Annotated in this window: 55 protein-coding genes (2 of these 55 only partly in view); 14 read left to right on the forward strand and 41 right to left on the reverse strand. The window is 63.6% G+C overall.

Annotated elements, in window-relative coordinates:
- The 13 genes from D7325_RS11040 to D7325_RS11100 form a co-directional block, all read right to left on the reverse strand.
- On the reverse strand, positions 1–793 hold the 5' portion of the coding sequence (locus D7325_RS11040; RefSeq protein WP_120995633.1) for a phosphatidate cytidylyltransferase. The gene continues 20 nt to the left of window position 1, outside the view; only the first 793 of its 813 coding nucleotides appear in the window; the start codon lies at positions 791–793; the stop codon falls past the left edge of the window.
- Positions 787–1,548, reverse strand: a complete 762-nt coding sequence (uppS, locus tag D7325_RS11045; RefSeq protein WP_120995634.1) for a polyprenyl diphosphate synthase — start codon at positions 1,546–1,548, stop codon at positions 787–789. The genes D7325_RS11040 and uppS overlap by 7 nt, the downstream gene beginning before the upstream one ends.
- 171 nt (positions 1,549–1,719) lie before the next feature.
- A complete protein-coding gene (gene frr / locus D7325_RS11050; RefSeq protein ID WP_120995637.1) occupies positions 1,720–2,277 on the reverse strand; it encodes a ribosome recycling factor in 558 nt (185 codons plus the stop codon).
- Positions 2,274–3,017: a UMP kinase gene (gene pyrH / locus D7325_RS11055; RefSeq protein ID WP_120995639.1), complete on the reverse strand. Its 744-nt coding sequence runs from the start codon at positions 3,015–3,017 to the stop codon at positions 2,274–2,276. The genes frr and pyrH overlap by 4 nt, the downstream gene beginning before the upstream one ends.
- 154 nt (positions 3,018–3,171) lie before the next feature.
- Positions 3,172–4,041 carry a translation elongation factor Ts gene (gene tsf / locus D7325_RS11060; RefSeq protein ID WP_120995641.1) on the reverse strand — a complete coding sequence of 290 codons (870 nt, stop codon included), beginning with the start codon at positions 4,039–4,041 and terminating at the stop codon, positions 3,172–3,174.
- Positions 4,042–4,167: 126 nt separating this feature from the next.
- Positions 4,168–4,905 carry a 30S ribosomal protein S2 gene (gene rpsB / locus D7325_RS11065; RefSeq protein ID WP_120995643.1) on the reverse strand — a complete coding sequence of 246 codons (738 nt, stop codon included), beginning with the start codon at positions 4,903–4,905 and terminating at the stop codon, positions 4,168–4,170.
- 178 nt (positions 4,906–5,083) lie between these two features.
- On the reverse strand, positions 5,084–6,103 hold the full coding sequence (gene murB, locus D7325_RS11070; protein ID WP_120995645.1) for a UDP-N-acetylmuramate dehydrogenase: 1,020 nt from the start codon (positions 6,101–6,103) through the stop codon (positions 5,084–5,086).
- A gap of 45 nt (positions 6,104–6,148) precedes the next feature.
- On the reverse strand, positions 6,149–6,913 hold the full coding sequence (gene kdsB, locus D7325_RS11075; protein ID WP_120995647.1) for a 3-deoxy-manno-octulosonate cytidylyltransferase: 765 nt from the start codon (positions 6,911–6,913) through the stop codon (positions 6,149–6,151).
- Entirely contained in the window at positions 6,910–7,095 is a 186-nt protein-coding gene (locus tag D7325_RS11080) for a Trm112 family protein (RefSeq protein WP_120995649.1), read from the reverse strand. Before D7325_RS11080 ends, kdsB begins: the two co-directional genes overlap by 4 nt.
- A gap of 27 nt (positions 7,096–7,122) precedes the next feature.
- Complete coding sequence (lpxK, locus tag D7325_RS11085) at positions 7,123–8,133, reverse strand: tetraacyldisaccharide 4'-kinase (protein ID WP_120995651.1); 1,011 nt, start codon at positions 8,131–8,133, stop codon at positions 7,123–7,125.
- Positions 8,133–8,561 carry an ExbD/TolR family protein gene (locus D7325_RS11090; RefSeq protein WP_120995653.1) on the reverse strand — a complete coding sequence of 143 codons (429 nt, stop codon included), beginning with the start codon at positions 8,559–8,561 and terminating at the stop codon, positions 8,133–8,135. The genes lpxK and D7325_RS11090 overlap by 1 nt, the downstream gene beginning before the upstream one ends.
- On the reverse strand, positions 8,558–9,229 hold the full coding sequence (locus D7325_RS11095; protein ID WP_281273512.1) for a MotA/TolQ/ExbB proton channel family protein: 672 nt from the start codon (positions 9,227–9,229) through the stop codon (positions 8,558–8,560). Before D7325_RS11095 ends, D7325_RS11090 begins: the two co-directional genes overlap by 4 nt.
- 31 nt (positions 9,230–9,260) lie before the next feature.
- Positions 9,261–11,486 (reverse strand): DNA internalization-related competence protein ComEC/Rec2, encoded by a 2,226-nt coding sequence (locus tag D7325_RS11100; protein ID WP_177431792.1) that lies wholly within the window; start codon positions 11,484–11,486, stop codon positions 9,261–9,263.
- A gap of 157 nt (positions 11,487–11,643) precedes the next feature.
- Here D7325_RS11100 and D7325_RS11105 point away from each other — a divergent pair, with 157 nt between their 5' ends.
- Positions 11,644–12,186 carry a DUF2062 domain-containing protein gene (locus D7325_RS11105; RefSeq protein WP_120995659.1) on the forward strand — a complete coding sequence of 181 codons (543 nt, stop codon included), beginning with the start codon at positions 11,644–11,646 and terminating at the stop codon, positions 12,184–12,186.
- Here D7325_RS11105 and D7325_RS11110 read toward each other — a convergent pair.
- Genes D7325_RS11110 through D7325_RS11120 form a run of 3 tightly spaced genes read right to left on the reverse strand, consistent with a single transcriptional unit; the run spans position 12,177 to position 15,362 of the window.
- The gene (locus D7325_RS11110; RefSeq protein ID WP_120995661.1) at positions 12,177–13,421 is read right to left on the reverse strand and encodes a lipoprotein-releasing ABC transporter permease subunit; all 1,245 of its coding nucleotides are present in this window, start codon (positions 13,419–13,421) and stop codon (positions 12,177–12,179) included. The two genes, D7325_RS11105 and D7325_RS11110, sit on opposite strands and share 10 nt — an antisense overlap.
- Positions 13,421–14,122: a lipoprotein-releasing ABC transporter ATP-binding protein LolD gene (gene lolD, locus D7325_RS11115; RefSeq protein ID WP_120995663.1), complete on the reverse strand. Its 702-nt coding sequence runs from the start codon at positions 14,120–14,122 to the stop codon at positions 13,421–13,423. Before lolD ends, D7325_RS11110 begins: the two co-directional genes overlap by 1 nt.
- The gene (locus tag D7325_RS11120; protein WP_120995665.1) at positions 14,115–15,362 is read right to left on the reverse strand and encodes a lipoprotein-releasing ABC transporter permease subunit; all 1,248 of its coding nucleotides are present in this window, start codon (positions 15,360–15,362) and stop codon (positions 14,115–14,117) included. The genes lolD and D7325_RS11120 overlap by 8 nt, the downstream gene beginning before the upstream one ends.
- A gap of 98 nt (positions 15,363–15,460) precedes the next feature.
- Here D7325_RS11120 and D7325_RS11125 point away from each other — a divergent pair, with 98 nt between their 5' ends.
- From D7325_RS11125 to D7325_RS11135, 3 genes are read left to right on the forward strand one after another with little or no spacing between them, the layout of a single operon-like run.
- Complete coding sequence (locus D7325_RS11125) at positions 15,461–16,024, forward strand: PilZ domain-containing protein (protein WP_120995667.1); 564 nt, start codon at positions 15,461–15,463, stop codon at positions 16,022–16,024.
- On the forward strand, positions 16,021–16,305 hold the full coding sequence (locus tag D7325_RS11130) for a phosphodiesterase (protein ID WP_120995669.1): 285 nt from the start codon (positions 16,021–16,023) through the stop codon (positions 16,303–16,305). Before D7325_RS11125 ends, D7325_RS11130 begins: the two co-directional genes overlap by 4 nt.
- Before the next feature lie 5 nt (positions 16,306–16,310).
- Entirely contained in the window at positions 16,311–17,048 is a 738-nt protein-coding gene (locus tag D7325_RS11135) for a glycerophosphodiester phosphodiesterase (protein WP_120995671.1), read from the forward strand.
- A gap of 90 nt (positions 17,049–17,138) precedes the next feature.
- On the opposite strand, the gene sthA is transcribed toward D7325_RS11135, so the two are convergent.
- The 11 genes from sthA to D7325_RS11190 all read right to left on the reverse strand — a co-directional run bounded on the left by sthA (position 17,139) and on the right by D7325_RS11190 (position 29,649).
- Positions 17,139–18,533: a Si-specific NAD(P)(+) transhydrogenase gene (sthA, locus tag D7325_RS11140; protein WP_120995673.1), complete on the reverse strand. Its 1,395-nt coding sequence runs from the start codon at positions 18,531–18,533 to the stop codon at positions 17,139–17,141.
- A 113-nt stretch (positions 18,534–18,646) separates the two neighbouring features.
- Positions 18,647–18,877: a (Na+)-NQR maturation NqrM gene (gene nqrM / locus D7325_RS11145; RefSeq protein WP_120995675.1), complete on the reverse strand. Its 231-nt coding sequence runs from the start codon at positions 18,875–18,877 to the stop codon at positions 18,647–18,649.
- Positions 18,874–19,917: an FAD:protein FMN transferase gene (locus tag D7325_RS11150; RefSeq protein ID WP_120995677.1), complete on the reverse strand. Its 1,044-nt coding sequence runs from the start codon at positions 19,915–19,917 to the stop codon at positions 18,874–18,876. Before D7325_RS11150 ends, nqrM begins: the two co-directional genes overlap by 4 nt.
- Positions 19,901–21,124: an NADH:ubiquinone reductase (Na(+)-transporting) subunit F gene (gene nqrF, locus D7325_RS11155; RefSeq protein WP_120995679.1), complete on the reverse strand. Its 1,224-nt coding sequence runs from the start codon at positions 21,122–21,124 to the stop codon at positions 19,901–19,903. The genes D7325_RS11150 and nqrF overlap by 17 nt, the downstream gene beginning before the upstream one ends.
- A gap of 13 nt (positions 21,125–21,137) precedes the next feature.
- The gene (nqrE, locus tag D7325_RS11160) at positions 21,138–21,746 is read right to left on the reverse strand and encodes an NADH:ubiquinone reductase (Na(+)-transporting) subunit E (RefSeq protein WP_120995681.1); all 609 of its coding nucleotides are present in this window, start codon (positions 21,744–21,746) and stop codon (positions 21,138–21,140) included.
- Entirely contained in the window at positions 21,746–22,414 is a 669-nt protein-coding gene (locus D7325_RS11165) for an NADH:ubiquinone reductase (Na(+)-transporting) subunit D (protein WP_120995683.1), read from the reverse strand. Before D7325_RS11165 ends, nqrE begins: the two co-directional genes overlap by 1 nt.
- Positions 22,415–22,416: 2 nt before the next feature.
- Positions 22,417–23,208: a Na(+)-translocating NADH-quinone reductase subunit C gene (locus D7325_RS11170; protein WP_120995685.1), complete on the reverse strand. Its 792-nt coding sequence runs from the start codon at positions 23,206–23,208 to the stop codon at positions 22,417–22,419.
- Positions 23,201–24,412: an NADH:ubiquinone reductase (Na(+)-transporting) subunit B gene (locus tag D7325_RS11175; protein WP_120995687.1), complete on the reverse strand. Its 1,212-nt coding sequence runs from the start codon at positions 24,410–24,412 to the stop codon at positions 23,201–23,203. The genes D7325_RS11170 and D7325_RS11175 overlap by 8 nt, the downstream gene beginning before the upstream one ends.
- Before the next feature lie 3 nt (positions 24,413–24,415).
- Positions 24,416–25,753: a Na(+)-translocating NADH-quinone reductase subunit A gene (locus tag D7325_RS11180; RefSeq protein WP_120995689.1), complete on the reverse strand. Its 1,338-nt coding sequence runs from the start codon at positions 25,751–25,753 to the stop codon at positions 24,416–24,418.
- Between the two features lie 346 nt (positions 25,754–26,099).
- Positions 26,100–27,989 (reverse strand): methyl-accepting chemotaxis protein, encoded by a 1,890-nt coding sequence (locus D7325_RS11185; protein ID WP_120995691.1) that lies wholly within the window; start codon positions 27,987–27,989, stop codon positions 26,100–26,102.
- A gap of 193 nt (positions 27,990–28,182) precedes the next feature.
- On the reverse strand, positions 28,183–29,649 hold the full coding sequence (locus D7325_RS11190) for a glyceraldehyde-3-phosphate dehydrogenase (protein ID WP_120995694.1): 1,467 nt from the start codon (positions 29,647–29,649) through the stop codon (positions 28,183–28,185).
- A 184-nt stretch (positions 29,650–29,833) separates the two neighbouring features.
- Between D7325_RS11190 and mfd the strand changes: the two genes are divergently transcribed.
- From mfd to D7325_RS11205, 3 genes are read left to right on the forward strand one after another with little or no spacing between them, the layout of a single operon-like run.
- Positions 29,834–33,283: a transcription-repair coupling factor gene (gene mfd / locus D7325_RS11195; RefSeq protein ID WP_120995696.1), complete on the forward strand. Its 3,450-nt coding sequence runs from the start codon at positions 29,834–29,836 to the stop codon at positions 33,281–33,283.
- A 3-nt stretch (positions 33,284–33,286) separates the two neighbouring features.
- Positions 33,287–33,796: a CsiV family protein gene (locus D7325_RS11200; RefSeq protein WP_120995698.1), complete on the forward strand. Its 510-nt coding sequence runs from the start codon at positions 33,287–33,289 to the stop codon at positions 33,794–33,796.
- A complete protein-coding gene (locus tag D7325_RS11205) occupies positions 33,797–36,094 on the forward strand; it encodes a DEAD/DEAH box helicase (RefSeq protein ID WP_120995700.1) in 2,298 nt (765 codons plus the stop codon).
- Between the two features lie 15 nt (positions 36,095–36,109).
- On the opposite strand, the gene D7325_RS11210 is transcribed toward D7325_RS11205, so the two are convergent.
- From D7325_RS11210 to D7325_RS11225, 4 genes are all read right to left on the reverse strand, one after another.
- On the reverse strand, positions 36,110–36,853 hold the full coding sequence (locus tag D7325_RS11210; protein ID WP_120995701.1) for an S-methyl-5'-thioinosine phosphorylase: 744 nt from the start codon (positions 36,851–36,853) through the stop codon (positions 36,110–36,112).
- Positions 36,854–36,862: 9 nt separating this feature from the next.
- Positions 36,863–37,864, reverse strand: coding sequence for a beta-N-acetylhexosaminidase (gene nagZ, locus D7325_RS11215; RefSeq protein WP_120995704.1), 1,002 nt, complete (start codon positions 37,862–37,864; stop codon positions 36,863–36,865).
- A 3-nt stretch (positions 37,865–37,867) separates the two neighbouring features.
- On the reverse strand, positions 37,868–38,395 hold the full coding sequence (locus tag D7325_RS11220; RefSeq protein ID WP_120995706.1) for a L,D-transpeptidase: 528 nt from the start codon (positions 38,393–38,395) through the stop codon (positions 37,868–37,870).
- Between the two features lie 65 nt (positions 38,396–38,460).
- Positions 38,461–39,168, reverse strand: a complete 708-nt coding sequence (locus D7325_RS11225) for a TetR/AcrR family transcriptional regulator (RefSeq protein ID WP_120995708.1) — start codon at positions 39,166–39,168, stop codon at positions 38,461–38,463.
- 148 nt (positions 39,169–39,316) lie between these two features.
- Here D7325_RS11225 and lexA point away from each other — a divergent pair, with 148 nt between their 5' ends.
- Both lexA and sulA read left to right on the forward strand, forming a co-directional pair.
- Positions 39,317–39,925, forward strand: a complete 609-nt coding sequence (gene lexA, locus D7325_RS11230; protein WP_120995710.1) for a transcriptional repressor LexA — start codon at positions 39,317–39,319, stop codon at positions 39,923–39,925.
- A gap of 12 nt (positions 39,926–39,937) precedes the next feature.
- On the forward strand, positions 39,938–40,414 hold the full coding sequence (sulA, locus tag D7325_RS11235) for an SOS-induced cell division inhibitor SulA (RefSeq protein ID WP_120995712.1): 477 nt from the start codon (positions 39,938–39,940) through the stop codon (positions 40,412–40,414).
- Between the two features lie 40 nt (positions 40,415–40,454).
- Here sulA and D7325_RS11240 read toward each other — a convergent pair whose 3' ends face one another.
- From D7325_RS11240 to D7325_RS11270, 7 genes are all read right to left on the reverse strand, one after another.
- Positions 40,455–40,691: a hypothetical protein gene (locus D7325_RS11240; RefSeq protein WP_120995714.1), complete on the reverse strand. Its 237-nt coding sequence runs from the start codon at positions 40,689–40,691 to the stop codon at positions 40,455–40,457.
- 173 nt (positions 40,692–40,864) lie between these two features.
- A complete protein-coding gene (locus tag D7325_RS11245; RefSeq protein ID WP_120995716.1) occupies positions 40,865–41,386 on the reverse strand; it encodes a DUF6586 family protein in 522 nt (173 codons plus the stop codon).
- A 47-nt stretch (positions 41,387–41,433) separates the two neighbouring features.
- Positions 41,434–44,040, reverse strand: a complete 2,607-nt coding sequence (topA, locus tag D7325_RS11250; RefSeq protein WP_120995718.1) for a type I DNA topoisomerase — start codon at positions 44,038–44,040, stop codon at positions 41,434–41,436.
- A 105-nt stretch (positions 44,041–44,145) separates the two neighbouring features.
- Positions 44,146–44,385 carry a DUF1653 domain-containing protein gene (locus D7325_RS11255; protein ID WP_120995720.1) on the reverse strand — a complete coding sequence of 80 codons (240 nt, stop codon included), beginning with the start codon at positions 44,383–44,385 and terminating at the stop codon, positions 44,146–44,148.
- A gap of 74 nt (positions 44,386–44,459) precedes the next feature.
- Positions 44,460–45,635, reverse strand: coding sequence for an acetyl-CoA C-acyltransferase FadA (gene fadA, locus D7325_RS11260; protein WP_120995722.1), 1,176 nt, complete (start codon positions 45,633–45,635; stop codon positions 44,460–44,462).
- A gap of 26 nt (positions 45,636–45,661) precedes the next feature.
- Positions 45,662–47,809, reverse strand: coding sequence for a fatty acid oxidation complex subunit alpha FadB (gene fadB, locus D7325_RS11265; protein ID WP_120995724.1), 2,148 nt, complete (start codon positions 47,807–47,809; stop codon positions 45,662–45,664).
- Positions 47,810–48,173: 364 nt separating this feature from the next.
- Positions 48,174–48,569, reverse strand: a complete 396-nt coding sequence (locus tag D7325_RS11270; RefSeq protein ID WP_120995726.1) for a transcriptional regulator — start codon at positions 48,567–48,569, stop codon at positions 48,174–48,176.
- A 173-nt stretch (positions 48,570–48,742) separates the two neighbouring features.
- Here D7325_RS11270 and D7325_RS11275 point away from each other — a divergent pair, with 173 nt between their 5' ends.
- Entirely contained in the window at positions 48,743–49,069 is a 327-nt protein-coding gene (locus D7325_RS11275) for a hypothetical protein (RefSeq protein ID WP_245962069.1), read from the forward strand.
- Between the two features lie 9 nt (positions 49,070–49,078).
- Here the strand turns inward: D7325_RS11275 and D7325_RS11280 are convergent, their stop codons facing one another.
- Entirely contained in the window at positions 49,079–50,398 is a 1,320-nt protein-coding gene (locus tag D7325_RS11280; protein ID WP_120995728.1) for a DEAD/DEAH box helicase, read from the reverse strand.
- Positions 50,399–50,534: 136 nt separating this feature from the next.
- Here D7325_RS11280 and D7325_RS11285 point away from each other — a divergent pair, with 136 nt between their 5' ends.
- Positions 50,535–50,942 (forward strand): anti-virulence regulator CigR family protein, encoded by a 408-nt coding sequence (locus tag D7325_RS11285; protein ID WP_120995730.1) that lies wholly within the window; start codon positions 50,535–50,537, stop codon positions 50,940–50,942.
- Positions 50,943–50,948: 6 nt separating this feature from the next.
- Here D7325_RS11285 and D7325_RS11290 read toward each other — a convergent pair whose 3' ends face one another.
- Positions 50,949–51,269, reverse strand: a complete 321-nt coding sequence (locus D7325_RS11290) for a 3-phosphoglycerate kinase (RefSeq protein ID WP_120995732.1) — start codon at positions 51,267–51,269, stop codon at positions 50,949–50,951.
- Positions 51,270–51,341: 72 nt separating this feature from the next.
- On the opposite strand from D7325_RS11290, the gene D7325_RS11295 reads away from it, so the two are divergent.
- From D7325_RS11295 to D7325_RS11305, 3 genes are read left to right on the forward strand one after another with little or no spacing between them, the layout of a single operon-like run.
- Positions 51,342–52,247 carry a LysR family transcriptional regulator gene (locus tag D7325_RS11295; protein ID WP_120995734.1) on the forward strand — a complete coding sequence of 302 codons (906 nt, stop codon included), beginning with the start codon at positions 51,342–51,344 and terminating at the stop codon, positions 52,245–52,247.
- Positions 52,248–52,271: 24 nt separating this feature from the next.
- The gene (locus D7325_RS11300; RefSeq protein ID WP_120995736.1) at positions 52,272–52,826 is read left to right on the forward strand and encodes a peptidylprolyl isomerase; all 555 of its coding nucleotides are present in this window, start codon (positions 52,272–52,274) and stop codon (positions 52,824–52,826) included.
- A gap of 49 nt (positions 52,827–52,875) precedes the next feature.
- Positions 52,876–54,720, forward strand: a complete 1,845-nt coding sequence (locus tag D7325_RS11305; protein WP_120996124.1) for an ABC transporter ATP-binding protein — start codon at positions 52,876–52,878, stop codon at positions 54,718–54,720.
- A gap of 3 nt (positions 54,721–54,723) precedes the next feature.
- On the opposite strand, the gene nahK is transcribed toward D7325_RS11305, so the two are convergent.
- On the reverse strand, positions 54,724–55,886 hold the final stretch of the coding sequence (nahK, locus tag D7325_RS11310) for a hybrid sensor histidine kinase/response regulator NahK/ErcS' (RefSeq protein ID WP_120995738.1). 1,474 nt of this gene lie beyond the right edge of the window; only the last 1,163 of its 2,637 coding nucleotides appear in the window; its start codon lies beyond the right edge, outside the window; its stop codon occupies positions 54,724–54,726.

The following is a 55,886-nucleotide window of genomic DNA, read 5'->3' on the forward strand; positions in this document are numbered from 1 at the left end:
GCCACAGCAGCGCCGCGAACACCGGCACCGCAGCCGTCAGGCTATCGATTCGATCCAGGACGCCGCCATGCCCTGGCAGCAGCTGGCTGCTGTCTTTCACCCCGGCCTTGCGCTTGAACATGCTTTCGGTGAGATCGCCGACCACGGACAGCAATACCACGATCGCCGCGCCCGCAAGGCTGGCGGCCAACTGCGGCAGCGAAAGACCGATATTGACCCCGACGATGACCGTGACGATCAGACTGCAGACCAGCCCGCCCAAGAGGCCTTCCCAACTTTTTCCCGGGCTGACCATGGGTGCCAGCTTGCGCCGCCCGAGGGCTCGTCCGAAGAAATATGCGCCAATGTCGGCGACCCAGACCAGCGCCATCACCGCAACGATCAGCCAGTTTCCATTGGGCCGCTGCTTCAATGCGAGCAACGCCAACCAGGCCGGCACCAGGATCAGCAGACCGATGGCCAGACTGCCAGAGCGACCGCCCCAGAAACGACTGCTTGCCGGATAGGTCATTACCAAAGCCGTAGCGAGCACCCACCATAGCGCTCCCAGCAGCACCAGCGGCATCGACCAGCCCGGCTGGGTGTAAAGGATGCCCAGCAGGATGGCGACCGCCACTGCAAAGCCGCATCGCGCGGCCTGGCCGACGAAACCTGCCAACCGCGCCCATTCCCAGGCCCCCAGCGCGATGATCGCCCCAAAGAACAGTGCGAATGCGAGTCCCTCGAGCCAGAAAAAACCGACCAGAGCGACCGGCAACATGACCAGCGCCGTGATGACCCGCAGCTTTAACATTCCGCCTGAGCCTCTCTCACCACCTGCTCGCTCGTCTTGCCGAAACGGCGCTGTCGGTTGCCAAAATCGGCAAGCGCCAGCTTCATCGCCTCATGTTTGAAGTCGGGCCAGAACAGGTCGGAAAAATACAGTTCCGCATACGCCAGCTGCCAGAGCAGGAAATTGCTGATGCGTCGCTCCCCTCCGGTACGAATGCACAGGTCGGGCATTGGCGTACCGTCGGTAGCAAGATGCCGCTCGAACAGGGCAGGCGTGATCTCGTCGGGGTTCAGCCGCCCCGCGGATGCCGCTTCGGCGAGCTGTCGTGCGGCCTGGGCGATATCCCATTGCCCTCCGTAATTGGCCGCAACCTGCAGGACGAAGCCGGAGCATTCCGCAGTGATCGTTTCGGCCTGGAGCATGGCGGCCTGGAGCTCCGGGTGAAACCGCGAACGGTCGCCAATGATGCGCAGCCGGATGTCGTTTTCCTTGAGTTTGCGGGCTTCTCGCTTCAGCGCCGAAAGGAAGAGATCCATCAAGGCACCGACTTCGTCAGCCGGGCGCTGCCAGTTCTCACTGGAAAATGCGAACAGCGTTAGCACCTCGACACCGGCTTCGGCGCAAACCTCGATCACTGCCCTTACTGCGTCGACGCCGGCCTTGTGTCCTGCAACCCCTGGCAGCAAACGCCGTTTGGCCCAGCGGTTATTGCCATCCATGATGATGGCGACATGACGGGGAATGCTTCGCCCGGCAATCTGCCTGACCTTATCCATGTACTCTCTACTTGCGCACTCGGGCGCTAACGATGGGCGGACCGCATGATCGGATCCTGCAATCGGAGTGAGCCGCTCGGCTCCCCCGCACGATTGCTCGGGACAGCAATCGATGGCAGGCATCGATGCTGACCAAGCCCGCGGCCCCGCTTCAGCGGGGCCAAGTCGGCATCATACTGCCATCAGATCGGACTCTTTGTTCTCGAGCGCTTTGTCGATCTCCGCAATGAACTTGTCGGTGATCTTCTGAACGTCGTCCTGGCCCCGACGTTCCTCGTCCTCGCTGATTTCCTTTTCCTTCACCAGATCCTTCAGCTGCGCGATGGCATCGCGACGGATGTTGCGCACGGCAACACGCGCATTCTCGGCCTCGGCGCGCGCCTGACGGGTGTAGCCCTTGCGCGTTTCCTCGGTCAAGGCCGGCATGGGCACGCGGATCGTCGTGCCGGCGGTAGCCGGGTTCAAGCCAAGATCGGACGTCATGATCGCTTTTTCGACCGCCTGGATCATGCTCTTGTCGAAGACGGTCAGCGCCAAGGTACGCGAATCCTCGGCGACCACGTTGGCAATCTGACGCAGCGGCGTATCGCTGCCGTAGTAAGACACCATGACGCCATCAAGAATGCTGGGATGGGCGCGGCCGGTGCGAATCTTGGCGAACGCATGCTCCAGCGACTCCAGCGTCTTCTTCATGCGATCCTGCGCTTCCTGCTTGATCTCGTTGATCATTCGTTGGATTCCTCGATCAGAGTGCCTTCTGCGCCACCGAGGACGATGTTCAGCAGCGCGCCGGACTTGTTCATGTTGAACACACGCAACGGCATATTGTGGTCGCGGCAGAGGCAGATGGCCGTCAGGTCCATCACCCCGAGCTTGCGATCCAGCACGTTGTCGTAGGTGAGCCGATCGAAGCGCTCCGCGTTCGGATCCTTGAATGGATCGGCGGTGTAGACGCCATCGACCTTGGTTGCCTTGAGCACGACGTCCGCCTGTATTTCGATCGCGCGCAGGCACGCGGCGGAGTCGGTCGTAAAGAAGGGATTACCGGTACCGGCCGAGAAAATCACCACCTCGCCCGAATTGAGATGCCTCATGGCCTTGCGCCGATCGTAGTGATCGGTCACGCCGACCATCGAAATAGCCGACATTACCAATGCGGGAATATTGGATCGCTCGAGCGCGTCACGCATGGCCAGGGCATTCATGACCGTAGCCAGCATGCCCATGTGATCGCCGGTTACTCGGTCCATGCCCGCCGCAGACAACGCCGCGCCACGGAACAGGTTGCCGCCACCGATGACCAGGCCAACCTGGACGCCGATGCCTACCAACTGGCCGACTTCGAGAGCCATTCGGTCCAGAACCTTCGGATCGATACCGAAGTCCTCGGAGCCCATCAGCGCCTCGCCACTGAGCTTCAAAAGAATTCTTTTATAGCGAGGTTTGCGTCCACTGACCTGCTGGGCCATCTAGCTCTATCTCCTGCCGACACTGAGTAAAAATATGCGCTTCGACCGCCAACATACCGGTTGGTGCCGGGACACGATAAAAAACCGGTCCCCATTTGCATAAAGAGGCCGCACGCGCAGGCGAGCGACCTCTCTCAACGCTACTGCACCGAACTCACTGCTTGGTAGCAGCAACCTGGGCGGCAACTTCCGCAGCGAAATCGACTTCAGCCTTCTCGATGCCCTCGCCCACTTCGTAACGAACGAAGGAAACCACTTCTGCGCCAGCTTTCTTGGCCAGAGCGCCAACGGTTACTTCAGGGTCCTTGACGAAGGGTTGCTCGACAAGGCTGGCTTCGGCCAGGAACTTGTTGATACGGCCCTTGACCATGTTTTCAACGATATTCTCAGGCTTGCCTGCAATCTTCTCGGCGTTCAGCGCGAGGAAGATTTCCTTTTCCTTGGCAACCGCTTCTTCGGAGACCTGGGACGGCTCGACGAACTGAGGGTTGCTCGCCGCTACGTGCATGGCGATATCTTTCGCCAGTTCCGGGCTACCGCCTTTGAGCGTGACCAGCACGCCAATACGATGACCATGCAGGTAGGCACCGACAACATCGCCTTCGACGCGGGTCAGGCGGCGGATATTGACGTTCTCACCGGTCTTGGAAACCAGAGCCAGACGGGCATCTTCCTGCTGCTCGACCAGAGGGGCGGCATCGGTCAGCTTCTGCTCGAACGCCTTGTTCAGACAGTCTGCAACAAAGCCCTTGAAGTCATCCTGCAACGCGAGGAAATCGGTCTGCGAGTTGACTTCGATGATGACGGCGGTCTTGTTGTCATCCGCAACCTTGACGGCAATCGCACCTTCGGCAGCGATGTTGCCGGCTTTCTTCGCCGCCTTGATCGCACCGGCAGCGCGCATGTCGTCGATCGCCTTTTCGATGTCACCACCAGCAGCGGTGAGTGCCTTCTTGCAATCCATCATGCCCAGGCCCGTGCGCTCGCGCAGTTCTTTAACCAGGGCTGCAGTAATTTCTGCCATATCGCAATCCTCTCGATCTTCGGTTTTATTAACCTGCCCGTTCAAAGGGCAATCAAAACGTGAAGTGGCAAAAAGGGGGCCTAGCCCCCTTTCTGTCCAACGGGTGACGCTGCAAGAGGCCGGCTATCAGCCTTCAGCGGCCTCGGAGGCGGTTTCTTCGATGAACTCGTCGCCGCTGCCACCGTTCTGACGCCCGCGCTGGATGGCATCGGCCATGGCGCCCAGGTACAGTTGCACGGCGCGGATTGCGTCATCATTACCAGGGATGATGTAGTCAACACCTTCAGGGCTGCTGTTGGTATCTACGATACCGATCACAGGGATCCCCAGCTTGTTCGCTTCGCTGATGGCGATGCGCTCGTGATCGACGTCGATGACGAACATGGCATCAGGCAGGCCGCCCATTTCCTTGATACCACCCAGGCTACGCTCGAGCTTTTCGAGATCGCGGCTACGCATCAGGGCTTCTTTCTTGGTCAGCTTGTCGAAAGTGCCATCCTGGGCCTGAGTCTCGAGCTCGCGCAGACGCTTGATGGACGCACGAATCGTCTTGTAGTTGGTGAGCATGCCGCCCAGCCAGCGATGATCGACGTAAGGAGAGCCGCAACGGGAAGCCTCTTCACGGACCAGCTTGCCAGCCGAACGCTTGGTGCCCACGAACAGAATCTTGTTCTTGCCGGCAGCCAGCTTCTCAACGAAGGCGAGGGCCTCGTTGAACATCGGCAGGGTCTTTTCCAGGTTGATGATATGAATCTTGTTGCGCGCGCCGAAAATGTACTTGTCCATTTTCGGGTTCCAGTAACGGGTCTGGTGGCCGAAGTGCACACCGGCCTTCAGCATATCGCGCATGGTGACTTGAGACATTGGGACTTCCTCGAAAGAATCGGGTTAGGCCTCCACGCATCCCGATACCCAACCCTTTCGGGCACCCAGGGCACCGTGCCGATGCGTGTGCGGAGTTAAGCTTTCACAGACAGCATCCGCAAAAGCGGCGCGTTTTATATCACAGAACGCAAGCCTAAGGAAGGCCGCAGCCTGTGTATCACAGAACGCTCGGCTCGATTTCCAGCACGACGCCAAAGCGCTCCGCGACACTCGCCTGAATACGACGCGCCAGCAGCAATATGTCTTCGCCATGCGCCGCGCCATGATTGACCAGCACCAGGGCCTGCAGCGCGTGCACGCCAGCGTCACCCTCTCGATGCGCTTTCCAGCCCGCCTGCTCTATCAGCCATCCGGCTGCCAGCTTCACCGAGCCATCGGCCTGCGGATAGATCACGATGCCCGGGTGAGCCGACTGCAGCGAAGCCGCTACCGCCGAATCGACGACGGGATTCTTGAAAAAGCTGCCCGCATTGCCCAGCACGGCTGGATCCGGCAGCTTTTCACGCCGAATCGCACAGACTGCTCGACTGACATCTTGCGCAGTCGGAGAGTCAATTCCGTCCTGCTTCAGCCATTGGCGTATCGCGCCATATTCCAGCCGCAACCCGGCATGTCGATGCAGGCGGAAGCGCACACGCAGCACGATCCAGCGCCCCGGCTCACGCTTGAAACGACTGTCACGGTAGCCGAACGCGCAGTCGCCGGCATCGAGCGATCTGATTCGGCCCTCATGCCGATCCCAGGCATCGAGCCCTTCGAACACATCCTTGAGTTCGACGCCATAAGCACCGATGTTCTGGATGGGCGATGCTCCCACGGTGCCGGGTATGAGACTGAGATTCTCGAGACCAACCAACCCGCGAGCCAAGGTATCCAGAACGAAGGGATGCCACGGCTCCCCGGCCTCTGCCTCAATGACGACTTGCTCGCCATCATCGCTTACAACCCGGACGCCGCGACCAACCATGTGCAGGACCAGCGCATCGACGTCCCGCGTCAGCAACAGGTTGCTGCCTCCTCCGAGAATCAAGGTATCGAGATTCCGCTCCGCAGCGAACTGCAGCCCTGCACGCAGATCCTCATCGCTCGTGATCGAGGCGAAGTAACGCGCCGAAGACGGCAGACCGAACGTGTTCAGCGTCTGCAGCGGCACGTTCTTCTGGATGGGCAGGCTCATTGCCGATCGACCACCGCGCATGCGCCAGCTAAGCGACACATCGAGTCAATGTCCCAGCAACCGGCGCACGCGCTCGAGATCGTCCGGCGTATCGATCCCGGCCGGCAAAGGACTCACCGCATCGGCAACGTGAATGCGCTCGCCATGCCAGAGTGCACGCAATTGCTCCAACCGCTCGGTTTCTTCCAGCCAACAGGATCCCCAGGCGACAAACTGCCGTAGCAGTCTGGCCCGATAGGCATAGATTCCAATGTGACGCCGATAAGGAACCCCTTCAGGCAAACAGTCACGATCGGCCGCGAACTGATCGCGTGCCCAGGGCAACGGTGCACGAGAAAACGCCAGGGCTAGGCCAGCCTTATCGCTGAGCACCTTGACGACATTGGGATTGAACAAACTCTCGGCTTCACGCAACGGCTCGGCGAGGGTCGCGATGGCTGCCTGAGGATTGCTGGCGAGGTTCTGCGCCACCTGATCGATGACCGCTGGCGGAATCATGGGCTCGTCGCCCTGGACATTCACGACGATGGTGTCGTCCGGCAGCGCGAGTTGGTCGGCAACTTCTGCCAATCGATCCGTTCCCGACTCATGATCAGGGCGCGTGAGCAGCGCCTCGGCGCCGAAGGCCTCACAGGCCTGCACGATACGCGCATCATCGGTTGCGACCACTACCCGCGAGGCGGAGCTGCTTGTCGCCTGCCGCCAGACATGCTCGATCATCGGCTTGCCCGCGATGAGCTGCAGTGGCTTGCCCGGAAGTCGACTGGAGGCGAAGCGTGCCGGAATCACGACCAGGAATGGCACGCTCATTTATCGAGGCGCTCGTCTAGATCGAGCGTACGGGCCTCTCCTTCCAGCATCACCGGAATGCCGTCACGCACCGGAAAAGCCAGTCCATCCGCTCGGCAGATCAACTCCGACTTATCCTCGGCCAGCTTCAACGAGCCCTTGCACAGGGGGCATGCGAGTATGTCCAACAGCTTGGTGTCCACGGGTTCGTCCTTCGTTCAATGGCTTTGCTACAGACGCCAGGATGGCTGGCCGGTCAATCGCGCGAGCTGTTCGTCGAACCAGGCAACGAACCCAGCCGACGGCACGGCGTCGACCTTCAGGTACCACCAATCGGACTCGGCAAACGAACGGCATTTGACTGCGTCCTTTTCCGTCATCACCACCGGCAATCCGTCATCGAACCGGAGCTGTTCGGGACGATAAGCCTCGTGATCGGCGAAGGGATGACGAATCGGGCGCCAGTCTAGCGCCTCCAGCGTACCGAAGAAACGCTCCGGGTTTCCGATGCCAGCCACGGCATGCACCGGCTGGCCTGCGGGGAATCGCTCAAGCGAGCCATCGCTATCATCGGCAAGCGATACCAACCCGGTGGGCGCCAGCGTGAGACCAAAGCCCTCTGCACTGTCCGTTGTCTGTCCATTGCACAGCATGGCATCGACCTGCTCCAAGCGCTGGAGCGGCTCCCGAAGAGGCCCCGCCGGCAGGCAATGACGGTTGCCGAAGCCCCTCGCCGCATCGACAAGAACCAGCTCCAGGTCACGTGCCAGCCGGTAGTGTTGCAAGCCATCGTCAGACAGGATGAGATCGACACCCTCCTGTTCGAGGCGCCGCACCGCCCTGGCCCGGTCCGGATCGATGACGACCGGTACCCGTGCGCGCTGGGCGATCAGCAAGGGCTCGTCACCCACCTCGTTAGCCGATTGGTCCGGCCGGACCAGCCAGGGCAGAGAAGGCGGCTTGGCACCGTACCCCCGACTGACGACACCGACGCGCAGGCCGCGCTGTGAGCAATGATTGGCGAGCCAGAGGATGACCGGTGTTTTGCCTGTCCCTCCGACCGTCAGGTTGCCAACCACGATAACCGGTACCCTGGCGCGATAGCTCAGGGTGTGTCCGGCAAGGAAGGCTTGTCGCTTCCGCTCCACGACCACTCGATAAAGCTGCTCGAGCGGCAGAAGAAGCGACGGGATGGGCCGCCCTTCATACCAGATGGCATTCAGCAGGCCACTGAGGCTCATCAGGGAGTTTCCTGTGCCTCTACGGTCGTGATGCGCAAATGCGAAAACCCGGCCTTGCCGGCGGCATCCATGGCCGTGACCACGGCTTGATGCGGCGTCTTCGCATCCGCGCTGATGATCACCGGCAGGCTCGCATCGCCGCCGGACTCCTTGCCGAGCGCGGCCATCAGGCTTGCCAGGTCGCTTCTCAGCAGGACCTTGCCGTTGAGCGAAAACGCACCGGTTGCGTCGATCAGGATTTCCAGCTGTCGCAGCTCGGTCGGTTGCGGCGGTGTCCCGCTGGCTGCCTCCGGGAGATCGACCTGCAGCTGAGTCTCGCGCGTGAACGTGGTCGTCACCACGAAGAACAACAGCAGGATGAACACCACGTCGATCAGCGGCGCAAGGCCGATCTCGACGTTCTCCCGCGGCTTGCGTCGAAACTTCACGCCTTGCCCTCACCCAGGTCAACGTCACGATCGCCTTGTACGACTTCCACGAGCTTGATCGCTTCCTGCTCCATACCCACGACCAGTTCATCCACGCGCCGTTGCAGATAACGATGGAAGAACAGCGCAGGAATGGCCACGAACAGACCCGCGGCAGTCGTGATGAGCGCCTTGGATATGCCGCCGGCCAGCTGCGGGGCGTTTGCCATGCCGGCCCCCATGAACGAGCTGAAAATCTCGATCATGCCGAGAACGGTGCCGAGGAGTCCGAGCAACGGCGCCATCGCCGCAATCGTGCCCAATGCATTGAGATAGCGCTCCAGGTCATGCACGACCCGCGCAGCGGCTTCCTCGATGCATTCCTTCATGATCTCCCGACCATGCTTGGAGTTGGCCAGTCCCGCGGCGAGGATTTCACCCAGCGGAGAGTCGGCACGCAGCTCCTTGAGCTTCTGGTTGCTTAGTTTCTTGTCCTTGATCCACTTCCATACCTGGCCGAGCAGGTGAGGTGGCGTGACCCTGCTCGGACGCAGCGTCCAGAGGCGTTCCGCGATGATGCCCGCCGCGGCGATGGAACAAAGAATGATCGGCAGCATGATCCAGCCGCCCGCTTTAACCAGCTCCCACACAAGCGCATCCCCCCGAAAAATTCGGCGCCACTCTAGCATAGGGCCCTCGCCTGGCTGACGGCCGCCGTTCTCATTTTTCCCGCCAGAAGCGCCGCTCGTCACGCAGGTGAGTCGCGGGCTGCCTCATGCCCAACCGGACATGAATGGCGCCATGCCTGGCAGTGTCGTGCAAGCCGATCGAATCCCGGTCCAGACGCCGGACCACCGCCTCGTCGGGATGCCCGAACGGGTTGTGCAGCCCGCGCGAAACGAGCGCCGAGTGCGGCTGGACAGCGTCGATGAACGATGCAGAGCTGGACCCACCACTGCCGTGATGCGGCAGAACAAGCCACTCCGCCCGGACCGGCCAACCACTATCCAGCAGCCTCGCCTCAGTGCGCCTGTCGATATCGCCGGTGAGCAGCATCCGCTCGTCTTGCGCCTCGATCATGAGAAGACACGAGGCGCCGTTACCCGACTCGGGCCTATCGCTCTGCCATGTCGCGAACCGCACCCCATCCCATTCCCAGGTGGTCGCCTCGCATGGCTCGGCGCCCAGCGATGGCATCAGCTCGCCAGGCTCGCCGCTCATGACCCGCGAAACCGGCAAGGCACGTGCGACCGCCACCGCCCCACCGGCATGATCGTTATCGGCATGGCTGATCAGCAAGCGATCCAGATGCCGCACGCCCAGCGCGCCGAGCGAGGGGACGATCAGCCGTTCGCCGCTATCGAACTCGCCGTGTCTCGGACCCGCGTCGTACAGCAGAGCATGGTTCTGGGTTCGGACCAGCACCGACAGCCCCTGCCCGACATCGAATACCCACACGTCCGCCTGGCCACTCAACGGCTCGGATCGCCCGCCGAACAGCAAAGGCACCAGCACCAGCGGCAGGCCCGCAAGACGCACCGGCACCCCACGCGGCACCAGAAGCAGCAACGCCCCCAGCCCCACGGCGAGCAGGGACGGGACTGGCAATGTCTGCGGATGCCAGACCGGCTGCCAGGCGGCGAGCATGCCGAGCCAGCGAAAAAGCCATTCGAGCGACAGCCCCGCCAGCGACAACAGAAACTCACCCACGACGGGCACCGGCAACAGCGTCGTGCCGAGCAACGAGAGCGGCACCGCAATCGCGCTGACGAAAGGCACGGCAATCAGATTCGCCAGCGGTCCGCTGATGCTGATCGGCAGCCCCATGGCGAGCATCAGCGGAAGAAGCCCCAGCGTCATTACCCACTGCACCCGGAACAGGGTCTGCCAGGCAGGCGAGCGCCCCAGACGGCCCGAGAAAGCGAAGATCAGCAATCCCACGGCACCGAAGGACAACCAGAAGCCCGGCTTCAGCGAGGCCAGCGGCTCCACCACCAGCACCGCGACCATTGCCATGATCAGCGGCACCCAGGCACCCAGATGCCGGAAGCACAGCCGCCATAGCAGGATCATCAGCACCATCAGACAGGCTCGTTGGACCGGAACGTCGAATCCCGCCAGAGCGCCATATCCAAAGGCGCCCAAAGCCGCGCAGCCGCAGGCGGCGGGCAGCCAGGGCACGGCGGAAGGCCATAGCCCCCATCTCGCCAGACCGCTCACGACCAGATAGAGCAAACCGGCCAGCAACGCGACGTGCTGGCCCGAGATCACCAGCAAATGCACCGTCCCGGTGGCTTGAAGTACCGACCAGTCCGCCGACGAGAGGCCGCTGTCATCGCCCAGGACCAGCGCAGCGATCGCTCCGGATCGGCCATGCGCTTCCACCTCCAGCAGGCGATTGCGCAAGGCGTCGCGCCATGTTCCGACTCCGGCCGCCGCAGTCATCCGTTCGCCGGCCTTGATCGAACCGGTCGCACCTACATGTCGAGACAGCAGCCAGGCTTCGTAATCGAAGGATTGAGGATTGACCGAGCCGTGAGGCCGTTTCAGCCGCGCCGCCAGTCGCCAACGCTCGCCGGCATGCAACCTGGGGCCGCCGTACCAGGCCAGCCGAACACGCTCGGGCAGCCCCGCATGACGCGACCGCAGGTCGGTGAGCTCGAACCGGCTCACTTCCGAGGACCATTCGGGAAGACCGACGACCTCGCCCTCGAGCCAGACTGTTCGACCATCGAGTTCGGGAGCCAACCGGTCGGCCAGGGCCCAGTGAGCGTTCAAGCAGGCCCAGCCAAGCCCAATGATCACCAGCGACAAGCGCTTCAGACCGAGCGGCAGGATCAGCACACCGGCCGCCAGCAATACCCAGACCAGCCAAACGGGCGGCAGAACGGGAAGAAATCGAGGCAGAACGAGCCCCAGTGCGAGCGCCAACATCCCTGCGGGCATTCCTTTGCTCCTGAGTCGAAGGGCCGACGAGAACCGTCGAAGGCGTCCTGCCTCAAGCCCGGCGTAGCGCAGTATGGGGGCTGTCAGTCACAAACCACGCGCGTCGGCGCACAGAATCGGGGCATAATTTCGCCGCGCCCGCTGACAGAGAGTTTCCATGCCGCGCCGCTTCATCAGACGTTACATGCCGCACCCCGATCGCGTGAAAGAGAACCGATCGTTACGCTTCCTCGGCACGCTGATCCACGACCCCAACCTCTGGCATCTGAATCGACACTCGGTTGCGCGGGCCATGGCGATAGGGCTGTTCTGGGCCATGATCCCGATGCCCATGCAGATGCTGGCCGCCGCCAGCTGCGCCATACCCAGCCGCGCCAACCTGCCGATCGCCGTCGGCCTCGTCTGGCTGACCAACCCGCTGACCATGCCGCCGGTGTTCTACTGCAACTACCGGGTCGGAACCTGGCTGCTCGGAACACCGACCTTCGCGATGCCGGAACACCTCACGCTCGACTGGGTGACTTCGCTGCTACAGACCCACTGGCAGCCGCTTTACCTGGGCTCGCTGGTCATGGCGATCCTGCTGGCCGGCATGGGCTACAGCCTGACGCAGCTCTACTGGCGCTGGTGGGTCGGTCGCAGCTGGCGTCGTCGCCAGGCGAACCGGCTGCAGGACAAGCAGAGGGCCGATCACTCGTAACGCAGCGCCTCGGCGGGAGAGGTCTGTGCGGCCCGCCATGCCGGGTAGAGCGTCGCCAGGAAGCTCATGGCCAGCGCGGCAATGGATACCAGCGCGACATCGGAGCCTCGCAACTCAGAGGGCAGCGTGCTGATGAAATACACGTCCGAGCTGAAGATCGCCTGGCCCGATAGGCGCTCCAGCCAGCCGACCACCTCACTGACGTTCAACGCCATGAGGACGCCCAGCACACCGCCAAGCAGCGTTCCGGTAAACCCGATGATGCTGCCCTGCACGACGAACACTGCCATGACCTGTACCGGCGTGGCGCCCAGCGTTCGCAGGATCGCGATGTCGGCGCGCTTGTCCGCCACCACCATGATCAGGGTGGCGATGATATTGAACGCCGCGACGGCGATGATCAGCATGAGCAGCAGCCCGATCATGGTTTTTTCCATCTTCATGGCGCTGAACAGGCTGCCCTGGGTTTGCGTCCAGTCGTTCGCGGCGAACGTCTCGCCAAGAGCGCCAGCCAGGTTCCGTGCGATGACCGGAGCCTGGTACAGGTCGTCGACCTTCAGCCGGATTCCTTCCACCGCCTGCTCGTCCCAACGCAGAATGCGTGCGGCATCGGCGCGATGGATCATCGCGAGGCTGCCATCCAGCTCGGCACCGACCTTGAACACGCCGACGACCGTGAGCCGCTGCAGCCGCGGCGTCACCCCGCCGGCCGCCGAGCTGGCTTCCGGCACGATCAGCGTCAGCTTGTCGCCGACGCTCAGGCCGAACCGGCGAGCCGTCATCAGGCCCACGATGACGCCGAAGCGACCGGGCTCTAGATCTTCCAGCTCGCCCGCGACCAGGCGAGAACCGATGATCGACACCGCCGGCTCGTAGGCCGGATCGATCCCGTGAACCTGAATCGGCTGCATGGCGCCCTTGTAGGACAGCATGCCTTCCAGCTCGGTCAAGGGCGCCGCCGCGACCACACCCGGCGCCTGCTCCGCGCGCTTCATCTGCGACAGCCACTGCGTCGAAGGCTCCGGGGCGAACACCATCGCATGCGGCACCAGGCCGAGGATGCGAGCGCTCATCTCGCGTTGGAAGCCGTTCATGACCGACAGCACCACGATCATCGACAGCACACCGAGCGCCAGGCCGATCATCGAGCTCAGAGAAATGAAGGAAATGTAGTGATTGCGCCGTTTGGCCCGCGTGTAGCGGCTGCCGATATACAAGCTCAGCGGTCTGAACATCAGGCATTCACCAACCGGCCGTCCTCGAGACGAAGCGTGCGGTCCATTTGCGCCGCCAGCGCCGGATCGTGCGTGACCACGAGGAATGCGGTTCTCGACGACTGGCTCAATTCCAGCATCAGGGCCTGGATCGCCTGCGCCGTATGGTGATCCAGGTTACCGGTCGGTTCATCCAGCAGGACCAGGGCCGGCCGATTGGCCAGCGCACGCGCGATAGCGACACGCTGGCGCTCGCCGCCCGACAGCTCGGCCGGCTTGTGATCCAGGCGGTGCGCCAGGCCCACCCGCTCGAGCAGCTCATGCGCGCGCGCCCGTGCCTCGGCGATAGCTACCTTGCCGATCAGCAGAGGCATGCACACGTTCTCGAGCGCGGTGAATTCCGGCAACAGGTGGTGAAACTGGTAGACGAAGCCGAGCGCCCGGTTGCGCAGCAAACCGCGCGCCTTTTCATCCAGCGCAGACAACTCCTCGCCGGCCAGCCAAACGCTGCCCTCGCTGGGTGTGTCCAGGCCACCGAGCAAATTCAGCAACGTACTCTTGCCCGACCCCGAACTACCGACCACGGCGATGCGTTGACCGGCGAACAGCTCCAGCTCCAGCCCTGCCAACACGTCGACCGACGCGGGGCCCTCTTCGTAGCGCTTGCCCAGGTTTCGGCATCGCAGTACCGGCTGCTCGCCGGTGGGGTTCACTTCATTCATAACGTAGCGCCTCCGCAGGCTGCGTTCGTGCCGCACGCCAGGCCGGGTAAAGGGTCGCGAGAAAACTGAGCAACAAGGCGGCGCCGCAGACCAGGACGACATCCTCGGTCATCAGGCGAGACGGCAGGTAATCGATGAAATAGACATCAGCGCTCAGGAACTTGTGGCCAAGCAACCGCTCCAGGGCCGCGATCCAGGCGCTGACATTGAGCGCCGACAGCATGCCCAGCACGGCGCCGATCGCCGTTCCGACGACGCCGATCACGGTGCCCTGCACCATGAACACCGCCATGATCTGCCCCGGCGTCGCGCCGAGTGTGCGCAGGATGGCGATATCGCCACGCTTGTCGGTCACGACCATGACCAAGGTCGAGATGATATTGAACGCCGCCACCGCAACGATGAGCAGCAGAAGCAGGCCGATGATGGCCTTCTCCATGCGGATGGCCTGATACAGGTTGCCGTGCGTGCGGGTCCAATCGCGCGAGTAGAAGTTGTCGCCCAGCTGGCTCGCCAGCTCCCAGGCGATGCGCGGCGCCTGGAAAAGGTCGTCGAACTTGAGGCGCAAGCCCTGCACTTCGTTCGGCTCCCAACGCTGCAAGCGAGCGAGGTCGGCGCGATGGGCAAGCGCCACGTAGCCGTCGATCTCACCGGCGCCCACATGAAAGATGCCGCTTACGGTGAAGCGCTTCATGCGTGGAAACATGCCGGCCGGCGTCACCGTCACCTCCGGCGCGACGAAGGTGAGCTTGTCGCCGATGGCTACGCCGAGCTCGCGGGCAGCCTTGTCGCCAATGATGATGTTGAAGGCGCCCGCGCTCAGGCTGTCGAACGATCCTTCGCGAATGAAGCCCTCGATGATCGATACCTGACGCTCGGCGGCCGGTTCGATGCCATTGATGAGAATCTTCTGGACGCTCCCCTCGTTCGTTAGCAAGCCCTGGAGTTGAACGAAGGGCGCCACCGCCTCCACTGCCGGATGCGCCTGCAGGCGTGTGGCAAGGTCGCCCCAGTTGGCAATCGGGACAGGGCTCTCGATCGTTGCGTGCGGCACCATCCCAAGCACGCGAGTGCGCATCTCATGATCGAAACCGTTCATGACGGACAGCACGACGATCATCACCAGCACGCCAAGTGCCAGCCCCATCATCGAGGTGAAGGAAATGAACGAAACGAAGAGACTGCGGCGTCTGGCGCGGGTATAGCGGGCCCCGATATAGACGGGAAGCGGTCTGAACATAGAGGAAGAAATTCGCTGGCGGGCTGAACGAAGAAGCTGCAATCACCGCCGACTGGAGGCTGTTACACTCGCGCCGTCAGGACTGCCACGGTATTGCCATGTCTAATCTGGACATCGATGAACGCCGCGAATACTACCGTATCGAAGACCGCGTCGCACTGGAAATGACCTCGGCCGTGGCGCCGCCCAATGCGCTGCTGGACGGGCCCGGCTTCACCTTGCTCGGCGAATTGCACGCGCTCGAGTCCGAAGCCCAGCACCTGCTGCGCGCACTCGGCGAGCGCAACCGAACCCTGGCGACTTATCTGAAAGTCCAGAACCGGCGCCTCGACATCTTGAGCCAGGCACTTGCTCGCCATCTGTTGAGCGGCATCGGTGAACAGCGCGATGTGATTCTTTCCGAAGGGGGCATACGGCTGACGAACGCGGTCCCCCTTCCCATCGGCGAGGACATGACGCTGAGCATCGTGCTCGGCGGAACGACCGGCCTGCAATTGGCAGCGAAAGTCGTGCATTGCCAGGCAGAGGGCGATGGCCATGAGATTGGGTTCGAGTTCACTGCGCTGACCGAAGCGCAACGGCAACTGCTTGCGCGCCACATTTTCCAGAAGCAGGCACTGATGCGCCGCTTGGCGCGCGAGCCATCGGAGGAGCGCACATGAAGGGAGTCGTGCTTTGCATCATGCTGTCGCTCACCGCGCCATGGGCACTGGCCGAACTGCGCATCACCCCGGTTGGACAGCAGGGCAACCCGGCCATCGATCCGCCCACGCGAGGCGATTCGCGTCTGGCAGTCCTGGAGCGTTTCGGCCTGCCGGACCAGGAGCATCCCGCCGTTGGAACGCCTCCCATCACCCGCTGGGATTACCGAACCTTCTCGGTTTACTTCGAAAACGATCATGTCGTGTCGGCGGTGCGCCATCACGATACGCCCGCACGGTGACTGCAATGATCGCCCTCTATGGCCATCGTGGCGCCCGGGGTGAGGCGCCCGAAAATACTCTCGCCAGCTTCAGACAGTGCCTTGCGCAGGGTGTCGATCGCTGCGAGCTGGACCTGCATCTGTCACGCGACGGCGAACTGGTCGTCATCCACGACCCCACGCTCAGGCGCACGACGGGCCGGACCGGGCGGGTCAGCGATTTCGATGTCGTCGAGCTGACTCAGCTGGATGCGCGGCGCGGCGGCCCCGGCTGGCCTGAGCCCTGCCCGATTCCGACGCTTGCCAGCCTCTTCGAGCAGTGCGTATTCAGTCATTGGCAGCTTGAGGTAAAAAGCGCCTCGGTGAAGCGCGCCCGGGCGTTGGTCGTCACACTCGACGCACTGGTTCGTCGGTACGCGCTGATGGATCAGGTGACGCTGACCTCGTCTTCTCGGGCGGTATTGCAAGCGGCACGCGAACTGGCGCCCCAGCTGTCGCTCGGTCTTGTCGCTGAAGGCAGCCGTATCGATCCGATTCAGACTGCCAAAGGCTATGGATGCTCGCTTCTGGCAATCGAATGGACGCTGTGCACGCCATCGCTTGTTCAAGACGCACAGCAGCAGGGGCTGCACGTCTCGAGCTGGACCGTCAACGATCCGGAGACCATGCAGCGCCTTGCAGACATGGGTGTGGATAGCCTGATCACCGACTACCCCGGACTGGCGAAGGCCGTCCTCGAGCGGACGGCGACAACGCCGGCATGAGGGGCTAGAAGCTTTCCCGGTTCGGCCAACGCCACCCACCGGCGCCGGTCAGATCACCCCCGCCCGGCTCGGGTCGCCGGGCAGAGCCGCTCAAAAAAGCCGGTTCAGGCCATCGAATGCCGCCACTCGATAGGCCTCGGCCATCGTCGGGTAATTGAAGGTGGTGTTGACGAAGTACTTCAGGGAGTTGGCCTCACCCTTCTGGTTCATGATCGCCTGGCCGATGTGGACGATCTCCGAGGCCTGGTAGCCGAAGCAGTGCACACCGAGGATTTCCATCGTTTCGCGGTGGAACAGGATCTTCAGCATGCCGACCGGCTCCCCGGCAATCTGCGCACGCGCCATGCTCTTGAAGAACGCCTTGCCGACCTCGTAGGGAATCTTGGCCTGCGTCAGCTCGCGCTCGTTCTTGCCGAGGGAGCTGATCTCGGGAATGGTGTAGATGCCCGTCGGCACGTCATCGACGAACCGCCAGCTATCGTTTTCCACGATGCTTCCCGCTGCCGATCGCCCTTGGTCGTAGGCGGCGCTGGCCAGCGCCGGCCAGCCGATCACGTCGCCCGCGGCGTAGATGTTCGGCACCTGCGTACGGTAATGCTCATCGACCTGAACCTGCCCGCGGGAGTTCACCTTGATGCCGATGTTCTCCAGCCCGAGCCGATCGGTGTTTCCGGTCCGACCGTTACACCAGAGCAACGCATCGGCCTTGATCTTCTTGCCTGACTTAAGATGCAGGATGACGCCGTTCTCGAGGCCCTCGACCCGCTCGTATTCCTCGTTATGCCGGATGAGCACATTGTTGTTGCGCAGGTGATAGCTGAGCGCGTCGGATATCTCGTCATCGAGGAAGCTCAGCAACTGATCGCGCGTGTCGATCAGATCGACCAACACACCGAGCCCGCTGAAGATCGAGGCATATTCACAACCGATCACGCCGGCACCGTAGACGATCAACCGCCGCGGTGTGTGACTCAGTCCAAGGATGGTGTCGCTGTCGTAGACGCGGGAATGGGAGAAATCGATATCAGCGGGACGGTAGGGACGCGAGCCAGTCGCGATGATGATTTGGGGTGCCACCAGCTTTTCCACGACGCCGTTGGCGCAGACCACCTCGACGCTGTGCTCGTCGGCAAAGCTGGCGGTCCCGAAGAACAGGTCGATTCGATTACGCGCGTAATAGCCTGTACGGGCGGCCACCTGCTTGCCAATTACCTTTTCGGCGCTTTTGAGCACATCCGGAAAGGAGAACCAGCGAGGCTCGCCGATCTGCCGGAACAAGGGATTGGTGTTGTACTGCATGATCTGCCGCACCGAATGGCGCAGCGCCTTCGACGGGATGGTGCCAAGGTGCGTCGAGTTGCCTCCGACCTGGGATCGGTTATCCACCACCGCCACCTTGCGTCCAGCCTTGGACGCGTTCATCGCCGCGCCCTCTCCCGCCGGTCCCGAGCCCAGCACCACCACGTCATAGTTGTAGACAGCCATCATTCGCTCCAGAGCGAGCGCCATCTCGTGAAGGGCGCTACGCGTTCAACAAATCCATTGGTGCGCCTGGCAGGCCAGCATCGACCGATGCGAACCGGTACGGCAAATATCAGCTAGCGGCGCGTGGCATCGTAGGCAAGCGCCGCGTCACCTTTCGACGCGGCTTGCGCATTGACTTCCTCGCACTTCTCGCGGCTTCCGCCACAAATCGAGCACTCTTTTTCGATGCCCAGGTTAGCGATGCCACCGCAAGAACCCGCGATGGGCTTGCGCCCCATGATCACGCCGACCGACATGCCCAGCACGACCAGCAGCATTACCCCGAATACGATCAACCAGGTCATGACTCACCTCCTTCACCGAGCAGCGTATCGAACGCCTCGGTGTGCATGGTTTCAAAATCAGTCTCTCCGCGGACGACGAAGAGCGCGGCAATGCCTCGCGACTGAGCGAAGTCGAAGCCTTTCTCGGGCCCCATCACCATTAACACAGTGGACAACCCGTCCGCCTGAAGTGCCGATGGGTGCGCAACGGTCACCGAGGCCAGTCGATGCGTGACCGGCGCGCCGGTGGACGGATCCAGCGTATGGGAAAGCCGGCGTCCATCCTGCTCGTAATAATTGCGGTAATCGCCCGAGGTGGACACGGCGAGACCGTCGAGCGAGACGATCCGCTGTGCCACGCGTTCGTCATCATGCGGGGCCTCGATGGCGATGCGCCAAGCCGAGCCGTCCGGTTTCCTGCCCTGAGCTTTCAACTCGCCGGTGATCTCGACCAGATAGCGGTCGATGCCGAGCGCCTCGAGCCGTCGCGCCACCTGATCCACGGCGTAACCCGCGGCGATGCTGTTGAAATCCAGCGCGACGGGCGCGTCCTTGCAAAGACGGTCGCCCTCGAGATGAAGGTGATCCAGGCCGATCTGCTCGTCCAGCACCTGCCGGACCTGCGCCTCGGTCGGTGGTCGTTCCACCCGACCCTTCGGGCCGAAACCCCACAAATCGAGTAGAGGCTCCAAGGTCAGGTCCAGCGCGCCGCCGCTTTCCTGCGACAGTTCCATGCCGGAGCGGGTGAGCGTCACGACAGACTCGGGTACCGGCATGCAGTGGCCGACGGGCAATCGATTGAACGCCTGGATGCTCGAGTCGTCGCGATAGGTTGAAACGGCGGCGTCGAGATCGGCCAGGATCGCTTCGGTTTCCGCCCGCAGCGCGTCGACCGACGGGCCGTCGCTCGCGCGTACATATTTCACCGAATAGGTGCTGCCCATCGTTGGGCCGCCAAAGACCTCCAGGCTGTCGCCGGAACAGCCTGAAAGCACTGCCGCCCCGAGGGCGGCAATACAGAGGCGAAGGCAGGCTCCGATCACATCAGCCGCCGAAGTCATCGAGCAGGATGTTCTCCGGCTCCACTCCAAGGTCGGTCAGCATCTTGATGACCGACGCGTTCATCATCGGCGGGCCGCACATGTAGAACTCGCAATCTTCGGGCGCGGGGTGATCCTTCAGGTAGTTCTCGAACAGGACGTTGTGGATGAACCCGGTCGGGCCCTGCCAGTCGTCTTCCGGCTGTGGATCGGACAGTGCCAGGTGCCAACGGAAGTTTTCGTTCTCGGCCTGCAGCAGATCGTACTCTTCGACATAGAAGGCTTCGCGCAGCGAGCGAGCGCCGTACCAGAAGCTCATCTTGCGCTTGGATTTCAGGCGCTTGAGCTGATCGAAAATGTGCGAGCGCATCGGCGCCATGCCGGCACCCCCGCCGATGAAGACCATCTCCGCGTCCGTGTCCTTGGCAAAGAACTCACCGAAGGGGCCGTAGACGGTCACCTTGTCGCCGGGCTTGAGACCGAAGACCCAGGAGGACATCTTGCCGGGCGGCAGGTCGTCCTTGCCGGGTGGCGGCGAGGCGATGCGGATATTGAATTTCACGATCCCGCGCTCTTCCGGATAGTTGGCCATCGAGTAGGCGCGGATGGTGGTCTCGTCGACCTTCGACACGAACTTCCAGAGGTTGAACTTATCCCAGTCGCCCCGGAATTCCGGCTGAATATCGAAATCTTTGTAACTGACCGTGTGCGGAGGGCACTCGAGCTGGACATAGCCGCCCGCGCGGAAGTTGACGTTCTCGCCCTCGGGCAGGCGCAAGGTCAGCTCCTTGATGAAGGTCGCGACATTCGGATTCGACTCGACGGTGCATTCCCACTTCTTGACGCCGAAGACTTCCTCGGGCACCTCGATCTTCATGTCCTGCTTGACCGGCGTCTGGCAGGACAGGCGCCAGCCTTCGGCAGCCTGACGTCGGTTGAAGTGGGACTCTTCGGTCGGCAGCATCTCGCCGCCGCCGCTCTCGACAACGCACTTGCATTGGGCACAGGTGCCGCCGCCGCCGCAGGCGGACGAGAGAAAGATGTTATTGGCCGCCAGGGTCTGCAGCAGCTTGCCACCGGCGGGGACGGTGATGGTCCGCTCGCCATTGATTTCGATATTGACGTCCCCGCTGGACACGAGCTTGGCGCGCGCGGCGAGAATCAGCACCACCAGCGCGATGACGATCGCGGTGAACATGCCGATCGCCAGAAAGATCTCATAACTCATCTGTCATCCATCCTTACAGCTGTACGCCAGAGAAAGACATGAAGCCCAGCGACATCAGGCCGATGGTGATGAAGGTGATGCCCAGCCCCTGCAATCCTTGCGGCACATCGCTGTACTTGAGCTTCTCGCGAATGCCTGCCAGCAGCATGATTGCCAGCGCCCAGGAGATACCCGAACCGAACCCGTACACCACACTTTCCGCTGCGGTGTAATCGCGCTCGACCATGAAAAGGGTGCCGCCCATGATGGCGCAGTTGACGGTGATCAACGGCAGGAAGACGCCGAGCGCGTTGTAGAGGCTCGGCACGTACTTATCCAGCAGCATCTCAAGGATCTGGACGATTGCCGCGATGACACCGATGTAACTCAGCAAACCGAGGAAGCTGAGATCCACCTCCGGCAGACCAGCCCAGGCGAGCGCGCCACTCTTGAGCAGGTAGGTGTAGATCAGGTTGTTGGCTGGCACCGTGATGGCCTGTACGACGACGACCGCAATGCCCAAGCCGATCGCCGTCTCGACCTTTTTCGAAATCGCGATGAAGGTACACATGCCGAGGAAGAAGGCCAGAGCCATGTTCTCGACGAACACGGCGCGCAGGAACAGGCTGATGTAATGCTCCATCAGTACGCCTCCTTGCTCGAGACCTGCGGCGCCATGCGATAGCTCGGCGACTCGACCTGTTCCCTCTTCCAGCTACGCAACGCCCATATGAACAGGCCGATGAGGAAGAACGCCGATGGCGGCAGCAGCAAAAGGCCATTGGGCAGATACCAGCCGCCATCATTGATCACTGGCAGAATCGTATAGCCCATCAGCTTGCCGGCGCCGAACAGCTCGCGCACGATGCCTAGCGCGATCAGCATGGCGCTGTAGCCGAGCCCGTTGCCGATGCCGTCGAAAAACGACAGCACCGGCGGGTTCTGCATGGCGAATGCCTCGGCACGTCCCATCACGATGCAGTTCGTGATGATCAGGCCGACGAACACCGACAGCTGCTTGGAGAGTGCGAAGGCGTAGGCCTTGAGCACCTGGTCCACCACGATGACCAGCGACGCGATGATCACCATCTGCACGATCATCCGGATCGAACTGGGAATCTGGCTGCGAATCATCGAGATGAACATGCTGGAGAATGCCGTCACGAGCGTCAGCGCGATCGACATGACCAGGGCAGTCTTCAGGTTGGAAGTCACCGCAAGGGCCGAGCAGATACCCAGAATCTGCAGGCCGATGGGGTTGTTGTTGAAGATCGGATTGAACAGAACTTCTTTGACAGTAGCTTGCGACATGCTCATGCCTCCCCAGCGCGCAGGTTAGCGATAAAAGGACCGAAACCGTCCTCGCCCAGCCAGTAGTGCAGCAGGTTGTTGACACCGTTGCTGGTCAGGGTTGCACCGGCCAGCCCATCGACCTGATGCACGGCCTCGGCGCTCTGCGGATCCACGCCACCCTTGACGACCTCAATCTCCAGTTCGCCGTTCTCGTCGAACAGCTGCTTGCCTTCCCACTGGCTGCGCCAGCGAGGGTTGTCGACTTCGCCGCCCAGGCCGGGCGTTTCTCCGTGCTGGTAGAAGCCCAGGCCCTCGACGGTATTCAGGTCTCCCTTGATCGCAATGAAGCCATAGAGCGTCGACCACAAGCCGTAGCCACGCACGGGAATGACCACCGTCTGCAGCTCGCCTTGTTCGTCCTGAACGAGATAGACGGTGCTGTAGCGCTCCCTGCGCTTGATCGAGGCAATGTCTTCGGAGGGCGGGACCGGCTTGGACAGGTCCGGGTCCTTCGCAGCCAGCAACGGGTCGTAGGCGATGGGATCGTACTCATCGCTGAACGTGCCGGTCTCCAGATCGACGAGGCGCGGATCGATACGCGCCTCGAACAGGTCGCGGATCTCCTGCCCGGACATGCCGGCTTGGCCCAGCCCTGCGATGGCCAGGATGCTGCGCTGCTTGTCGAGCTGACGGTTCTCGAGCTGCGTCGGACGCAGCGCCACCGCGGCGCCGGCGACGAAGACCGAGCAGACCAGGCACACCAAAAGGGCCACCGTCAGGGTGCGGACAGTGGATTCTTTCTGACTAGACATTGCGCGCCAGCCTCCGCTTGATGTTGGACTGAACGATGAAATGGTCGATCAAGGGCGCGCAGAGGTTGCCAAACAGGATCGCCAGCATCATGCCTTCAGGGAAGGCTGGATTGACCACGCGGATGAGGACAACCATCACGCCGATCAGGGCGCCGAAAATCCATTTGCCGGTATTGGTCATCGAAGCGGAGACCGGGTCGGTGGCCATGAAGATCAGACCGAAGGCGAACCCGCCCACGACCATATGCCAGTACCAGGGCATTGCGAACATCGGGTTCGTATCGGAGCCGATCGCGTTGAGCAGGCTGCTCAGCGCGATCATGCCGAGCATCACGCCAGAGACGATGCGCCAGGACGCGATCTTGGAACCGAGCAGGACGGCACCGCCGATGAAAATAGCCAGCGTGCTGGTTTCACCGATCGATCCGTGAATGGTGCCGAGGAACGCATCCATCCAGGAGATGCCATTGGCGACCACATTGTCGATCCCGCCGACAGCGCTCAGCCCCAGCGCCGTTGCGCCGGCATAGCCGTCCACCGCCGTCCAGACTTCGTCACCGGACATTTGCGCCGGATAAGCGAAGAACAGGAACGCCCGCGCAGTCAGGGCGGGGTTGAGGAAGTTCTTGCCGGTGCCACCGAAGACTTCCTTGCCGATGACCACGCCGAAGCTGATGCCGAGCGCAACCTGCCAGAGCGGGATGGTCGGCGGCAACGTCAGCGCGAACAGTACGGACGTGACGAAGAACCCTTCGTTGACCTCATGCTTGCGAATCGAGGCGAACAGCACCTCCCAGAAACCGCCGACGATGAAGGTCACCGCATAGACGGGAAGGAACCAGGCCGCGCCGTGCAGGAAGTTGTGCCAGAGGTTGTCCGGGTCGAAGCCGGCCAGCATGCCGACCAGCGCAATGCGCCAGCCTTCCTGCGAGGCCATCAGTTCCGGGGTGGCAGCCAGCAACTGGTTGGCCTGGTAACCAACGTTCCACATGCCGAAGAACATGGCCGGAAAGGTGCACAGCCAGACGGTGATCATCATCCGCTTGAGATCGATGCCATCGCGCACGTGGGCCGTGGTCTTGGTGACCGAGGCCGGACGATAGAGAAAGGTGTCGACCGCTTCGTAGAGCGCGTACCACTTCTCGTAGCGACCGCCCTTTTCGAAATGGTGCTCGATCTTGTCAAAGAAACCGCGCAAACCCATCGATCAACCCTCCTTCTCGATGCGGGTGAGGTTGTCCCTCAGGATGGGGCCGTATTCGTACTTGCCGGCGCAGACATAGGTACACAGCGCCAGGTCTTCTTCGTCGAGTTCCAGACAGCCCAGCTTCTGGGCCATCTCGGTGTCGCCGACGATCAGCGAGCGCAGCAGTTGCGTCGGCAGGATGTCCAGCGGCATGACTTCCTCATAGTTGCCGACCGGCACCATCGCGCGTGGACTGCCGTTGGTCGACGTCGTCATGGCGAAACGCTTGCCGCCCATCAGCTTCGAAATATAGATATTCAGGATCGAGTGTTTGTCGGAGCCGGCTCGCAGGTAGTGCAGCATTTCGCGCTCCTTGCCCTCGTGCAGGCAGGACACTTGGACGTGGTAGCGCCCCAAATAGGCGAAGGCACCGTGCGCGGTTCGCCCGCCCAGCACCGAGCCGGAGACGACCCGGTTGGCGCCTGGCTGCAACTGGCCGGCGGTGAGCTCGTCGAGATTGGCCCCCAGGCGGGTCCGTACCAGGCGTGGCGTTTCCACGACCGGCCCGGCCAGCGAGACAACGCGCTCGACCGACAGGCGCCCGGTGGTGAACAGCGCACCGATCGCGATCACGTCCTGATAGCCGAGCGACCAGACGCTCTTCACCGCGCTGACCGGGTCGAGGTAATGAATGTGCGTGCCGGCAAGCCCGGCTGGGTGCGGTCCGGCGAACGATTCGGTCGCCACCTTGGCGATACCTTCGCCGGGCAGCGAGACGCCGTCCGCCTTGCACAGGAATACGTTGGCGAGATTGGTCAGAACCTTGAGCCCCGCCTCGAACTCGGCGGCCCGCTCGCCGATGACCACCGCCGGGTCTGCCGCCAGCGGGTGGGTGTCGATAGCCGTCACGAAGATCGAGCTGGGCACCGCATCGATCGCCGGCACCTTGCTGAACGGCCGCGTCCTGAATGCCGTCCAGAGGCCGGAACGAACCAGGTTCTCGCGCGCTAGAGCATCCCCGAGGCCATCGAGATCGGCTGCACCGTACTGCGCGAAGGTGACTTCCTCGTCGCCCTCCAGATCGATGACGACGGATTGAAGCACCCGCTTTTCGCCCCGATGGATAGCGCTAACTAACCCGGCGCCCGGCGCGGTGAAATCCACGCCCGGGTTCTTCTTGTCGGAAAACAGTACCTGTCCCAGCTTGACGCGATCGCCGACCTGAACGGACATGGTCGGCTTCATCCCCGGATAGTCGAAGCCTATGACCGCCACACTGCGCACAGGCCTCCCGCTCTCGATGCGCTGCGTTGGCGCACCTGCAATGGGCAAATCGAGCCCACGTCTTATTTTGATCATCGGTCTGCCTAACCACTGATTTCGGAAGGGGGCCCCGAGTCGTCAAGCGAATGCCGCAATGGGCTGGCTGGCCGAACATGACCGCCTCTGGCAGAGACCCGGGGGAAAAATCCGCCCGATTATAGGGGGCGCCTCGCCGCGGTGGCCACCCGCCGCTTTCTTTTTTCGGCGGCGAAACCTCATCCGAAGCGCTAAGCGCGCAGTGGTGAGCCTTCCAGCGACGGACACGGATTAATGCCCGCTTTGGATAGCCCCGTCATACGGAAACGCCAGACAAGAAAAAGGCGCTCACGAGAACTCATGAGCGCCAGATCGGCCATGAATCAGACCAAATCGACCATTTCAGTCATATACGGAAACTATCGACCAATCCCTTGAGGCGTAGCGCCTGCTCTTCCAAATCTCCGCAGGCGCGCAGGGTAGCTTGCAGGTTTTCGACGCCTTGCTGGTTGAGGGTGTTGATCTCGGTGATGTCCAGATTCAGCGACTCGATCACCGAGGTCTGCTCTTCCGTGGCGGTCGCCACCGATTGGTTCATCGCGTCGATTTCACCGATACGCCCGGTCACGCTTTCCAGACGGTCGCCGGCGCGGTTGGCGATCTCGACGCTGGAACTGCTCTGTTGCTGGCTTTGCGTCATGGTCTGCACCGATTCCAGCGCGTCGACCTGAAGCTGCTCGATCATCTTCTGTATTTCCTGCGCCGAGCTTTGCGTCCGGTGCGCCAGATTGCGGACCTCGTCGGCCACCACCGCAAAGCCCCGGCCTGCCTCACCCGCTCGCGCAGCCTCGATCGCCGCGTTCAGTGCCAGCAGGTTGGTCTGCTCGGAGATACCCTTGATGACTTCGAGAATCTGGCCGATGTCGACCGTCTTGCTGTTCAGCGCCTCCATCTGACGGCAGGAGGCGCTGATCTTTTCAGACAGTGCCTCCATCGCCTGGATGTTCTGCGTGACGACCTGACGCCCCTCTTCGGCCTGATGACGCGCGCCGGTCGCTTGCTGCGAGGCCTCAGCGGCGTTGCGTGCGATTTCCTGTGCCGCCGCGCCGAGTTCGTTGATCGCCGCGGCCACACTGTTGGTGCGGCTGGCCTGTTCGTCGGAGTTGCTCATGGACGAATTCGACGCACTCAGCACCCGGCTGACCACCTGATTGACTTGCAGGGTGGTCGAAGCGACTTCGCGGATCGAGCCATGAATCCGCTCGACGAACCGGTTGAACGCGCCGGCCAGCTCACCGAACTCATCCTGTGACTGGACGACCAGGCGGCGGGTCAGATCGCCCTCGCCTTCGGCAATGCCCTCCATCGCGCGCCCCATTTCGATCAGCGGCTTCATGAGCACGCGGATCAGCATGCCCAGGAAAACGAGGATGAAGACAACCGCGACCAGGGTCGCCACGAAGGCCGACGTCCGGAACTGGGTGAGCATCGAGTAGGCCTCGTCCTTGTCGACCGAGACGCCGATGTACCAGTCGACCGAAGGCAGGCCGTCGATGTGCGTGAAGGACAGGATGCGCTCGTCGCCACCCTGCGCCACCTCCGCGAAGGACGTATCGAGCGAGGGCACCTGCTCGGGATACAGCTCGGCCAGGCTCTTCATGACCTTCGATGCGTCCGGATGCACCAGCACCTTGCCGTCGCCGCTCACGAGAAAGGCGTACCCCATGCCATCGAAGTCCAGGGCGTTGATGATCTCGACGAGGGTTTTCAGGCTCAGGTCGCCGCCCACGACGCCCAGCATTTCGCCGCCATTTCGCGCCGGCGTCGCGGCCGTGATGATCAGCTCATTGGTCGCTGCGTCGAGGTACGGCTCGGTGAGCGTGGTCGCGCCAGCGTTCGCCGCCGCGGTATACCAGGGCCGCTGCCTGGGGTCATAGCCCGCCGGCAATTCGAATCGTGGATGCACGATGAATTCGCCGTCGGCGCGCCCCAGGTAGCTAAAGGCGAAGGTCGAACTGAGCGCCGGCTGGCGAACGAGACGGTTCACTTCGTCCGTCGAGGGATGACTGGTGATCGTCTGCGCCGTGCTCTCCAGAAGCAGCAGGCGGCCCGAGAGCCAGCTCTGGATGTTCCGGGCCGTCACAGTGCTCATCTCGGCCAGATAACTTTCGAGGTCATCGCGGATGGCGTTGCGTTGCAGGTAATCGGTGTAGGCAGTAAAGGCTGCGAAGGCAGCGATGACCACCAACGATGCCGCAAGCAGAATCTTATGTATGAATTTGAGCCGAGCAGGCATGACATCCCCCACAAGCGAAAGGTATGACACTCCCTGTCCTTACGCACCGAGTGGTGCTTTCGGCTTATCGGCTCGACGGGCATGAACTTGAAGACGATGACGTGGATCAATACGGACCAGGCGACAACATGCAAAAGGGCCCGCCTCTTGCGAGAGCGGGCCCTTGGTCGATCGCGCCGCGAGGGCGCCCGTTTTAGCGGGGGAAGGCGGGCGGATTGACGCCGGCCATGTCTTCCATCACCCGTACGACCTGGTGGCTATAGCCGAACTCGTTGTCGTACCAGACGTACAGCACAACGCGGTTGTCGTTGCAGATGGTGGCTTCGGCATCGACCACACCGGCGTATCGCGAGCCGACGAAATCGGTCGACACCACTTCCTGCGAGGAGACGAAGTCGATCTGCTTCTGCAGCTCGGAGTGCATCGAGACCTGGCGCAGGTACTCGTTGATCTCGTCGCGGCTGGTGGCCTTTTCCAGATTCAGGTTGAGGATCGCCATCGACACGTTCGGCGTCGGTACGCGAATCGCGTTGCCCGTGAGCTTGCCCTTCAAGACAGGCAGTGCCTTGGCGGCGGCGGTGGCCGCCCCCGTTTCGGTGATCACCATGTTCAGGGGCGCGCTGCGGCCACGGCGGCTGCCCTTGTGGAAGTTATCGATCAGGTTCTGATCGTTGGTGTACGAGTGAACCGTCTCGACGTGACCGTTGACGATGCCGTACTGGTCGTTGACGGCCTTGAGCACCGGCACGATGGCGTTGGTGGTGCAGGAAGCCGCCGACACGATCTTGTCGTCCGGCGTGATGTCGCCGTGGTTGATGCCGTGGACGACGTTCTTCAGCGCACCCTTGCCAGGCGCGGTCAGCACGACCCGAGCGATGCCGGCGCACTTGAGGTGCTGGCCCAGGCCTTCGGCGTCGCGCCATTTGCCGGTGTTGTCGACCAGCAGCGCGTTCTCGATGCCGTACTGGGTGTAGTCGACCGAGGAAGGATCGTTCGAATAGATCACCTGGATCAGGTTGCCATTCGCGGTGATGGTGTTGTTTTCCTCATCCACCGTGATAGTGCCGTCGAACGGGCCATGGACCGAGTCCCGACGCAACAGGCTGGCGCGCTTGGCCAGATCGTTTTCCGCCCCCTTGCGGACCACGATCGCGCGCAGGCGCAGGCCATCCCCGCCACCGGTCTTTTCGATCAGGATGCGCGCCAGCAAGCGCCCGATCCGACCGAAACCGTACAGCACGACGTCGGTGCCCTTGCGTGGCGCCGTCTTGCGCTGCCCGGCGACTTCGGCGAGCTCGTCGCGCACGAACTGCTCGAGCGCACGGCCATTGCCGTCGGTCTTGAACTTGGACACCAGCTTGCCCAGGTCGACCGATGCGGCGCCGAGGTTCAGCTCGCTCATGGTCTTGAGAATCTGGAAAGTCTCATGGACCGACAGCTCAGCCTGGTCGACCTGGCGGTGACGGGCGAACCGATGGGCCTTGAGGATCTCGATGACCGACCGATTGATCAGCCCGCGGCCGAAAATCGAGGTCACCACATTGTTGTTCCGGTACAGCTGACCAATCAGCGGAATCATCGCTTCGGCGAGGGCTTCACGGTCAATCCATTCACCAAGACACTGGTCGGGCTTCTGGGTCACTGGCAGTTCCTTCCACATGTAGGGGCTGAGAAAAGGGGCTACATTATGACGGCGCACCCCTGCGCCGGCAATCCGTAGTCGGCGCGCCAAGCGGGTTCCAGGCTGTCTGGCAGCCGCTCGGCGAGACCCAGACACTGACAGCGAAGGCGATCGATAGTTACAATCCCGGCGGCCAAATTTTCGCTCGGAGCCGCCCCCACCCGTGACCGTCCTGCGCCTTCCGTCCATACCCGCCGCCAGCGGCCGGCAACAGTGGGGCAACCTGCCCGGATCTTCCCTGAGTCTCGTCGTAGCCGAAGCGGCACGGTCCGCCGATCGCTTCACCCTGCTGCTGACGCCTGACAGCCAGAGCGCGGAGCGCCTGCAGCAGGAGCTGGCCTTCTTCGCGCCGGACCTGCCCGTGCTGCATTTCCCTGACTGGGAGACGCTGCCCTACGACATCTTCTCGCCACACCAGGACATCATTTCGCAGCGCATCGCGACGCTCTACCAATTGCCTGAACTGCGCCACGGCGTTCTGGTAGTGCCGGTCAGCACAGCCCTACATCGCCTCGCGCCGACCCGCTTCATGCTCGGCTCGAGCCTGGTGCTCGATGCCGGCCAGACGTTGGACGTCGAGCAGATGCGCCTGCGCCTGGAGGCGGCCGGGTACCGCTGCGTCGAAACGGTCTACGAACATGGCGAGTTCGCCGTGCGCGGGGCACTGGTCGACCTGTTCCCGATGGGTAGCAGCACACCGTACCGGATCGACCTGTTCGACGACGAAATCGAAACGCTGCGCACCTTCGACCCGGACACCCAGCGCTCGATCGACAAGGTCGAGTCCATCCGCCTGCTGCCGGCCCGGGAGTTTCCGCTGCGCAAGGAAGCGGTGACAGGCTTCCGGGCACGCTTTCGCGAGCGGTTCGATGTGGACTTCCGCCGCTGCCCGGTCTACCAGGACCTCTCGACCGGCATCACGCCAGCCGGCATCGAGTATTACCTGCCGCTTTTTTTCGACGAGACCTCCACCCTTTTCGATTACCTGCCAGCCGGCAGCCAGGTCTTCTCGCTACCCGGCATCGAACAGGCCGCCGAGCAGTTCTGGAACGATGTCCGCACGCGCTACGAGGACCGTCGCTACGACCCGGAGCGTCCGCTCCTGCCGCCCGCCGAGCTGTTCCTGCCGGTCGAGGACTGCTTCGCCCGGCTCAAGACCCTGCCCCGCGTCGTCGTCAGCCAGCAGGATGTCGAGCCCGGCGTCGGCCGTGAACGTTTCAACGCCGGAACCTTGCCGGAGCTGGCGGCCGAGCCGAAAGCCAACGAGCCGCTCGGACGCCTGCGCCGGTTCATCGAGGAATTCCCGGGACGCGTGCTGTTCGCGGCCGAAACCGCAGGTCGGCGGGAAGTTCTGCTCGAACTGCTGGCACGCATCAAGCTACGGCCGCAGGAAGTGGACGGCTGGCAGGGCTTTCTCGATAGCGCCGAGCGGCTGACGATCACCATCGCGCCGCTGGACGAGGGGCTGCTCATCGAAGAGCCGCCGGTCGCACTGATCGCCGAGACGCTGCTGTTCGGCCAGCGCGTCATGCAGCGCCGTCGCCGGGAGCAGGGTCGGGAGACCGGTGACAACGTCATCAAGAACCTCACCGAACTGCGCGAAGGCGCGCCGGTGGTGCACATCGACCACGGTGTCGGGCGCTACCAGGGCCTGGTCAACCTCGAAGTCGAGGGTCAGCCCGCCGAGTTCCTGAAACTGGAATATGCCGACGAAGCCACGCTTTACGTACCCGTCGCCAACCTGCATCTGATCGCGCGCTATACCGGTAGCGACGACGCCCTCGCGCCGCTGCACCGGCTTGGCTCCGAGCAATGGCAGAAAGCCAAGCGCAAGGCGGCCGAGCAGGTGCGCGATGTCGCCGCCGAGCTGCTGGACATCTACGCCCGGCGTGCCGCACGCAAGGGGTACGCGTTCAAGGACCCGCAACTCGATTACGAAACCTTCAGCGCCGGCTTCCCCTTCGAGGAGACGCCCGATCAGCAGTCGGCGATCGACGCGGTGCGTGCCGACATGCTGGCGGCGAAGCCGATGGATCGCCTGGTCTGCGGCGACGTGGGCTTCGGCAAGACCGAAGTGGCCATGCGTGCCGCCTTCATCGCGGTGCACAGCGGCAAGCAGGTCGCCGTGCTGGTGCCCACGACCCTGCTCGCCCAGCAGCACTACAACAGCTTCCGCGACCGCTTTGCCGACTGGCCGGTGAAAGTCGAGGTCATGAGCCGGTTCAAGTCGGCCAAGGAAGTCGACGCCGCCGTCGCGCAACTCGCCGAGGGCCAGGTCGACATCGTCATCGGCACGCACAAGCTGCTGCAGGACGATGTGAAGTTCAAAAGCCTGGGCCTGGTCATCATCGACGAGGAGCATCGCTTCGGTGTGCGCCAGAAGGAGCAGCTGAAGGCCCTGCGCAGCGAAGTGGACATTCTGACGCTGACCGCCACGCCGATCCCGCGCACGCTGAACATGGCCGTTTCCGGCATGCGCGATCTGTCGATCATCGCCACCCCGCCAGCGCGGCGACTGTCGGTGCGCACCTTCGTCATGGAGCACCAGAACGCGGTGGTGAAAGAAGCACTGCTGCGTGAGCTGCTGCGCGGTGGACAGGTGTATTACCTGCACAACGAAGTGAAAACGATCGAAAAGTGCGCACGCGACCTGGCCGAGCTGGTGCCCGAGGCCCGCATCGCCATTGGCCACGGACAGATGCGCGAGCGCGAGCTCGAGCAGGTGATGAGCGACTTCTACCACAAGCGCTTCAACGTGCTGGTGGCCTCGACCATCATCGAGACCGGCATCGACGTGCCCAGCGCCAACACCATCATCATCGACCGCGCCGACAAGTTCGGCCTGGCCCAGCTGCACCAGCTGCGCGGTCGCGTCGGGCGCAGCCACCACCAGGCCTACGCCTACCTGCTGACGCCGCCGCGCAAGCAGATGACCGACGATGCCCAGAAGCGGCTCGAAGCCATCGCCAACACCCAGGACCTCGGCGCCGGCTTCGTCCTGGCGACCAACGACCTGGAAATCCGCGGCGCCGGCGAACTGCTCGGCGAAGGCCAGAGCGGACAGATACAGGCGGTCGGCTTCACGCTCTACATGGAGATGCTCGAGCGGGCGGTCAAGGCGATTCGCAAGGGCGAACAGCCGAACCTCGAGCAGCCGCTCGGTGGCGGGCCGGACATCAACGTCCGCCTGCCCTGCCTGATTCCCGAGGACTACCTGCCCGACGTCCATGCGCGGCTGATTCTCTACAAGCGCATCGCGTCGGCCGCCGACGAAGACGGGCTCAAGGAGCTACAAGTCGAGATGATCGACCGCTTCGGCCTGCTCCCCGAGCCGACCAAGCACCTGATCCGGGTCACGCAGCTCAAGCTGCAGGCCGAAGCCCTCGGCATCGCCAAGGTGGACGCCGGCCCGCAGGGCGGACGGATCGAGTTCTCGGCCGATACGCGGGTCGATCCGCTGGTCCTGGTCAAGCTGATCCAGTCCCAGCCGAACCGCTACAAGCTGGAAGGCGCCACGGTGTTCAAGTTCCAGGTACCGATGGAGCGGGCCGAAGAGCGGTTCAACACGCTGGAGGCGCTCTTCGAGCGGCTCGCACCGGCCGAGCAGGCGTAATCCATGCGGCTATTGCGAGCGTCGTTGCTGTTGTCGTGCCTGCTGGCCAGCTCGTGCGTGCTGGCGGAATCGCTGCGGGTCGAGCTGATCCTTTTCCGCCAGGCACCGACGCCCACCAACGCCAGCCACCCGGCGCCCGATGACTGGGCGGTCGGCGCCCAGGCCCCGGACGAGAAAGCGATCGCCCGCCTCGAGGAGATCGCCGCCACCCTGGTGCCGCCAGCCGGTTACCAGGTGCTTTGGCACGACAGCTGGTTCCAGGAGACCGGCGATCTGGTCCGGCTGTCCGATGGCGCCCTGCGCTACGGTCACGCGCCCATCGAAGGCACGCTGCTGCTCCACAGTGGACGCTTTCTGAGGCTGGATCTCGATCTCTGGGTCAATCGCTTCGGCCGCTACGACGAACTGATCGCCAGCGAACACCTTTCGCACGAGGGCCAGGTCACGCTGGGCAAGCTGACCTACCTGGACCACCCCAGCCTTGGCGTGCTGATCCAGGTCTCCCGCCCCTAGATGGCAGGTTCGGATTCGCCGACCGGGCAGACGCTGGCACCGATCGCCGTGCTGACGCTTGGCAGCCACCTGGCGCAGCACTTCCAGCCCGGCAACAACCGCATGGTCAGCAGCTACCAGCATCGCGCAGGGCTGAGCTTTCGCTATGCCGACACGCGCGTCCACGGCAAGCGAACCGCCGGCAAGCGATACGGCAGCGCTATGAGCATCGCTCGTCAGCCGGCGATCGAGCAGTCCTACCGGGACCGCCTCGCCAGCTTCGGCTTCCGTCCTGCCCTGCGCCAGAGCCAGGCAGTGCCCGAGGAGCTGGGCGAAATCTTCGAACTGCCGGGCGAGGAAGCCTGGCTCGACTTCGTTTCCGACCGGTTGGACACCCTGCGCGCCGAGGGCTGGGACGTCGAGCCGTTGCCGGGCTTCCTGTTCGACCTGACGCCGATCGATGGCTGGTACGCCCGCATCGGCACCGGTGGCGGATGCGATGCGCTCTGCCTCGAACTCGGCGTGAAGGTCGCCGGCCGGCAGATCAGCGTTCTCCCGCCGTTGCAGCGCGCGATCCAGGCCAACCCTGCGCCGTTCAGTCTTGAGCGCCTGGCCTCGCGCTCACCGCAGGACCGGCTGCGCCTGGTCCTCGACCAGGTGCCGGGAACCAGCACACCGGCGCTCCAGATCGCCGTGGCGACAGCGGATCTTTTGAGCATCCTGAACGTCTTTGCCGGACTCTTGCTGGAACAGACGACCACCGCCATCGCACTGCCCCTGCATCGGCAGGATGTGCCTCGCCTGGCATCGCTCGAAACGCTCGACGTGGATTGGCAGGGGCTGGAACGGCTTGACGAATCGTCTCTACTGCGCGGCGCTACCGAGGGCTCGATCGTCCCGCCCACGGGCTTGCGCGCACAGCTGCGCCCCTACCAGCTCGAAGGCCTGCGCTGGATGCAGCGGCTCGCCCGCTTGGGCGTGGGGGGCATCCTGGCGGACGACATGGGGCTCGGCAAGACGCTTCAGGTACTTGCCCACCTCCTGCTGGAAAAGCACAACGGGCGCCTGGACCATCCGGCACTGATCGTCATGCCCACCAGCCTGATCCCCAACTGGGAAGACGAAGCCGAGCGATTCACTCCGAGCCTGCGCCGGCTGACGCTGACCGGCTCGAGCCGTCAGCGACGCTTCGCCGAGATCGCCGGCCACGACCTGATCCTTACCAGCTACGCATTGCTGCCTCGCGATATCGAGGCGCTGCGCGCGCATCGCTTCAGCCTGGTGGTGCTCGACGAAGCGCAGCAGATCAAGAATCCGGCGAGCAAGGCGGCGCATGCCGCGGCCATGCTCGACGCCGGCCAGCGCCTCTGCCTGTCCGGTACGCCGGTGGAAAATCACCTGGGCGAGTTATGGTCGCTGTTCGCCTTCCTGGCGCCCGGCTGGCTGGGATCGGCAGAGGCCTTCAACCGCCACTACCGTCAGCCCATCGAGCGCGAGGGCAACACCGAGCGGCTCGCACAGCTTCGCGCACGCATCGGCCCGCTGCTGCTGCGGCGGCGCAAGGAAGACGTCGCACGCGAATTGCCGCCCAAGGTCGAGATCATCCAGGGCATCGACTTCGGCCCGACCCAACGGCACTTTTACGACAGCCTGCGTGCCGAGCTTCACGCCCAGGTACTGGATGGCATCCGGCGCGACGGTATTGCCTCGAGCCAGATGCTCGTACTCGAAGCGCTGCTGAAACTGCGCCAGGCCTGCTGCGATCCCCGCCTCGTGCAGCACACCGCCCACGGCCGTCGCTCCCCAGGCTCGGCCAAGCTCGAGGCGCTGATGCAGATGCTGGACCGGCTATTGCCCGACGGGCGTCGCGTGCTGCTGTTCTCGCAATTTACCTCGATGCTCGAGCTGATCGGTCAGGCCCTGCGCCAGCGAGGCATCGCCTACGAGCAGCTCACCGGCCAGACCCGCGATCGCCGCGCGCCGGTCGAGCGCTTCCAGGACGGCGTGTCGCCGGTGTTCCTGATCAGTACCAAGGCAGGCGGGACAGGGCTCAACCTGACGGCAGCCGACACCGTCATTCATTACGACCCCTGGTGGAATCCCGCCGTGGAAAACCAGGCCACCGACCGCGCATACCGCATCGGCCAGGACAAGGCCGTGTTCGTCTACAAGCTGATCGCACGCGGCACCGTCGAAGAGCGGGTGCGCCAGCTCCAGCAGCACAAGGCCGCCCTCGCGGCCCATCTGCTGCAAGCCGAATCCGGCGGCAAGAGCCTGGCAATCGAAGAAGTGGACGCCCTGCTCGCCCCGATGAGCTGATCGATTGCGGTTGGCTCAGAGCCCGCCGGCAAGCACCCGCGCCAAGACCGCGCGCGCCTGCCCGATACCCGCAGCGAGCGCCGCTTCGATCTCGGCCATCGTGATGACCCCCGCGCTCTTGCCCGCAGCCGGATTGACCACCAGCGCGAGGCAGGCATAGGGCAAGTCGAGCTCACGGGCGAGCGCAGCCTCGGGCATGCCGGTCATGCCGACGATGTCGCAACCGTCGCGCTCCATGCGGGCAATTTCGGCAACGGTTTCGAGCCGCGGCCCCTGCGTGCAGCCATAGACGCCGGCGGCACTGTGGCTGACGCCCTCCGCTCGCAACGCCGCGACCAGCGCCTCACGCAGTGCAGGGTCATAAGGAAAGCTGAAGTCGATGTGGGTGACGTGCTCCAGGTCGTCCTCGAAGAAGGTCTGCGCGCGACCGGCGGTGTAGTCGATCAGTTGATCCGGCACGCAGAAGTGGCCGGAACCCATCGCGGAATGGATGCCGCCAACGGCGTTCACCGCAATGATCGCCTGCGCCCCGATTGACTTGAGCGCCCAGAGGTTGGCTCGGTAGTTCACCCGGTGCGGAGGGATGCGATGCGGGTGGCCATGCCGTGCCAGGAACAGCACCTCGCGCCCTGCGAAATCGCCCCGCAGGATCTCGGCCGAGGGCAGCCCGAACGGTGTCTCCACCTGGCGCGTTTCGCGCAGCGCGAAGCCCTCGAGTTCGGTCAGTCCGGTACCGCCGATGATGGCGTAAGTCGTCATGGGTAATCCTTATTGGTCGAGAAGCCCGGCTTGGCGAAGTGCGCCAACCGCTTCGAGCCATTGGGGCGATTCCTTGTAGGCCATCGATGGCGAGCGGGCGGTGCGCATTCGTGCGAGGCGCGCCGGAGATTGCGTTCCCAGACGCTGCAGCGCCGAGAGGGCCAGCTCGGCGGCGGCGCGATCGTTGCAGACCAGGCCCATATCGCAACCGGCGCCAAGCGCGGCTTCGACCCGGGCGGCGGCGTCGCCGGCGACATGCGCGCCCGCCATCGACAGGTCGTCGCTGAAGATGACGCCGTCGAACCCGAGCTCGCCCCGCAGCACATCCTGAAGCCAGCGCCGGGAGAAACCCGCAGGCTGTGGATCGACCTGCGGGTAGATGACATGCGCGGGCATCACTGCATCGAGCCGGGACAGGTTGGCGATGAACGGCACCAGGTCGGCGGCGCGCAATTCCTCGAGACTGCGCTCGTCGACCGGAATGGCCACATGCGAATCGGCCTCGGCCCAACCGTGTCCGGGAAAATGCTTGCCCGTCGCCGCCATGCCAGCGGCGTGCATGCCATCGATGAAGGCACCCGCCAGGCGAGCGGCGCGAGCGGGTTCGCCCTCGAATGCGCGATTGCCGACAACGGCGCTATGCCCGTGATCCAGATCCAGCACGGGCGCGAAGCTGAAATCCAGGCCTGCCGCGAGCACTTCGGTCGCCATGAGCCAGCCGCACCGGTGCGCCAACCGCTCGGCATCAGGGCACGCGGCGATCGCCCGCATCGGCGGCAAGCGGATGAATCCGTGGCGCAGGCGCTGTACGCGTCCACCTTCCTGGTCGACGGCGATGAGCATATCGGGACGGACCTGGCGCACGCTGAGGCAAAGCTCGCGGACCTGCCGCGGATGCTCGACGTTACGGGCGAACAGAATGAGCCCGCCTACCTCCGGCTGGCGCAGCAGGTGACGGTCCTCTGCGGTGAGCCAGAGCCCGTCGATGTCCAGCATGAGCGAACCTTGCATGAACTACCTCGAATGATCGACAAGCGCGGAAACGTCCGCTGGGGCTTCGTCTATCCGCACCTCACAGTAGGCCGGGACGCGATCGAACAGCTGCACGATGTCGACATTGCGCATCCGAATGCAGCCGTGTGACAACGGCACGCCCATCGGTTCGGTGTCGGGTGTGCCATGCAGATAGATGTAGCGGCGAAAGGTATCGACCTCGCCCAGCCGGTTCACCCCCGGCTCGCACCCGCTCAACCAGAGAATGCGGCTGAGAATCCAGTCGCGCTGCGGGAATCGCTCGCCGAGTTCCGGCGACCATTGCTCGCCGGTCCAGCGTCGGCCCCGCAATACGGCGCCGACTGGCAAGCCGCCGCCGATTTTCGCCCGAACCCGATGACGCCCTCGCGGGGTGCATCCCGACCCGTTGCGTTCGCCGACACCGTTGCGTGCGGTGGAAACAGGGTACTGGCAGACCAGGGCGCCGTTGGCGAAGCCATACAGCTGCTGGTCTGCGATGGAAACGTGAAGAAAGGTGAGATCGGTCATGGGCGGCAAGCTTACCGCCCCGTACCGGCCGAGGCGAGCCACTCGCGGACCCGGTCCTCGATCCTTCAGCCCTTGAGCGGAATGCCGGCGGCGTTCTTCGCAGCGGCCGGCTGGCGCGCGGCGAGCAGATCACCGGGCATGCCGGAGTCGGCCCGCATGCCGGCGGCGAGAAACGGCACCATCAAACGCATCACCTGCTCGATCGAGGTGTCGATGCCGAAGTCATTCTCTGCAATGGCCCGCAGCGCCTTGATGCCGGACATGCTGAAGGCCGCCGCGCCAAGCATGAAATGCACGCGCCAGAACAGCTCGATCGGAGGAATGGCTGGCGCCGCATCGTGCACGCGCTGCATGTAGCGGCGAAACACCTTTCCGTACATGTCTTCGAGATAGCGTCGCAAGTGACCCTGGCTCTGGCTGAAGGCCAGGCCGAGCAGACGCATGAAAATGGACAGGTCATCGCCGCTGCGCGGCTTGACCGCCATCGCCTGCTCAACGAGGATGCCAAGCAGTTCTTCCAAGGTATCGGGCTTGCCCTGCTCGGCTTCGCGACGATCCAGCTCCTTCTCGAGACTGGCGCAGAACGGGCCGAGGAATCGGGAGAAAACCGCCTGGATCAGGGATTTCTTCGATCCGAAGTGATAATTCACCGCGGCCAGATTGACCCCCGCCTTGCTGGTGATCAGCCGAAGCGAGGTCTCGGCGAAACCCTTTTCCGCGAACAACAGTTCCGCGGCGTCAAGTATCCGCTCGACCGTTTCTGACTGCGCCATAGCCTCTCCAGGGCAAACAAACGTTTGAAACATACGTTTGATGCCAAGCCCCGTCAACCTCGCCGATAGCCCGGCTGGCAAATGAACGTTGCCGGCACGCAAGCACTGTATATAATCCCAGCCAGGCTACTGGATAAAAGAACAGATCATGATCAAATTGACGCCACGCCAATCCGAGATTCTCGACTTCATCAAGCGCTGCCTGGACGAGAACGGCTACCCCCCGACACGCGCCGAGATCGCGCAGGCCCTCGGCTTCAAATCGGCCAACGCGGCGGAGGATCATCTCAAGGCGCTGGCGAAGAAAGGCGCCATCGAAATCATGCCGGGCACATCGCGGGGGATTCGCATCCCGGGCCTCGAGGAGTCCCGCGAAGCCGAGGGCTTGCCGATCATCGGTCGGGTCGCCGCCGGCGAGCCCATCCTCGCCCAGCAGCACATCGAGGAATCCTGCCAGATCAGCGGGTCCTTTTTCCACCCGAAGGCCGACTACCTGCTCAAGGTCAAAGGCATGAGCATGAAGAACATCGGCATCTTCGATGGCGACCTGCTCGCGGTGCACATAACCCGTGAGGCACGCGATGGACAGGTCGTGGTCGCCCGGGTCGGCGAGGACGTTACGGTCAAGCGCTTCAAGCGCGAAGGTAGCAAGGTCTGGTTGCTGGCGGAAAACGAGGATTTTGAGCCCATTGAAGTGGACCTCGAACACCAGGACCTCGTCATCGAGGGACTGAGTGTCGGCGTCATCCGTCGCTAAGGAGGCAACAGCATGCAGTATCCACCGACGTCCTCACGGCCCCAGCTTGGTCTGTTCGACGGTCTGATGTCAGCGAGTTTCGCCCCTTTCGCCACCCCACTGGCTCCGGCCAGGGACGAAGACGAAACCGACGTGCTGGGCGAACTCGCCGTCTCGGGCAGTTCCAGCCGCTGTCAGCGGCTGCTCATTCCCATCCTGCGCGAACTCAGCGACTCCACGGATAGCCGCTGGCTGACGCTGGTTGCGCCGCCCAGCATCCTTGGCTCCCGCTGGCTGCGAGACGCGTCGCTGAAACGGGACCGCATCATTGTGCTGCACCCTAGGGATGCGGCGCATGCCAGGGAGCTTGCCTGCAAGGCGCTCGCTTCGGGCCAGAGCCATACGGTGATCACCTGGCTGGGCGAGCTCGATGCGAAGGCCCGGCTCGGCTTGCGGGCGGCTGCCGTGAAGGGCAATGCGCAGAACTTGAACGTCAGATTGGACACCTGACCGACGGGCACAGGGACGTGCCTAGACGATACCGCTGCACTCAATGCAGGACGCGGGCCTCTTCCTGCGACTCGAACTCCCCTTCGGACATTCGTCCAGCCAGTTGAACACCCACATTGATCATCGCCTTGGCCACTTCCACGTGCTGGCCTTGCAGGAACAGCTTGGCGTCATCGGAAAAATCCAGCGTCAGCAGTACACCTTCATCCTCGGCGCGCCGAAGGACGATGCGACCGTCCGGTAATTCGACAATCTCAAGAAACGATGACGTCGGCATGCGAGTCCCTCCAAAAAAGGCGGCGATTGTAGCAGCCGAAGAGACAAGCCGCAGTGCAGCGGTTCCATTCGTGCAGAGCGCCGTTGTTACCATCCCCTGCGGCATTCAGACCGGATTACGCCTGAACGCAGTTAGACGCAGCGACAGGTAGCGCCGCCCGACAAAACGTCGACTCACCACTCCGTCATGGATTGCCGAAAGCGCAGTGCAAGCTCTTTCAAACTAGCCCGCCAGCGTTCGATGTCGTCGAGCGAAGGGCCGATATCGCCAGCCTCTTCGACTGCGACCACCTCGATCACAGGTACCCGAGGATCGGTTTTCGGCTTGGCGGGTGCCTTGGGCGGTTGGAAGAGCGCAGCATAGGCGGTCAGCAGCTCACTCAGCCATGACTGGGGATGCTCGGCCAGCTCAACGAGCTCGGCCAGCTCGGGGCTCGGCGCGCTGTCCAGGGCTTCACGGCAAATGATGGCCTCCACCCGCGCGGCGTTCTGCGTCGAGGTGCGGTAGTAACCGGCCACCTCGTGACACAGCCCGAGCAGCGCGCCATAAAGGTGGAACAGGGCCGCCTCCCGCTCCGCCTGGACGACGGCCAGCGCATTGAAGGGGTTGCCCGCCTCTGCCTTGCGCCACGCCTCCAGCGCCAGGCCGGCAAAGAACACTTTCTGGTTGGTCCGCGTATAGAGTTCTTTTGCCATGTGCGGTCTCCGATGATTGAGGTGCGGCGCCGACGGTCAGTACGCGATCAGCGCTTGTCTTCCACTTTCCAGGCACCGCCTACGTAGTAGGCCTTCCAGCCGGTCGGCTTGCCGTCGACTTCCGACTGCACATACTGCTCCTTGGTCTTGCGGCTGAAGCGCACCACGGACGGACGGCCGTCGGGATCCTTCACCGGAGCCTTCATCAGGAAGTGGTACTTCGGATCGATCTCGTCCTTGTGCGGGATCAGCTCTTGCACCAGTGGCGCGCGCGTCTCCCGGTTCTTCGGGAACTGGCTCGCGGCCAGGAACAGGCCGGAAGCGCCGTCACGCAGAACATAGGTGTCATCGACCTTTTCGCACTTCAGCTCCGGCATCTTCACCGCATCCATCTTCGGCGGCGCCGGCTCACCGTTCTTCAGCAGCTTGCGCGTGTTCTTGCAGCTGGCATTGGTGCAGCCGAAGAACTTGCCGAAACGACCGGTCTTGAGCTGCATCTCGCTGCCGCACTTGTCGCACTCCAGGCTCGGGCCTTCGTAGCCCTTGATGCGGTACTGGCCTTCCTCGATTTCGTACCCTGGGCAATCGGGGTTGTTGCCGCAGATGTGAAGCTTGTGCTTCTCGTCGAGCAGGTAGGCATCCATGGCAGTACTGCAGATCGGGCACCGGTGCTTGCCGAGCAACACGCGCGATTCGGATTCGCCCTCGTCATCCGCCGCGATTTCGTCGCCGGGGATGAGGTTGAGGGTCGACTTGCAGCGCTCCTTCGGCGGCAGGCTGTAGCCCGAGCAGCCAAGGAACACGCCCGTCGAGGCCGTGCGGATCATCATCGGACGCCCACAGACCTTGCAGGGAATGTCCGTAAGGGTCGGCTGGTTGGCGCGCATGCCACGCTCAGCCGACTCGGCCAACTCCAGCTTGGTGCGGAAATCGCCGTAGAACTCGTCGAGCAGGTTCTTCCAGTCACGCTCGCCCTGGGCGACGTCGTCGAGGTTCTCCTCCATACCCGCGGTGAAGCCGTAGTCCATCAGGTTCTGGAAGTTCTCGGACAGACGCTCGGTAACGATGTCGCCCATCTTTTCCGAGTAGAACCGGCGGTTATGAAGCGATACGTACCCCCGATCCTGGATGGTCGAGATGATCGCCGCATAGGTGGACGGCCGACCGATGCCGCGCTTTTCCATCTCCTTGACCAGGCTCGCTTCGGAGTAGCGCGCCGGCGGCTTGGTGAAATGCTGGCTCGGATCGAGCTGCAACAGCTTGAGCGCCTCGCCTTGCTGCATGTCGGGCAGGACGTCGTCTTCGCCGGCCTTGCTCTGCTGCGCCTGGACGCGGGTGTAACCGTCGAACTTGAGGATGCGGCCCTTGGCACGCAGCTCGAATGCACCCGCGGTAACCGTCACGCTCGTCGAAAGGTATTCGGCCGGCGGCATCTGGCAGGCCACGAACTGGCGCCAGATCAGGTCGTACAGCCGCTCGGCGTCACGCTCCATGCCGGACAGCTGGTTCGGGCGCAGGTTGACATCGGACGGACGGATCGCCTCGTGCGCTTCCTGGGCGCCCTCCTTGCTCGAATACACGTTCGGCTTGGCCGGCAGGTACTTGTCACCAAACTCCTGCTCGATGAACCCGCGCGCCATCGTCACCGCATCGACCGACAGGTTGGTCGAGTCGGTACGCATGTAGGTGATGTAGCCGGCCTCGTAAAGCCGCTGAGCCATCATCATCGTCTTCTTCACACCGAAGCCCAGGCGCGTGCTGGCGGCCTGCTGCAAGGTGGAGGTGATGAACGGCGCAGAAGGCTTGCTGGTGGTCGGCTTGTCCTCCCGCTTGGTGACTTGATAGCTGGACGCTTTCAGCTGGGCCAGTGCAGCGTTGGCCTGCTGTTCGTTCAGCGGCTTGAACGCTTCGCCATGCTGGCGAGCGACTTCGAAACGGACCTTGGCGCTTTTAGCGGTTTCAAGGTCGGCATGGATTTCCCAGTACTCCTCGGGTACGAAGGCGCGAATCTCACGCTCGCGCTCGACGACGAGCTTTACGGCGACCGACTGCACGCGCCCCGCCGACAGGCCGCGAGCGATCTTCTGCCACAGCAGCGGCGAGACCATGTAACCGACCACGCGATCGAGGAAGCGGCGCGCCTGCTGGGCGTTGACACGGTTGATGTCCAGATCGCCCGGCTGGGAGAAGGCTTCCTGGATCGCCTTCTTGGTGATCTCGTTGAACACCACGCGCTTGAAGCGGCTGTCATCGCCGCCGATCGACTCACGCAGGTGCCAGGCGATGGCCTCCCCCTCGCGGTCCAAGTCGGTTGCGAGGTAGATGGTGTCGGCTTCCTTGGCCAGGCGGCGCAGCTCCTCGATCACCTTTTCCTTGCCGGGCAGGATTTCATACTTCGCCTGCCAACCCTTCTCAGGATCCACGCCCATGCGAGCGAACAGCTGACGCTTGGCCTTCTCCTTGGGCGACAGCGCGGCCGTCTCGGCGGAGGCCTTGCCACGCTTGGCCGGCTCCTTGGTGCCGTTGGCAGCGCCGCTGGTGGGAAGGTCGCGGATGTGGCCGATACTCGACTTCACCACGTACTGGTTGCCCAGGTACTTGTTGATGGTCTTGGCCTTGGCCGGTGACTCCACGATGACCAGCGATTTACCCATGAGAAAGGAAGATTCCTGAAACGATTGGAAGGCGGGGTGCCCGAAGGCACCGCTATATATAGTGGCGAGAGAGCCGAGGTCAAGCCGAGCGCCGGCCGCCCGGCGTCAAACCTCGCCTTGCAGCGGACTGGGCTCCGGCTCGATCAGCGCGAAGCGCGGGACGCTCTCCCCGTCCACTTCAACCGAGCCGGTGAACAGCTCGAGTGGCCTGACCCAAAGCCCGTATTCGCCGTACAGCGCCTGGTAAAACACCATCCATTCCTCGGTTTCGGAATGCCTGGCCACCGCAAACACGCGGTATTCCGGCCCCTTGTAATGGCGATAACGCCCGGTCTTGATCTGCATGCGATGCCTCATGGCCTAAAGGCTGAAAAACGAAAAACCGGGGCACAAGGCCCCGGTTTGTTGACACGAACCGCTTAGACGCGTTCGAAGATCGTGGTGATGCCCTGACCAAGGCCCACGCACATCGTCGCGACGCCCAGCGTGCCGCCGTGCTGCGCCATCACGTTCAGCAAGGTGCCGGAGATCCGCGCACCCGAGCAGCCGAACGGGTGGCCGAGCGCGATGGCGCCGCCGTGCAGGTTGACCTTCTGCTCCATCTTGTCGAGCAGCTTGAGGTCCTTGAGCACCGGCAGGGCCTGCGCCGCGAAGGCTTCGTTCAGCTCGACATGATCGATGTCATCGATGGTCAAACCCGCGCGCTTGAGCGCTTTCTGAGTCGAAGGCACCGGACCGTAGCCCATGATCGCCGGATCGACACCCGCCACGGCCATCGCCCGCACCACAGCCATCGGCTGGATGCCCAGGTCCTTCGCACGCTGCGCCGACATCACGATCATGCAGGACGCGCCATCGGTGATCTGCGACGAGGTACCCGCCGTCACGGTGCCGCCCTTGGGGTTGAACGCCGGCTTCAGTTCAGCCAAACCTTCGAGGGTGGTTTCCGGACGAATGGTTTCGTCGAAGTCGAACACCTTCAGGAAACCGTTCTCGTCATAGCCCTGCATCGGGATGATTTCGTTCTTGAAATGCCCGTTCTGCGTAGCCTTCCAGGCGTTCTGGTGCGAGCGCACGCCGAACTGGTCCTGCTGCTCACGGGTAATGCCGTGCATCTTGCCCAGCATTTCCGCGGTCAGGCCCATCATGCCGGACGCCTTGGCGGCATACAGCGACAGCTGCGGGTTCGGATCGACGCCGTGCATCATGCCGACGTGGCCCATGTGTTCCACGCCGCCGACGACGAAGACGTCACCGTTGCCGGTCTGGATGGCCTGCACGGCGGTGTGCAGCGCGCTCATCGACGAGCCGCACAGGCGGCTGACGGTCTGGCCGGCGCTGGTGTGCGGAATGCGCGTCATCAGCGACGCCATGCGGGCGATGTTCCAGCCCTGCTCGAGGGTCTGGTTCACGCAGCCCCAGATGACATCTTCCACGTCGGCCGGATCGACCTTCGGGTTACGCGCCAGCACGCCATCGATCAGGTTGGCAGACAGTGTCTCGGCGCGGGTATTGCGGTGCATGCCACCCTTGGAACGGCCCATCGGGGTGCGGCCGAAGTCGACAATGACGGCGTCTCTCGGATTCAGGCTCATAAATTCACTCTCGCTCTATTTGCCGATCAACCGTAGAAGCTCTGGCCTTGGGCGGCCATTTCACGCAGCTTCGCGGTGGGGTGGTACAGCGGGCCCAGGTCGGCGTACTTGTCTGCCAGGGCTACGAAGTTGGCTACGCCGATCGAATCGATGTAACGCAGCGCGCCGCCACGGAAGGGAGGGAAGCCGATGCCGTAGATCAGGCCCATGTCGGCTTCTGCCGGGGTCTCGACGATGCCGTCTTCCAGACAGCGGACGATTTCCATGCACAGCGGGATCATCATGAAGTTGATGATGTCCTCGTCGGTCACTTCACGTTGCTCGACGACAATGGACTTCAACAGCTCGTAAGCCTGGGGATCGATGACCTTCTTCGGCTTGCCGCGCTTGTCCATCTCGTAGGCGTAGAAGCCCTTGCCGTTCTTCTGGCCCAGGCGATCGGCTTCGTAGAGCACGTCCACCGCGGTGCGGCCTTCGGCAGCCATGCGGTCCGGGAAGCCTTCGGCCATGACGTCACGACCGTGATGGCCGGTGTCGATGCCGACCACGTCGGACAGGTAGGCCGGGCCCATCGGCCAGCCGAACTTTTCCATCACCTTGTCGATGCGGGCGAAGTCGACGCCGAAGCTCAACAGCTTGGCGAAGCCGCCGAAGTACGGGAACAGCACGCGGTTGACCAGGAAGCCGGGGCAGTCGTTGACCACGATCGGGTTCTTGCCCATTTTCTTGGCGTAGGCAACGGTGGTGGCGATCGCGGTTTCGCTGGTCTTCTCGCCACGGATCACTTCCACCAGCGGCATCATGTGCACCGGGTTGAAAAAGTGCATGCCGCAGAAGTTTTCCGGACGCTTGAGCGCCTTGGCCAGCAGGTTGATCGAAATGGTCGAGGTGTTGGAGGCGATGATCGCGTCGTCCTTCACCACACCTTCGACTTCCGCCAACACCGCATGCTTGACCTTCGGATTCTCGACCACCGCCTCGACGACGATGTCGACGTGACCGAAGTCGCCGTAGGACATGGTCGGGCGGATGGCATTGAGCGCCTCGGCCATCTTCGCCGGGGTCAGCTTGCCCTTCTCGACGCGCTTGCCCAGCAGCTTGGAGGCCTCGTTCAGGCCCATCTGGATACCCTCTTCACGGATATCCTTCATCAGGATCGGCGTGCCCTTGACGGCCGACTGGTAGGCGATGCCGCCGCCCATGATGCCGGCACCGAGCACGGCGGCGAGCTTCACGTCGCGTGCCTGCTTGTCGTACTGCTTGGCCTTCTTCTTCAGCTCTTGATCGTTCAGGAACAGACCGACCAGACTTTGGGCGACCGAGGTCTTGGCCAGCTTGACGAAGCCGGCGGCCTCGACTTCCAACGCTTTTTCGCGGCCGAAGTTGGCGGCCTTCTGGATGGTCTTGATCGCTTCGACCGGCGCCGGGTAGTTCGGGCCGGCCTGCCCGGCAACGAAGCCCTTGGCGGTCTCGAACGCCATCATCTGCTCGATGGCATTGAGCTTGAGCTTATCGAGCTTGAACTGGCGCTTGGCCTTGTAGTCCAGCTCGCCGGAAATGGCGCGCTTGACCAGATCCAGGGCCGCTTCGGTGAGTTTCTCCGGTGCCACGACGGCATCGACGGCGCCGGCTTTCAGCGCGTCCTCGGCACGGTTTTCCTTGCCCGAGGCGATCCACTCGACGGCATTGTCGACGCCAATCACGCGCGGCAGACGCACGGTGCCGCCGAAGCCCGGGTAGATGCCCAGTTTCACTTCCGGCAGGCCGACCTTGGCCACGGTCGACATCACGCGGTAATCGGCCGCCAGGCACATTTCGAATCCGCCACCCAGCGCAATGCCGTTGATGGCCGCGACAGTCGGCACGCCCAGGTCCTCGAAGTCGCTGAAAATCGTGTTGGCTTCGAGGTTGCCGGCGACCAGCTCTTCATCCGGCAGCTTGAAGTTGTCGACGAACTCAGTGATGTCGGCGCCGACGATGAACACGTCCTTGCCGCTGGTCACGACCACGCCCTTGACGGAGGCGTCGGCCTTGATGGCGTCGACCGCCTGGCGCAGTTCGTTGAGGGTGAGACGGTTGAACTTGTTGACGGACTCACCCTTGAGGTCGAAGTTGAGTTCGACGATGCCACTCTCAAGAGCCTTAACCGTGATGGCTTTACCTTCGTAAATCATCAACTGATCTCCACGGTATGAAAGCTGAACGTTATGTGCCGCACGCCTGATGGCCTGACACGCCGCAGCCTGGTCCTGCGCTGCGGCACCCACCGACACGAAAATTGGGCTGATCGAACGAAGCAAACGATCGATTCATACGCCCGTTTGATTGGGTGCGCACACCTTCCCGGAAAAGCCAAATGTTGTCAATCGCGGGCAGGGGCATGCCGCCGACGCGGCCGGATGCCCACCGGCATCGCGGCCCGCATCAGCACCAAAGCCTAGCCTGCGGCGGTGTATGGCGCGGTATTCATCGAACCGATGCGGGACAAACCGGTCGAGCGGCCGATGAACGAGACATCCCGAGCGGAATGAAGGCGGGTCAGGTGCGCGCGGCGGCGCGGGTCGCGAGGTCGTCGAAGACCTCGGGTGTCAGCGCCGCATCGCCCTTGTCATCCAGCGCCTGCCGTACGCCGGCATGATTGGGATAGCTGTCGCCGATGAGGCTCAGCAAGCGCGAGCCGCGCTCGGTCACGCGGTAATTCTCGCCCGTGCCACCGGCCTCCTCGGGAAGCGGCTCGATGAAGCCGCCGTCGAGCAGCAGGCGTTCGTATTCCGCCGCCTCGGCCCGCAAGCTGTCCATGTTCGGCAGAGGCTGGCCGGCACCCTCGAGCTGCTGCGCATACTTCTCGGCGCCCAGTCTTGGCTTGAAGTGCTCGTCGGTGGAGTGCTGGATTTCGTGCAGCAGGAATTCGATCAGGTCCCAGTGGTAGCTCATGGCGTCTCTCCCGTGGGGGCCGTTGCGGCCGCTTTCTCTTCCGACCGCAGTCTCGCCACGACGGTTCGCCCCCGCTCAGGCATCGGTTCGGCCGTCGGTTCGGGCGGCAGTTCGGAACAAAGGGCCGGGCCGAGCGATCCACCGTTCCAGAGCCCCGTCACGGAGAACCCCCCATGAACTTCAAGATCTCTACCGGCCTTGCCCTGCTGCTGGCCAGCACGCTGAGTTATGGCGCCGAGACCAGCGCCACGCAAGACTGCACCTCCGATGAGGTCGAGCGCATGGCGCAACTGCTCGCCGACCGGGTGAACGAGATCAGCAAGAGCCAGCCCGAGCGTGCCGCCGAGCTGAACGAGGAAATGCGCCAACAGGACATCAAACGCACCCAGCAGACGCTGGGCAACGAGTGCGAAGCCTACCGCCAGCGCATCGAAGATATCGAGCGCCTGGAGAAGACCGCCGAGATACCGATGTCGGAACGTGTCACGCCCCAGCAATGAGCGAGCGGCTTAGTCGGCGGACGCGTCGGTTGCCGGCTTGCGCCGCTTCAGGGGCGCCAACCCGTCGCCGCTGACGACGGCGCTGGAGGCGGGTCCGCGCGATGGCCGGGGCTTCTTTTCAGCCGGCTTCTTGGTCGTCTTTTTCTTCTTCACCCCGGCGGCCTTGCCCGATGCCTTGAGGTTCTTCGGACCCTGGTAGTTGCCCTTCAGCCCCTTGATGACGCGCCGCTCGAACCGCTGCTTGAGGTAGCGCTCGATGCTGGACATCAGGTTCCAGTCCGTATGGGCGATGAGCGAAATGGCCAGCCCTTCCCCGCCGGCCCGCCCGGTGCGACCGATGCGATGGACGTATTCGTCACCCGAGCGCGGCATGTCGAAGTTGATGACCAGGTCGAGCCCGTCGAGATCGAGCCCACGGGCCGCGACGTCGGTGGCCACCAGCACCTTGGCGCCGCCGTGACGTAGCCGCTCGATGGCGAGTTTGCGATCCTTCTGGTCCTTTTCGCCGTGCAGGACGAACGCCTTGACCCCGTCGGCCACCAGATGCCCATACAGGCGGTCTGCCTGTGCGCGTGTGTTGGTGAACACGATCGCCTTGTCATAGGTCTCGTTGGCGAGCAGCCAATGGACCAGGCGCTCCTTGTGGGCCGGATCGTCCGCCGTGATGATCTGCTGGCGAACGTTCTCGTTCAGCTCGGAGACGCGGTTGAGCATCAGGTGTTGCGGGTCGCGCAGCACCTTGCCGGTCATCTCCCGCAGCCCGGCGCCGCCGGTGGTGGCGGAGAACAGCAGGGTCTGCTGGCGTCCGCGGCAGGTCTCCACAAGCCGGACGACGTCTTCCGCGAAGCCCATGTCGAGCATGCGGTCGGCCTCGTCCAGCACCAGAATCTCGACGTCGGCGAGCTTCAGGTTGCCGGCGTCGAGGTGCTCGATCAGCCGTCCTGGCGTACCGATCAGCACATCCGGTACGCGCCGCAGCATGGCGGCCTGAACCTTGAAGTCCTCGCCGCCGGTCACGAGGCCGGCCTTGATGAAGGTGAACTGCGCGAAGCGCTCGACCTGCTTGAGGGTCTGCTGGGCCAGCTCGCGCGTCGGCAGCAACACCAGCGCGCGGACGTCCACACGCGGCTGGGCATCGCCGATCAGCCGGTTGAGCATCGGCAGTACGAACGCGGCGGTCTTGCCGCTACCGGTGCGTGCCGTGACCCGCAGATCATGCCCTGCCAGCGCCGCCGGGATGGCGGCCGCCTGTACCGGGGTCGGCTCGACGAAGCGTTGCTCGGCGAGCGCCTTGAGCAGGCGTTCATGCAGGTTGAAGTCGGCGAACAAGGCGATACCTCGGCAGGGGCAGCTGAAACGGCTGCATAGGTTACCCGGTCACGATAGGAAATAAAGCCGCAGACGCCGAGGTACCTGGCCGCCACGCTCGGCGGTAAGCTTGCCGGGCCGCTGGAGGAGACCCGACATGAGCACACCCCTACGACTGCTTGTCCTTTGCTCGGCGCTGATCGCAGCGGCCGAGGCGCAGGCCGACCCCAGGCACGACAAGAGACCGCACGCGCAGCCCGGACACGCGCAACCCTCCGCCCAGCCCGTACAGGGTCCGGTGGTCGATGTCGCGCGGGTGCTGGCGATTCTGGCGGACAACCGCTCGTTGATAGGCCCGGCGAGCGATCTGCCGCCCGGCATTCGAAAGAACCTGGCACGCGGCAAGCCGCTGCCGCCGGGCATCGCCAAACAACTGGACAGCCGGCTGCTGGGTCGTCTACCGCGCTACGACGATCACGAATGGAAGCAGGTCGGGACCGACCTCGTGCTGATAGCGGTGGCGACCGGGATCGTCATCGAAATCCTCGACGACGTGCTCGATTGACAGGCGCTACTGGGGGTTGCAGGTCAGCTTCACGCGCAGCTTGATGATGTCGCGGCGAAACTTGACGGTCATCGGCAGCCGCTCGCCAGACGCGATGACGGCCTGGCGCGTACGTGGCACCTCCGGTCCGTTCTTGAACACGGCGCTGCATTCGACGGGACGGGCGCCGTAGTTGTAGACCAGCAGGCCGGCGAAATCGCGATCGATCGATTCCGGCGAGACGCTCACTTCGGCACCATTGAGCGACTCGTCGACCTCGATCGGGTAGCTCACCGCCAACGCGGTCAGCGGTAGCAGCAAGAGCAAGGCGCAGCAGAGGTTTTTCATGGGCGGTCTCCGGGAACGGGCGGTCGCCAGCTTAACAGACAGTGCCTTCGGGCCAAGGCAGGGACCCTTCGGATGAAAGCTCCACGCGTCACGCTCGACCAATGGCGCACCCTGCAGGCGGTGGTGGACTGCGGCGGCTTCGCCCAGGCCGCCGAAGCCCTGCATCGCTCGCAATCCTCGGTGAGCTACGCCATGGCGCGCCTGCAGGAGCAGCTCGGCGTGCCCCTGCTGCGTATCGACGGTCGCAAGGCCGTGCTCACCGAGGCCGGCGAGGTGCTGCTGCGGCGTTCGCGGCAGCTGATCAGCCAGGCCAGCCAGCTCGAAGACCTCGCCCACCGCATGGAGCAAGGCTGGGAGGCCGAGGTGCGCCTGGTGGTCGACGCCGCCTATCCGAACGCCAAGCTGATCCGCGCGCTCAAAGCCTTCATGCCCCAGAGCCAGGGTTGCCGGGTGCTGCTGCGCGAGGAGGTGCTTTCCGGCGCCGAGGAGGTACTTACCGAGGGCACGGCCGATCTCGCCATCAGCGGGCTGGATATCACCGGCTATCTCGGCACGGAGCTGGGTCCGGTAGAATTCGTCGCCGTCGCCCATGCCGGGCACGCACTCCACCAATTGCAACGCAAGCTCAGCGTCCAGGACTTGCAGAGCCAGATGCAGATCGTGGTGCGTGACAGCGGCCAGCGCAGCCCGCGCGACAGCGGCTGGCTCGGGGCCGAGCAACGCTGGACGGTCGGCAGCCTGGCGACCTCGGTGAAGTTCGTGTGCAGCGGCCTAGGATTCGCCTGGCTGCCGCGACACATGATCGCGCGCGAGCTAGAGGAAGGGGTGCTTCGTCCGCTGCCGTTGATCCAGGGCGGAACCCGACGCCCGCTGTTCTATCTGTACACCAACAAGGACAAGCCGCTCGGCCCCGCTGCCCGGATACTCAGCGAACTGATCAAGACTCACGATGCCGAACCGCTCGCCCACGCGGGCTGAACCCTCCAGACAGGACCCCTTCCCATGCTCAAACGCCTCGCTCTCCTCGCCTGCACCCTGCTCTTCGTCGGTCACCTGCACGCCGCGGAAAACCCGCACGTGCTGCTCAACACCAGCCTCGGTGAAATCGAAGTCGAACTGAACGCCGACAAGGCCCCGGTCTCGGTCAAGAACTTCCTCGAATATGTCGACAGCGGCTTCTACGACGGCACCATCTTCCACCGCGTGATCCCGGGCTTCATGGTCCAGGGCGGCGGATTCACCGCCGACATGCAGCAGAAGAACACCCGCGCGCCGATCGTCAACGAGGCCGACAACGGCCTACACAACGTGCGCGGAACGCTGGCGATGGCGCGCACCCAGGACAAGGACTCGGCCACCTCGCAGTTTTTCATCAACCACCGCGACAACGCCTTCCTCGACCACGGCAGCCGCGACTTCGGTTACGCGGTCTTCGGCAAGGTCGTCCGGGGCATGGACGTGGTCGATCAGATCGCCCAGGTGCCGACCGGTAACCAGGGCATGTTCCAGAACGTCCCGCGCGAGCCGGTAAAGATCATCTCGGCCAAGCGCCTCTGATCCTCAGGACCGCCGCCGCGACCGAATGCGCTCGCGGCGGCGTCAACGCATGCCCTTCAAACGCTTCGAACGCCTGATTGACCCCTTCCGGGACGCACCCGCGCATATGCCGCCGGCCGGCGTCGTCGGCTTCTACCTGCATTACCTGCGGCAAGTCTGGCCGGTGATGCTGGCGCTGCTGGTGGTCGGCTTCTTCGTCGCGCTGATCGAGGTCGCCCTGTTCGAATTCCTCGGGCGGCTAATCGATCTGGCACAGACCACCTCGGCGGCGCGCTTCTTCGAAGAACATCGAGGGACGCTGATCTGGATGGCGGTGGTGACCTTGCTGCTGCGCCCGCTCGCCTTCGGCCTGCATGACCTGCTGCTGCACCAGGCGCTCAGCCCGAGCCTGACCAACCTGATCCGCTGGCAGAACCACCGCTACCTGCTCCGCCAGAGCCTGGGCTTCTTCCAGAACGACTTCGCCGGTCGCATCGCCCAGCGCGTGATGCAGACCGGCCCCTCGCTGCGCGAATCGGCGGTCCAGGTGGTCGACGCGCTCTGGCACGTCGTCATCTACACGGGCAGCGCGCTGGTGCTCTTCGCCGAGGCGGACCTGCGTCTGGTCCTGCCGTTGGCGCTCTGGATAGTCGGCTACGTCACCGCCCTGTGCCTCTTCGTGCCGCGGGTCCGCCGGCGCTCCGCCGAAGCCTCGGCCGGACGTTCGCGCGTGATGGGACGCGTGGTCGACGGCTACACGAACATCCTCACGCTCAAGCTGTTCGCCCATACGCGCGAGGAAGAAGGCTACGCGCGCGCGGCCATGCAGGACCTGGTCGGCCGCTTCCAGCGCCAGTCGCGCGTGATCACCGGCATGGACATCAGCATCACCTGCCTCAACGGCCTGCTCATCGCCTCGACCGTCGGGCTGGCGTTGTGGCTGTGGAGCGAGGGCCGGATCACGACCGGCGCCATCGCGCTCGCCACGGGCCTGGTGATCCGCATCATCGGCATGTCCGAGTGGATCATGTGGGTGGTCAGCGGCATCTTCGACAACGTCGGCACCGTGCAGGACGGCATGAAGACCCTGATCCACCCGCTCACGGTGACCGACCGCCCCGACGCCCGCCCGCTCCGGGTCACGCACGGTGAAGTCCGCTTCGAAGCGGTGACCTTCCGCTATGGCGAGGCCGCACCGACCGGTCCGGCCGTCATCGAGGGCCTGGACCTGACCGTCGCGCCCGGCGAGAAGATCGGCCTGGTCGGTCCGTCCGGCGCGGGCAAGTCGACCCTCGTCGCCCTGCTCCTGCGCCTCTACGACCTGCACGGCGGGCGCATTCTCGTCGATGGCCAGGACATCGCCGAGGGAACCCAGGACAGCCTGCGCGCGCAGATCGGCATGGTCACGCAGGACACCTCGCTGCTGCACCGCTCGATCCGCGACAACCTTCGCTACGGCCGCCCCGACGCCAGCGACGAGGCGATCATGGCCGCGCTGGCCCAGGCCCGCGCCGACACCTTCGTCCCGTTGCTGCGCGACGCCGAGGGCCGCAGCGGTCTGGACGCGCAAGTCGGCGAGCGCGGCGTAAAGCTGTCCGGCGGGCAGCGCCAGCGCATCGCGATCGCCCGCATGCTGCTCAAGGACGCGCCTATTCTGGTGCTCGACGAAGCGACCTCGGCGCTGGATTCGGAAACCGAGGCGGCCATCCAGGACAGCCTCGAGACGCTCATGCAAGGCAAGACGGTGATCGCCATCGCGCATCGCCTGTCGACCATCGCGCGGATGGATCGGCTGGTAGTGATGGAGGGCGGCCGGATCGTCGAGACCGGCAGCCACGCCGAGCTGGTGGCAGCCGGCGGGCTCTACGCGCGGTTGTGGCGCCACCAGACCGGCGGCTTCGTCGGCGTCGATTGACGCTCAGCCACCCCGCGCCAGCAGGTGGCTCATGGCCGTCTTCAGCTTCATCGGACGCACCGGCTTGTGCATGAGCGTGTGGCCGAGCGCCCTCACCTGCTGCTTGAGTTCGTTCGAGTAGTTGGCGGTGATCATCAGCGCCGGCAGTGGGCTGGCACGCCGCGCGTTGACGGCAGCCACGGCGTCGATCCCGTTGTGCCCGTTGTCCAGGTGGTAATCGGCGATCAGGAGATCGGCCTCGGCGTGAAAGCCATCGACCTGCCGCCCCAGATCCTCCTGCGACAACGCCGTGACCACCCGGCAGCCCCAGCCCTCGAGCAAGGTGCGCATGCCGGCGCAGATCGCCGCATCGTTATCGAGCACCCAGACGCGCGCACCTTCGAGCCGCTGCAGCACCTGTTCGGGCGCGCTCGGTTCGGGCCGCGCCGGCGGTGCACGGCGGGCCAGCGGCACCTCGACGGCAAAGCACGAGCCCCGGCCCGGCCGGGAGCGGACGCGAATGCGATGGCCCAGCATGCGCGCGATCTTGTCGACGATCGCCAGGCCCAGGCCCAACCCGCGATCCTGGTTCCGCCGTACCCCATCGCCGCGTTTGAACTCGAGGAATATCTCGTCGAGCTTGTCCTCGGGGATGCCGACGCCGGTGTCCCACACCTCGATCGACAGCCGCCTGGCGTGACGCCGGCAACCCAGCAGGATGCGCCCCTGCGGGGTGTAGCGAATGGCGTTGGTCAGCAGGTTGCGCAGGATGCGCGCAAGCAACTGGATGTCGCTGCGCACGAGCGCCGAGCAGGCCACGAAGTGCAGCTGCAAGCCCTCCGCGCGGGCGAGCTGGCGGTACTCCTCGGCCAGGTTGCCGAGCAGTTCGCTGACGGCGAAGGGAGCGATGTCCGGCTTGATCACGCCGGCATCCAGCTTGGAGATATCGACCAGCGTGCCGAGCAGGTTTTCGACGTCTTCCAGCGAATTGCTGACGTTGCGGATCAGCGCGGTGTTGCGCCCCGGATCGCGCTGTTCGAGCAAGGCGCTGGTGAACAGGCGCGCCGCATTGAGGGGCTGCAGCAGGTCGTGGCTCACCGCCGCCAGAAACTTGGTCTTCGACAGGTTGGCCAGCTCGGCCTCCCGTTTGGCCTCGCGCAGACGGCCTTCCACCTGGGTACGTTCGT

Source organism: Stutzerimonas urumqiensis, assembly GCF_003640395.1.
GTDB classification, from domain to species: Bacteria; Pseudomonadota; Gammaproteobacteria; order Pseudomonadales; family Pseudomonadaceae; genus Stutzerimonas; species Stutzerimonas urumqiensis.

What these genes read in the sequence shown, in the direction of transcription:
- uppS (WP_120995634.1), bottom strand. Translation starts at nt 1,548, where the DNA reads ATGGATAAGGTCAGGCAGATTGCCGGGCGAAGCATTCCCCGTCATGTC.
- frr (WP_120995637.1), bottom strand. Translation starts at nt 2,277, where the DNA reads ATGATCAACGAGATCAAGCAGGAAGCGCAGGATCGCATGAAGAAGACG.
- pyrH (WP_120995639.1), bottom strand. Translation starts at nt 3,017, where the DNA reads ATGGCCCAGCAGGTCAGTGGACGCAAACCTCGCTATAAAAGAATTCTT.
- tsf (WP_120995641.1), bottom strand. Translation starts at nt 4,041, where the DNA reads ATGGCAGAAATTACTGCAGCCCTGGTTAAAGAACTGCGCGAGCGCACG.
- rpsB (WP_120995643.1), bottom strand. Translation starts at nt 4,905, where the DNA reads ATGTCTCAAGTCACCATGCGCGATATGCTGAAGGCCGGTGTGCACTTC.
- murB (WP_120995645.1), bottom strand. Translation starts at nt 6,103, where the DNA reads ATGAGCCTGCCCATCCAGAAGAACGTGCCGCTGCAGACGCTGAACACG.
- kdsB (WP_120995647.1), bottom strand. Translation starts at nt 6,913, where the DNA reads ATGAGCGTGCCATTCCTGGTCGTGATTCCGGCACGCTTCGCCTCCAGT.
- lpxK (WP_120995651.1), bottom strand. Translation starts at nt 8,133, where the DNA reads ATGAGCCTCAGTGGCCTGCTGAATGCCATCTGGTATGAAGGGCGGCCC.
- D7325_RS11095 (WP_281273512.1), bottom strand. Translation starts at nt 9,229, where the DNA reads ATGCTAGAGTGGCGCCGAATTTTTCGGGGGGATGCGCTTGTGTGGGAG.
- D7325_RS11100 (WP_177431792.1), bottom strand. Translation starts at nt 11,486, where the DNA reads ATGCCCGCAGGGATGTTGGCGCTCGCACTGGGGCTCGTTCTGCCTCGA.
- D7325_RS11105 (WP_120995659.1), top strand. Translation starts at nt 11,644, where the DNA reads ATGCCGCGCCGCTTCATCAGACGTTACATGCCGCACCCCGATCGCGTG.
- D7325_RS11110 (WP_120995661.1), bottom strand. Translation starts at nt 13,421, where the DNA reads ATGTTCAGACCGCTGAGCTTGTATATCGGCAGCCGCTACACGCGGGCC.
- lolD (WP_120995663.1), bottom strand. Translation starts at nt 14,122, where the DNA reads ATGAATGAAGTGAACCCCACCGGCGAGCAGCCGGTACTGCGATGCCGA.
- D7325_RS11120 (WP_120995665.1), bottom strand. Translation starts at nt 15,362, where the DNA reads ATGTTCAGACCGCTTCCCGTCTATATCGGGGCCCGCTATACCCGCGCC.
- D7325_RS11125 (WP_120995667.1), top strand. Translation starts at nt 15,461, where the DNA reads ATGTCTAATCTGGACATCGATGAACGCCGCGAATACTACCGTATCGAA.
- D7325_RS11130 (WP_120995669.1), top strand. Translation starts at nt 16,021, where the DNA reads ATGAAGGGAGTCGTGCTTTGCATCATGCTGTCGCTCACCGCGCCATGG.
- D7325_RS11135 (WP_120995671.1), top strand. Translation starts at nt 16,311, where the DNA reads ATGATCGCCCTCTATGGCCATCGTGGCGCCCGGGGTGAGGCGCCCGAA.
- sthA (WP_120995673.1), bottom strand. Translation starts at nt 18,533, where the DNA reads ATGGCTGTCTACAACTATGACGTGGTGGTGCTGGGCTCGGGACCGGCG.
- nqrM (WP_120995675.1), bottom strand. Translation starts at nt 18,877, where the DNA reads ATGACCTGGTTGATCGTATTCGGGGTAATGCTGCTGGTCGTGCTGGGC.
- D7325_RS11150 (WP_120995677.1), bottom strand. Translation starts at nt 19,917, where the DNA reads ATGACTTCGGCGGCTGATGTGATCGGAGCCTGCCTTCGCCTCTGTATT.
- nqrF (WP_120995679.1), bottom strand. Translation starts at nt 21,124, where the DNA reads ATGAGTTATGAGATCTTTCTGGCGATCGGCATGTTCACCGCGATCGTC.
- nqrE (WP_120995681.1), bottom strand. Translation starts at nt 21,746, where the DNA reads ATGGAGCATTACATCAGCCTGTTCCTGCGCGCCGTGTTCGTCGAGAAC.
- D7325_RS11165 (WP_120995683.1), bottom strand. Translation starts at nt 22,414, where the DNA reads ATGTCGCAAGCTACTGTCAAAGAAGTTCTGTTCAATCCGATCTTCAAC.
- D7325_RS11170 (WP_120995685.1), bottom strand. Translation starts at nt 23,208, where the DNA reads ATGTCTAGTCAGAAAGAATCCACTGTCCGCACCCTGACGGTGGCCCTT.
- D7325_RS11175 (WP_120995687.1), bottom strand. Translation starts at nt 24,412, where the DNA reads ATGGGTTTGCGCGGTTTCTTTGACAAGATCGAGCACCATTTCGAAAAG.
- D7325_RS11180 (WP_120995689.1), bottom strand. Translation starts at nt 25,753, where the DNA reads ATGATCAAAATAAGACGTGGGCTCGATTTGCCCATTGCAGGTGCGCCA.
- D7325_RS11185 (WP_120995691.1), bottom strand. Translation starts at nt 27,989, where the DNA reads ATGCCTGCTCGGCTCAAATTCATACATAAGATTCTGCTTGCGGCATCG.
- D7325_RS11190 (WP_120995694.1), bottom strand. Translation starts at nt 29,649, where the DNA reads ATGTGGAAGGAACTGCCAGTGACCCAGAAGCCCGACCAGTGTCTTGGT.
- D7325_RS11200 (WP_120995698.1), top strand. Translation starts at nt 33,287, where the DNA reads ATGCGGCTATTGCGAGCGTCGTTGCTGTTGTCGTGCCTGCTGGCCAGC.
- D7325_RS11205 (WP_120995700.1), top strand. Translation starts at nt 33,797, where the DNA reads ATGGCAGGTTCGGATTCGCCGACCGGGCAGACGCTGGCACCGATCGCC.
- D7325_RS11210 (WP_120995701.1), bottom strand. Translation starts at nt 36,853, where the DNA reads ATGACGACTTACGCCATCATCGGCGGTACCGGACTGACCGAACTCGAG.
- nagZ (WP_120995704.1), bottom strand. Translation starts at nt 37,864, where the DNA reads ATGCAAGGTTCGCTCATGCTGGACATCGACGGGCTCTGGCTCACCGCA.
- D7325_RS11220 (WP_120995706.1), bottom strand. Translation starts at nt 38,395, where the DNA reads ATGACCGATCTCACCTTTCTTCACGTTTCCATCGCAGACCAGCAGCTG.
- D7325_RS11225 (WP_120995708.1), bottom strand. Translation starts at nt 39,168, where the DNA reads ATGGCGCAGTCAGAAACGGTCGAGCGGATACTTGACGCCGCGGAACTG.
- lexA (WP_120995710.1), top strand. Translation starts at nt 39,317, where the DNA reads ATGATCAAATTGACGCCACGCCAATCCGAGATTCTCGACTTCATCAAG.
- sulA (WP_120995712.1), top strand. Translation starts at nt 39,938, where the DNA reads ATGCAGTATCCACCGACGTCCTCACGGCCCCAGCTTGGTCTGTTCGAC.
- D7325_RS11240 (WP_120995714.1), bottom strand. Translation starts at nt 40,691, where the DNA reads ATGCCGACGTCATCGTTTCTTGAGATTGTCGAATTACCGGACGGTCGC.
- D7325_RS11245 (WP_120995716.1), bottom strand. Translation starts at nt 41,386, where the DNA reads ATGGCAAAAGAACTCTATACGCGGACCAACCAGAAAGTGTTCTTTGCC.
- topA (WP_120995718.1), bottom strand. Translation starts at nt 44,040, where the DNA reads ATGGGTAAATCGCTGGTCATCGTGGAGTCACCGGCCAAGGCCAAGACC.
- D7325_RS11255 (WP_120995720.1), bottom strand. Translation starts at nt 44,385, where the DNA reads ATGCAGATCAAGACCGGGCGTTATCGCCATTACAAGGGGCCGGAATAC.
- fadA (WP_120995722.1), bottom strand. Translation starts at nt 45,635, where the DNA reads ATGAGCCTGAATCCGAGAGACGCCGTCATTGTCGACTTCGGCCGCACC.
- fadB (WP_120995724.1), bottom strand. Translation starts at nt 47,809, where the DNA reads ATGATTTACGAAGGTAAAGCCATCACGGTTAAGGCTCTTGAGAGTGGC.
- D7325_RS11270 (WP_120995726.1), bottom strand. Translation starts at nt 48,569, where the DNA reads ATGAGCTACCACTGGGACCTGATCGAATTCCTGCTGCACGAAATCCAG.
- D7325_RS11275 (WP_245962069.1), top strand. Translation starts at nt 48,743, where the DNA reads ATGAACTTCAAGATCTCTACCGGCCTTGCCCTGCTGCTGGCCAGCACG.
- D7325_RS11285 (WP_120995730.1), top strand. Translation starts at nt 50,535, where the DNA reads ATGAGCACACCCCTACGACTGCTTGTCCTTTGCTCGGCGCTGATCGCA.
- D7325_RS11290 (WP_120995732.1), bottom strand. Translation starts at nt 51,269, where the DNA reads ATGAAAAACCTCTGCTGCGCCTTGCTCTTGCTGCTACCGCTGACCGCG.
- D7325_RS11295 (WP_120995734.1), top strand. Translation starts at nt 51,342, where the DNA reads ATGAAAGCTCCACGCGTCACGCTCGACCAATGGCGCACCCTGCAGGCG.
- D7325_RS11300 (WP_120995736.1), top strand. Translation starts at nt 52,272, where the DNA reads ATGCTCAAACGCCTCGCTCTCCTCGCCTGCACCCTGCTCTTCGTCGGT.
- D7325_RS11305 (WP_120996124.1), top strand. Translation starts at nt 52,876, where the DNA reads ATGCCCTTCAAACGCTTCGAACGCCTGATTGACCCCTTCCGGGACGCA.